Raw genomic sequence first — 57,671 nt, 5'->3', positions numbered from 1 at the left:
CAATCAATAAAATCATCTTCAGTTAAGTTTGTTGTATCTGATAAATGCTTTAATGAATCATAGAAATAAGTTTTACCTTGTCTATCATAATAAGCTAAGAAATCTTCATCCTCATCTTTATTATTTTCAAAATCATTTAATAAAATACGTAAAGATTCTGGACCTCTTTTACTTGGTATTTTTACTAATTTATCAGAAAAACGACCTTGTCCATCACCAACAACACCACCACCAATTAAAACTTGTAAAGCAGGAGCTAATAAATTACCAACTTTTACAGACATTCCTTGATAACCAATGTGTGCCATATTATGCTGACCACAAGCATTCATACATCCACTAATTTTAATAGCAAGATCTTTGTTGTTTACATAATCAGGATATTCTGATTTTAAAACACGCTCTAATTCTGCAGCAATACCTGTACTACTAGAAATACCTAAGTTACAAGTATCTGTTCCAGGACAAGCTGTAATATCATTTAAGCTATTATAACCTGCTTCTGTAAATCCTAACTTATTTAATTCAGTATAAAAGAAAGGTAATGATTCTTCACGAATATGACGAATTAATATGTTTTGACGTAAAGTAAAACGTAATTCATTTGCACCATATTTTTTGATTAAATCAGCTAATAAACGTGCTTTATCAGTATAAAAATCACCTAAATGAACTTTAATTCCAATAGCAAATAAACCTGCTTGCTTCTGCTCGATAACATTTGATTGCTTCCATTTGTTATAGCTTTCTTCATCATCGATAGTTACTGAAGGAATTTCAGCAGTTTCAAATGTAATTTCTTGCTCAAAAGCAGTAGTATCTACTGGATAAGTGCTGTATGCAAATGATTTTTGCTCTTCTTTAACTAATTGTAAAAAAGCTTCAACACCTAAATCTTTTATTAAAAACTTTAAACGTGCTTTTGCTCTTTTAGCACGCTCACCATGTCTATCAAATACACGTAAAACACCTTCAATAGTAGGTATTAATAAATCTGCTGGTAAAAATTCATAAATTACATCAGCATGACGAGGTTGTGAACCTAATCCACCACCTAATAATACTTTGAATCCTTTAACATCTTTACCGTCAATATTTTTTATTTTGGCGATAAATCCTAAATCGTGCATAAAACTCAATGCAGTATCTTCATCCGTAGCTGAAAATGACATTTTAAATTTTCTACCCATTTCTTGACAAATTGGGTTTCTTAAGAAAAATTTAAAAGTAGCATCTGCGTATGGCGATACATCAAAAGGTTCATCTACATCAATACCTGCTGTTTCCGATGCTGTTACATTTCTAACTGCGTTACCACAAGCTTCACGTAAAGTAATATCATCTTTTTCTAACTGCGCCCATAACTCTGGAGTTCTATCTAAACTCACATAATGAATTTGGATATCTTGACGCGTTGTAATATGCAAACGACCACGAGAATACTCGTCTGAAACATCTGCTATTCTATGTAATTGTTCGCTACTAACTTTACCGTAAGGTAATTTAATACGAATCATTTGAACACCTAATTGACGTTGTCCGTAAACTCCTCTGGCTAATCGTAAACTACGAAAACGCTCTTCATCAATTTGCCCTTCTTTAAAAAGTTGGATTTTACGTTCTAATTCTAGAATATCTTTTTCTACAATTGGGTTCTCTATTTCTGATCTAAAACTTTGCATAATTTTATTACTTATCAGCTTGGTATAAGCATTATTATTTAATTGTGTAAAAACTTTTGTTTATCTAAAAGCTCTTCTTCTGTTTCAACTATTGCGTCATCTGGTACACAACAATCAACAGGACAAACAGCAGCACATTGTGGTTCTTCATGAAAACCTACACATTCTGTACACTTGTCTGGTGCTATAAAGTAAAACTCATCAGATACTGGTTCTTGTTCTGCGTCTGCATCAACCTGTTCTCCGTTTGGTAACTTTATATTTCCTTCTAATGAAGTTCCTTCACTATATTTCCATTCTACATCACCTTCATAGATTGCTGTATTTGGACATTCTGGCTCACAAGCACCACAATTGATGCACTCATCGGTTATTATAATTGCCATAATTACTTATTCTTTTTTAATTATTGAATAAAACCGACACCGGCTGTGTTATTCGTTTTTGGATCGATCAATATAAAAGAACCGTTTGCTTTGTTTTTACTATAACTGTCGAAAAATAATGGTTTACTTACTTTTAAAGTAACTTCTCCTATTTCGTTCAATACTAATTCTGATGGATTTTCTTGTTTTCCAGAAAAATCAGTTTTAATTATAGATGTTAATGTATTAATTTTAGCTTTCACTTCATTAACACCATGTTTTATAATATATTTTGATGAAGCTTGTAAAGGCGTTTTATCCATCCAACAAATTGTTGCGCTTAATTCTTTTGCAACTGTTGGTTCTTCATTTTCTTTTACTAACATATCACCTCTACTGATATTAATATTATCTTCTAAGGTAATTGTAATTGAGCTTCCTCTTTTTACTTTTGAGTATTCTTTATCAAAAAATTGAATAGTTTTTACTTTTGATTTTGTTCCTGATGGCAATACTGTAATAGTATCTCCAACAGCTAAATCACCTCCATAAATTTTCCCAGCATATCCTCTAAAATCGTGATATTCTTCAGTTTTAGGTCTGATAACTGTTTGTATTGGAAAACGTGTTTGAGACGCTTCGGCAACATCATCAAATTCTAAAGTCTCTAAATGATTTAATAAAGTTTCACCTTTATACCAAGACATTTTATCTGATCCTGTTACAACATTATCACCTTTTAAAGCAGAAATAGGAATAAACGTTAATTTCTGATTTTTATAAGCACTTTTACTTGCTAAATATTCTATTTCTTTTTTGATTTCATTAAATTTTTCTTCAGAAAAACCTACTAAATCCATTTTATTAACAGCAATTACAACATCTTTAACTCTTAGTAAAGTGTTGATAAAAAAGTGACGATACGTTTGTTCAACTACACCATTTCTAGCATCAATTAAAACAATTGAAGCTTGCGAATTAGAAGCTCCTGTAACCATGTTTCTAGTATACTCAATATGCCCTGGTGTATCAGCAATAATGAAACTAGTTTTTGGTGTAGAAAAATAAATGTGTGCAACATCTATTGTAATTCCTTGTTCACGTTCAGCTACTAAACCATCAGTTGCTAATGAAAAATCTAAGTAATCAAAACCTCTTTGTTTACTTTTTTCTTCAATTGCTTCAAGCTTATCATCTGTTAAAGATTTGGTATCATATAAAATACGACCAATTAAGGTACTTTTACCGTCATCTACACTTCCTGCTGTTGCTATTTTTAATACGTTCATTTTATTATGCTATTGGCTTTTAGTAAACTATAAGCCTAGTTTGTATTCTTTTTAATTATATACTAACAATTATTAAACTTAATAGTTATTTTCTATTAAAAATAACCTTGTTGTTTACGTTTTTCCATTGCTGCTTCCGATCGTTTATCATCAATTCTAGCACCTCTTTCAGAAATGGTAGAAACTCTAATTTCCGATACTACTTTATCAATACTAACAGCGTCAGATAACACAGCTGCTGTACAAGACATATCTCCTACAGTACGGAAACGAACCATACGTTCTTCAACAACCTCATCTTCTTCACGATAAACAACATCATCCTCAGCAGACCAAATCATACCATCACGAACAAATGTTTTTCTTTTGTGAGCAAAATAAATTGAAGGAATTTCAATAGCTTCTTTTTGTATATAACTCCAAACATCTAATTCTGTCCAATTTGAAATAGGGAAAACACGTACGTTTTGACCTAAATCAATTCTTCCATTTAAAATATCAAATAACTCAGGACGTTGATTTCTTTCATCCCATTGTCCGAAATCATCTCTTACAGAAAAAATACGTTCTTTAGCTCTTGCTTTTTCTTCATCTCTACGAGCACCACCGATACAAGCATCAAATCCGAATTCTTCAATTGCATCTAATAACGTTTCAGTTTGTAACATGTTTCTACTTGCGTATTTACCTGTTTCTTCTTTAACTTTTCCGTTATCAATATTATCTTGAACGTTTCTTACGATTAATTCAACACCTAATTCTTTAGCTAAACGATCTCTAAATTCAATTGTTTCAGGAAAGTTATGTCCTGTATCAATATGCATTAAAGGAAAAGGTATTTTAGCAGGATAAAATGCTTTTTGAGCAAGTCTTACTAAAGTAATACTATCTTTTCCTCCAGAAAATAATAATACTGGTTTTTCAAATTGCGCGACAACTTCTCTAAATATATATATAGCTTCGCTTTCTAATGCTCCTACTTTTATTGTATCTGTATTCATAATAATATTATTAGATATGTAAACCACATTCTCTGTTACTTTCTACTTTTGTTGGGTCAAAATACTTAAATTCATTAGGTATTTTATTTTCCGCTAAATAACCGTCTAAATCTTCATCCGACCAATTATAAAATGGACTTACTTTTAAAGTTCCATCATTACTTTTAGATACAATATCAATACTATCTCTAAAAGCAGTTTGCCCTTTTCTTAAATTTGTAAACCAAACATCTGGTTTATGAATTTTCATTGCTCTTTTAAACGGCTCTAATTTTACTTGTTCAGTAAAAAGAACATGTTTAGGATCATCAATACTAGGCAAACCTAAAGTAACATTTCTATGTGCTACTGTTTGTTTGGGTACATATAATTGAATATTTAAACCTAAGCTGTCAATTAAAGTTTCAGCATGTTTATATGTTTGAGGTGTATTATAACCTGTATCACACCATATAACTTCTACATCTTTTTTAACAGAAGATACAGCTTGTAAAATAGCGCCTTCATAAGGTCTAAAATTAGTTGTTACAACTGCTTTCTTTGCTATAGAAAGTGCCCATTCAATAATTTTTTTAGGACTTAATTTACCTAAATCTTTATTTAATTTTTCTAAATCTAACTCTGTATCTAAACTCATTATTTTCCCCATTTTATTTTATTCCAAGCTCTTTCATGAAAAAAGTACAAAACCATTTTTGTAACTAACTCTATACTTCCTATAGAAAAAGCTAATGCTAATTCACCTGTTATTAACCAAGAAATTATAACTGTATCTATAGTACCTATTACTCTCCAACTTACAGATTTAACAAGGCTTCTAACTGGATTTTCAGAAATTTCGTTAGTCTTATTAGTTTTCTTACTTTTTATTAATTGCTCTATAATCATTTCAAAATACTATTTCCCTATCGGGTAACTAGGTTTTAATATTCGACAAATATATAAATTCATTTGTAATAATTAAAAAAAGTTGTCTTAAATTCACAAAATAATAAGATTTGTAATAATTTATACTAAATCGGCAAGTGTATTATTTTTAAGGACTTGTAGTGTATTATCTCTTACTTGAATCATTAATTTATGCACAGAGCAAGCATCTTCATCAGGGCAATCACTACATTTCTCATAGTAATTTAAACTAACACAAGGTAACATTGCTATTGGTCCTTCTAAAGTTCTAATAACATCAGTCATATTAATTTCAGAAGCTTCTTTTAACATATAGTAACCACCTCCTTTACCTTTTTTAGCACCTAAAAAACCTGATTTTTTTAAAGTAAGTAATATACTTTCTAAATATTTATGTGAAATATTTTCTTCTTTTGCAATAGTAGCTACTTGCACTTTGCAACCTTGCTCTTGCCTAGCTATATAAGCAAGTGCTTTTATTCCATATTTTGTTTTTTTAGAAAGCATATTACAAAAATACACTTTTTATTTAATTCTTAATTTTCTAGAGCCTGTTTTAAATCATTAATTACATCTACTACATTTTCTAAACCTACAGAACACCTAACTAAGCCATCAGTAATACCTACTTCTAACCTATCTTCAACACTTAATTTACTATGAGTTGTAGATGCAGGATGTGTAACTATTGTTCTTGTATCTCCTAAATTAGCTGATAAAGAACACATTTTTATAGCATTTAAAAACTTACGACCAGCTTCTATACCTCCTTTTACTTCAAAAGCAACAATATTACCTCCTAAACGCATTTGTTTTTTGGCGATTTCATATTTTGGGTGTGATTTTAAAAACGGATATTTCACTAAATTAACCTTCGGATGTGCTTCTAAAAACTCCGCAACTTTTAAGGCATTTTCACAATGTTTTTCTACACGAATACTTAATGTTTCTAAACTTTTAGATAATACCCATGCATTAAAAGGTGACATTGCAGGACCTGTATTTCTTGAAAATAAATAAATTTCACGTATTAAATCTGCCTTACCAACAGTTACACCTCCTAAAACTCTTCCTTGACCATCAATTAATTTTGTTGCAGAATGTATTACTAAATCTGCTCCAAAATCAATAGGATTTTGTAAATATGGTGTAGCAAAACAATTATCTATTACTAATAATAAATTATGTTTTTTTGCTATCTTACCAAGTAACTCTAAATCAATAATATCTACACCTGGATTAGTAGGAGTCTCAGCATATAATATTTTTGTATTTGGTTGAATTAAACCTTCAATTTTTTCAACTTCTGTTATTTTAAAATAACTAGTTTCAATATTCCATTTTGGAAAATATTTGGTAAATAAAGTATGTGTTGAGCCAAATACCGATCTACAAGATACAATATGATCTCCAGCACTTAATAAAGCTCCGAAAGTAGAAAAAACAGCTGCCATACCTGTAGCAAAAGCATATCCTGCTTCAGCTTTTTCCATCGTTACAATTTTATCTACAAATTCAGTTGTATTAGGATTAGAAAAACGACTGTATAAATTTTTCTCTTTTTCCTCAGCAAAAGAAGCACGCATATCTTCAGCATCATCAAATACAAAACTAGAAGTTACATATAAAGGTGTAGAATGTTCAGAAAACTGCGAGCGTTCTGTTTGGGTTCTTATCGCTTGGGTTTCAAAATTTTTACTCATATTTATTTATTTTTTTATAAAGCTAGATTACACAAAACCTAGTATATTCAAATGACTCTTCGTTCCTAATTGTTATTTTTTGCTAATCTTAAAATATCACCAAAAACTCCTCTTGCTGTTACATTTGCTCCTGCACCAGCCCCCTGAATAACAATTGGTTGTTCTCCATAAGACTCTGTATATATTTCAAAAATAGCATCTGAACCTTTTAAACTTCCTAATGGAGAACTTGTTGGAACAGAAACTAATTTCACCTCTAAACTTCCTTTTTCTTTAGATAAATCTCCTGACAAATCACCAATATAACGCAATACATGCGCTGGTTCTTGAGCTTCTTTTTTATCTTGAAAAGTTTTATTTAAGGCTTTTAAATTTAATAAAAATTCTTCAGATGGAGTTTCTCTAAATTCTTCTGGAATTAAATTTTCGATAATAATATCATCAAATTCATTTTCTAAATCTAATTCTCTTGCTAAAATCAATAATTTTCTAGCAACATCATTTCCGCATAAATCTTCTCTAGGATCTGGCTCAGTAAATCCTTGGTCAATTGCCTCTTGAAGTGTTTCAGAAAAGGCGACATCATCCGCAGAAAAAGTATTAAATAAATAACTTAATGATCCTGAGAAAACACCTCTAATTCGAGTAATATTTTCACCTGAATCATGTAATAATTTAATCGTATCAATTAACGGTAAACCTGCCCCTACATTTGTTTCGTATAAGTATGATTTATTATTCTCCTCTAAAGTACTTCTTAATTCTTTATAAAAACTATGTGCTACTGTATTTGCTATTTTATTTGAAGATACTAAATCGAAACCTGCTTCAATTAAAGGAATATAATTTTCAATAAAATCTGCACTTGCAGTATTATCAACAGCTATTAAGTTTCCTAAGTGATGTTGTTTTGCAAAATCGATAATAGTATTTATAGATGATACATCTGTACTATTTTCTAAATCTTCTTCCCAATTTTCATTAATTCCTTTCTGATTTAATAAAACCTTTTTAGAACCTGCTATTGCAAAAATATTCAGCTGTATTTTTTTTCTTTCTAATACCGATTTAGTATTTTCTATAATCTGATTAATTAATGTACCACCAACTAAACCTTTACCAAAAATGGCTAAATTTATTTTTTTAGCAACCCCAAAAACTTGTCCGTGAATTACATTTAATGCTTTATTTAATTGTTCTTTTTTTACAACTAAACATACATTTTTACCAGAAATAGTATTATTAAATAATAAAGGAACTATCTGATTTTTAATTAATGCATTATATGGTAAATGAAACTCACTTAAATCTTGACCAACAATTGATATAACAGAAACATCATCAACAATAGATATTTGATTTACATCTTTTGTATAAAAATCACCTTCAAATTCTTGCTCTAATGCGTTAACAGCATCTTGAGCTTTATCTTTATTGATAACCAAACCAATACCTCTTTCTGATGAACCTTGCGAAATAATACTTACACTAATTCCACTATTACTTAAAGCTCTAAAAATACGTGCATCTACTCCTACTTTACCTAATAAACCTCTACCTTCAAAGTTTAATAAAGCTACATCATCTAAAACAGATAATGATTTTATCCCTTTTGAACTTGATTTAGATGTTATTAAAGTTCCTTTATCTTCAGGTTTAAAAGTGTTTAAAATACGTAAATTAATATTCTTTTCTAATAACGGTACAATTGTTTTTGCATGTAAAATATTAGCTCCAAAATTAGCTAACTCATTAGCTTCAGAAAAAGATAGTTCTTCTATTTTTTTTGCATCAGCAACTAAATCAGGATTTGCTGTAAAAATACCATCAACATGTGTATAATTTTGTAATTCACCTGCATCTAAAAAATTTGCTAATAATGATGCTGTATAATTACTACCATTTCTACCTAAAGTAGTTGTTTCTCCTTTTGAATTAGAAGCGACAAAACCTGTTACAATATTTATAACATCTTTATTATTTTTAAAGTAGGCAACAACATTATCTTTTGATGTATTTATAATTGGTTGTGCATTTCCAAAATTATCATCTGTTTTTATTAACGTTCTAGCATCCGTAGCATTTGCTTCTATTCCTTTTTGTTTTAAAAGCTCTTCTACTGTTTTTATTGATAAAAGCTCTCCTTGTGCTAAAACCTCATCTTTTATTTTTTCACTAAAATCACCTAATAAACTAACTCCTTCAAAAAGTTTTTCTAAGCGAGTAAATTCTGATGAAAAATCAACTAATGGTGTTAATTTTGATTGCTCATATTTAAAAGCTTCAAACTCCTCTTGATACGCTATATTTTTTGCTGATTTATTTAATATATTCTCTAATTCATCAGTAGCATTACCTCTTGCCGAAACTACAATAGCTATTTTTTCTTGATTATTTACTTTTTCTTCAATAATAGAAATTACATTACTAATGCCGTTATTTGATAACGATTTTCCGCCAAACTTTAATATTTTCATTTTTCTTTTTTTTGAATTTGGATTAAAAATAGGAGTAATTATTTTTTCTAACTGCTCATATTCCATTAAAAAAGCATCGTGTCCGTGTACCGAATTTATCTCGTTATAAGTTACATTCGAATGCACTAATGCTAATTCTTTTTGAGTTTCTCTATTTTCTTCAGCTGTAAAAAACAAATCAGAATCAACACCAATAATATGAATATCAGCTTCTATTTTCTCTAAAATATCTAAATTATTTCCTCCTTTAGTAACATCAATTGTTTTTAATAATTGATTCATTAATTTATAAGATGCTAATTGATAACGCTCTTGTAATTTTTTACTATGATGCAATAACCAACTTTCTACGTTAAATATTTTTTGTTCTTCATTTTTAGAACGATGAAAACGCTCTTTAAAAGATTTTGGCGTTCTATAACATAACATTGCATGCATACGTGCATCATGCACAGGATTACTTGAATTAAGTAAAAACTGTTCTTGAATTTGACAATTAGCTATTAACCAATCAGTAGATTTCCAATCGGTAGCTATTGGTATTAATTTTTGTGTTATTTTCGGATTTACAACAGCCATTTCCCAAGCAATTCCACCTCCTAAAGAACCACCTATTAAGGCAAATAATTCTTTTATTTTAAGCTGTTCTAATCCTTTTAAAAATATATTTGCTATATCTCTAGCTATAAAACCTTTATAATTATCTATTAAAAAACTATCATAACCATTTCCAGGAATATTAAAACATAAAATAGAGTAATCAGCCGTATCAATAGCTTTGTTTTTCCCTATTAAATCTTTCCACCAGCCATCTTTTGGATTAGCAACATTACTATTACCTGTTAATGCATGATTAATTAATATTACCGGAGCAGTACCCAACTCTTTACCAAAAACCTCATAACTTAAAGGAATTTCATTAAAAAGAACACCACGCTCAGTGGTAAAATTTACAATTTTTATATGAGATAAATTATTTGTCAAGATGATATATTTTAAATATAAAAACGAATGATTTATATGAATATAATTTTATTTCAAAAAAAATAAAAGTCAATACATTCGTTTTATAAAATTGTTATTTTATATGTTTGAAAAAGATACTTTTAAATCTGTTTTTAAGTCTTCTATATCTTCTAATCCTACTGATAAACGAATTAAGTCATTAGTAACACCAGCACTTTGTTGTGCTTCTTCGCTTAACTGTTGATGTGTTGTACTTGCTGGATGAATAATTAAAGATTTTGTATCTCCAATATTTGCTAATAATGAAAAAAGCTTTGTATTATCTGCTATTTTCTTAGCAGCTTCATAACCTCCTTTTACACCAAATGTTACAATACCACTTTGTCCTTTTGGTAAGTATTCATCAGCTAAAATTTTATATTTACTACTTTCTAAGCCTGGATAATTAACCCAAGCTACTTCACTTTGTGTTTCTAGCCAATTTGCTAAATCCAAAGCATTTTCACTGTGTTTTTTTATTCTGATGTTTAAGGTTTCTAATCCTTGAATAATATTAAACGCATTTGTAGGACTTAAAGCACCTCCAAAATCGCGTAATCCTTCTAAAATTAATTTAAAAGTATAAGAAGCAGCTCCTAAAACATCATTATACACTAAACCATGATATCCTGCAGATGGCTCAGTAAATTCAGGGAATTTACCATTAGCCCAATTAAAAGTTCCTGCATCAATAATTGCTCCACCTAATGAATTTCCTTGACCACCAATATATTTAGTTAACGAATGAATTACAATGTTTGCACCATGTTCTATTGGATTTAATAAAGCTGGTGTAGCAACAGTATTATCTACAATAAAAGGAACTTCTGCCTTTTTAGCGTGTACTGATATTGCTTTTAAGTCTAATACATCTAATTTAGGGTTTCCTAATGACTCTACAAAAAAAGCTCTTGTATTTTCTTGTACTGCTTTTCCAAAATTATCAGGATTAGAAGCATCAACAAAAGTAGTTGTAATACCTAATCTAGGTAAAGTAACATTTAATAAATTATAAGTTCCACCATATAAACTACTTGATGCAACTATATGGTCTCCTGCTTTTAATAACGTAAGTAACCCTGTAGATATAGCTGCTGTACCTGATGCAAAAACAACAGCTCCTGTTCCTCCTTCTAAACTAGCTAAACGTTCTTGTAAAATTTGATTGGTAGGATTATTTAAACGTGTGTAAATGAAACCTAATTCTTTTAATGAAAAAAGGTTTGCTGCATGATCGGAATCAGTAAAAACATACGATGTTGTTTGATAAATAGGAACAGCTCTTGTACCTCCTGTTTGTTTTACGTCATGTCCTGCGTGCAACGCGTTGGTTGCAAAATTTTGTGTACTCATTTTTCTTGTTTTTTGAGATAATAAAAATTAAAACAAAAGTTGAATGCATCAATAAAAATTGATGGACTTACTAGAAAAATGTTATAAAGAATTATAGCAATTACAGAGGAGTAATTACTTTTGAGTTATCTATCCAATTTTAGATAAATGAATCTAAAATTAAGTAGAATTTAGCACCTTCTTTGACTTAAACAAAGGGTTGCTAAGGTTTCGTAGGGTCTATCCCTCCACCTTTCTTGATAACATTGTCAATAAGTTATTGAACTTTGTGAGCACAAATATTCAAATAATAAAAGTTAATATCCTAATTTTTTTATTGTTTTTTTTTGATGAATTTATTTTAATAATAAAATAAGTTTGTTCTTTTGGCGTAAAATCAAGCCACTTTTCATCAAAATTAAAGCGAAAAAAAATATAAATTATTTGAAGCAATTTCCCGCTTTCCGCACTCGCTTCTGGCTAAAAAAAGCCAGAGAGCTCAAACAATTGCTACAATCGGGGCTAGGCATTTATACTAATTTTAAACCACTACACAAAATGATATTTCTGCTAAATAAAAAACCTAAAAAGAGTGAAAAATGACTATCTAAAACTAAAATATTTTCTATTTTCGACTTCTTACGCTTATCGTCACGAGTAATAACAAGGAAAAAACACACTAAAAAAGAATTATAATAAAAAACATATCTCTAATAAATAAAAACAGTTTTATCCTTTTTAGCGTAAATTTGTATCACAAAATCAAGAAACTCAGATGAAAACTTTATTTATAAATATCAAAGAATTAATTCAGATTAGAGAACCTTCTATTAAAAAAGTTTCGGGAAAAGAAATGGGAATTTTACCAACGATAAAAAACGCTTTTCTATTAATTAAAGACGATAGAATTATTGATTTTGGTAAAATGGAAAAATTAGATAATTTAAAAGTCGTGAATTTTGATAAAAAAATTGATTGCACTGGCAAAATGATTCTTCCAACTTGGTGTGATTCTCATACGCATATTGTGTATGCAGGAAACCGAGAACAAGAATTTGTAGATAGAATTAACGGATTAACCTACGAGGAAATTGCCAATAACGGCGGGGGGATTTTAAATTCCGCAAAAAAATTACAACAAACCTCAGAAGAAAATTTATATACACAATCGGCGGTTCGTTTAGAGGAAATTATGAAACTTGGTACGGGCGCTGTTGAAATTAAATCGGGTTATGGTTTAACAGTTGATGCTGAATTAAAAATGTTGCGTGTTATTAAAAAATTAAAAGAAAATTATCAACTTTCTATTAAAGCAACTTTTTTGGGTGCACACGCTTTTCCGAAGGAATATAAAGATAATAAAAACGGTTATATTGATTTAATTATCAATGAAATGTTACCTAAAATATCCGAAGAAAATTTAGCTGATTTTATTGATGCTTTTTGTGAAACTGGTTATTTTTCAGTAAAAGATACCGACCGAATTTTAGAAGCTGGTAAAAAACACGGCTTAAGAGCTAAAGTACACGTAAATCAGTTTACAACTATTGGCGGAGTTCAAGTTAGTGTAAAACATGATGCTTTGTCTGTTGACCATTTAGAAATTATGAATATAGATGATATTAATACATTAAAAGACACAAATACGATGCCTGTTGCTTTGCCATCTTGTTCTTATTTTTTAAGTATTCCTTATACTCCTGCTCGTAAAATTATTGAAGCAGGATTACCTTTAGCTTTAGCAACCGATTTTAACCCAGGTTCTACGCCTTCTGGAAATATGAATTTTGTAGTTGCAACCGCTTGTATCAAAATGAAAATGACTCCTGAAGAAGCCATAAATGCAGCAACTATAAACGGTGCTTATGCAATGGATTTATCCGAAGAAGTTGGAAGTATTACCAAAGGAAAAAAGGCTAATTTTATCATTACAAAAGAAATTTTAAGTTACAGTGCAATTCCTTACAACTTTGGTTCAGTATTAATTGACACTGTTTTTATTAACGGAAAAGCTATTTAAAATGTTACAAATTTTTTCTCAAAAAGATATAATCGATTTTGTAAATCCACGTGAAGGAGAAACAAAAATAGGACAACATATACAAACAATTTCAACTATTGATAAACTTCAAAACTGTACGGCTAAATTTGTTATTATTGGCGTACCTGAAGATATTGGAGTAAAAATAAATTACGGAAATGGTGGTGCACATACTGCTTTTATCCCTGCTTTAAAATCATTTTTAAACATTCAGGAAAATCAATTTATAGAAGGAAAAGATATTCTTGTTTTAGGCTATTTGGATTATTTAGACAGTGTTTTAAACTTTGATGCTACTGATAGAGAAAAAGGTGATTTATTAGTAAAAGCTATCGATAAAGAATTATCTAATATCATCAAAATAATTATAACAAACAATAAGATTCCAATTATAATTGGTGGCGGACATAATAATGCTTATGGTAATTTAAAAGGATTATCCGAAGGAAAAAATCAATCAATAAATGTTATCAATTTAGATGCTCATACTGATTTACGTAAATTAGAAGAACGCCATAGTGGTAACGGATTTTCTTACGCTATTGAAAATAAGTATTTAGATAAATATTTTATGTTTGGTTTGCATGAAAATTACACACCTCAATATATTTTCGATTATATTCATAGTAATATAAATATTGGATATAATACTTATGAAGAGTTAGAAATATATAAATCGATACCTTTTGAAAATGAATTATTACGTGCCAAAAATTTTATTCAAGAAAAACCTTTTGGTATCGAAATAGATTTAGATTGTATTCAAAATTTTCCGAGTAGTGCTATGACTCCTAGCGGATTTACAACGCAACAAGCTCGTGAATTTGTATATTATTTCGCTAAAAATAAAAACGCTAGTTATATTCATATTTGTGAAGGAGCACCTTCGGTAATGCAAGATTCTTCTGCTATAAATCAAGTAGGAAAATTTATTAGTTATTTAATTTCAGATTTTATAAAAGCGCAAAAACATGATTAAGAGCATTTTTTTTAACAAATATTTTTGTAAATATTCTACTACTTTTACTTATTAAATTTAAATAAACATCATGAAAAAAACAATTGTAGCACAAATAAGCATCAACAAAAAATTTGAAACTAAATTTTTAAATTTAGCAGCAACTATTGTTACTAAAAGTAATGCAGAAGAAGGCTGTATTACCTATCGATTACACAAGGATATTTATAACGAAAATGCGTATCTTTTTTACGAGGAATATCTAAATGAAACTGCTGTCGATTTTCATAATTCATCTAGTCATTTCAATGTATTTATTGATGAAATTTCTTCGATGCTTTTAAAAGAACCTGTTATTAATATTTATTAGTTTTTAACAAAAAAAACTTTTTAAAGAAATCATTTTACTATAAAAAGTAAAGTGATTTCTTTTTTAAAACTTATAATATAACACTATACCGTCTGTTTTTTATAAATTTAAAAGTTGATTAAATTTTCTTAGATTTGATGATAAATAAAAACACATCAATGACAAACGAAACATTTGGAGTTCATTACTTTGATACTAAATCACCTAGCATATTTAAAAGTGATTCAAATCAACTTTACTTCTTTCAATCATTTATTGGAAATCATACAATTACAGTAGAACTTGGAGATTGCGTATATTATTTTGATGAAGATTTAAAATTTGCTAAAGTAAAAAAAGGTCCTTGCAAAATTGAATCAACTCATTTAGCAACAGTAATCCGAGGATATATGCCTCCTGAAGCTTCTATATCAATGGAAGGAGTTACCACTTTACCTTACGTAAATGGCTGTTCTACAAAACAATTATTTCCACCGATAAGATTAGGCGACCCTACATTACAATACTTAAAAATGCCTGCTTTTAGTAAAGAGCAAGAGCATCATATTCATTCAACTGTTAGAGTTGTTTTAATTATTGAAGGGTTTGGAAAAAGTATTGTTGGAATTGAAAATAAAAATATAATTACAGAATTAAAACCAGGTTCAGTTTGCATTCTTGAACCAATGTGTCCTCATCATTTTGAAACAGATAGAGAAAAGCCTTTAATTGCAATTCCTTTACATATTTTTTCTTCTGTTGGTGCAATAGAGAAAAATCACCCTATGTTTAACGGTACTATAATGATTTAATAAATGAGCAACGAAAAAATTGATGAAATTGTTAATGTATTTCTTAAAGATTTTAATGAAATGTGTAAAACTAAAAAAAGAGATTTCCTGATTAGAGAAAAAATTGTTAATTATGAATCGGGAACTCACTCTAAAAAACAGGTAAAATATAATGTAACTTACAAAGTAAGCCGCAAGAAAAATATCTGGATTATAGAAGCTGTAAATGGTTTTTGGATTTTTAAAAAGAAATTTTTACTGCTTCAAATTACTACAAAAGCTGAAAAATTTAATTTTTCAGGACTTTATACAGGTTCTATTAGAGATTTTGAAAAATCATTATTAGAAGATAAGCTAAAAATATATTTGAATACTTGTAAAAAAATACGTCATGATGCCTTTGTCAAATCTTAATAGTATTTACTATTTATCTAAAAAACAATTATTCAATAATAAAGAAATTAAGAAAAAAGCAAATCCTATCTACTTACAAAGTTGTATTTTTTTTGGAGCTACTTTAATTGACCGTACACAAAATTTAGATTCAGGAATTGATTTTACTATATTAGATAAAATTCCTCAAATATCAAATACATCAAAAACATTTTCAGAAATATGTAGTGAAAGAGCTTGTGAAATAATTGATACTACCCATGGAAAAATTAAGGTTTTATGGTCTGGTGGAATTGATTCTACCGTAGCATTAATATCGTTAATAAATGAATTAAAATATATTGATAAAATCAATCGATTAACTATTTTACTTTCAAAAGAATCTATTATAGAATATCCTACTTTTTTTAATGATATTATTGAAAATAAGCTTAATTATGAAATGATTAAAACAACTATCTTTAATCATATTCAACCAATAGAAACTATTATAACTGGCGAACATGGCGACCAACTTTTTGGTAGTGATAAACTTAAATATCCTGTTATAACAGGTGATGCTTTTAGCCCTTATGAAGATATTTTAGAGTTTATTATTTCTAGAAAATTAGGTACAGATAAATTTACTAATCAAATTATTGATTTTATAAACCCTGTAATAAAGCAATCACCTTTTGAAATAATTACCTTATACGATTATATGTGGTGGTTAAATTTTTCTTTAAAATGGCAAACAGTATCTATGAGATTAATTCATGGTTTAGAGCGTAATCATGAAGATTTAGAAACAACTGTTTTTCACTTTTTTAAAAGTAACAATTTTCAAATTTGGTCTCTTGAAAACCATTCTTCAAAAATTAAAAAAGAATGGAGTAGTTATAAATATATTGCAAAAGAATTTATTTATGAATTTCATAAAGACCCTTTTTATCTAGAGAAAAAAGAAAAAGAACAATCATTAAAAGAAGTACTAGTTAATAAAACTAATTTTTCAGTATTAAATTTTTCTAAAAAAATATTTACACGAATAAATAAATAAATGTATAGAAACATTATTAATCAACATTTATTGTCTCTATTCTTTAAATAGAAAATGAAAGTTTTCAGATAATGTTTCTTTTAAATTTTCAGTTCGTCTTATTCTTAATTCTTTCATGTTAACCATTGTTTCGGGCAACGATATCGAATCAAGAGATAATAAGTTCAACTCACGTAACTTAGATAAGTTAGAAATGCAACTTGGTATTTCAGCAATATTATTGAAACCGATATTTAAATGGGTAAGTTCTTTTAATTTACAAATTTCTAAAGGGAAACCATTTAAATTATTTGAAAAAAGATTTAAAACTTTTAACTCCTTTAACTCTGCTATTTTATCAGAAATATCATTTATTCTACAGCTACCAAGGTCGAGTACCTCTAGCTTTTTAAGTACAGAAATATCATCAGGTAAAATAGGTATCATACCTGTAATTTTCAAATATTTCAGGTTAGATAAAAGTTTAATTTCTGGATACCACTTTTCAGTTTTTAATTCGGTTGTACCTTCTAAATCTAATAAGGCAACCTGTAATGATAGAGGTAATTTACCATAACGTTCTTCACTAATACCTTTAGGTAAACTAGAAATATATTCTGATATTTTGCAAGGTTTTACAACATAAACGCCTCCTCCTATTCTTTGGTAATGCGCAAAACTTTGGATTGATTCTATAAAAACTAATGGTTCAGTAATTTGTAATTCAGTAGGTATTTTAAAGGTTCGTACACCTAAATTATAAACAGAACGATAATCGTATTTTATAACATCTGGAATTTTAAAATGAATAGTTTCATTCCCTATTTTGTATTGCATATAAGCAATACCTTCTCCAGTACCTGGTACAAAAATTGGAATTCCTTTAATCGCTGCAATACCTTGCCAACCAGTAGAAGACAATTTTTGATATTTCACCAACTTTAAACCATCATTAGTAACGTTACTATTAAACCGATAAGGTCGTGAATTACTTGTTTCTAAATAAACACTTTTAATCAAAGATGACGATTGAGGATAAGGATTTGTTAATTTATAATCTGGATCATTGTAATCAAATTTTAAAGAATAGATATAACTATCAACTCCCGTTTTTTCATTCTCTTTAAAATTACCAGCATATATATGCGAATCCATTACGGCATCAAGTAAAATATGCCATTCTTTTTTTATTTTAAAAACAACACCTTTTCCTATATCATCGCTATATTTTGTACGTAAATTAACATATTCTGTATAATCTGATTTAGCGTATAATTCACGAAATTTATCCGCAAATTGTATTTTATTCATTTTTACATCTTTATTGTAAACACCAGCATAAGACAACTTAGTGGTATCACCCGAATCGAGCCAATTTATATAAAAATCCTGTGTAAAAAAGATACCCGAACGGTGCGAAAAATTAAATTCAGTATCAAAATTTTGTACTATCTCTCCTTTATTATTTAGTAAAACATGGCTAATTATTTCTTTTTTAAAAGGAGGCGCATAAGCATCGTAACGCCTAAACCCAAAAGGCTCTAAACGACTACAAACTAAATATTGCTCTTTTTCAGGAAAGTAAACATAATAAGGTTTGTAAGCTTTTCCTCGCATTACAGGAGCTAATTTATATATTCCACTACCTTTCTGTCCTTCTTTTTTTGAACTGCTGAATATGTCATTTCTGAAGAGAAATTTATATTTATTAATATCCTTTGGAACAGAATTACCGAAAATTTTAAAAGCTATTACAATTAATATTAGTAACGATATTATATAGTAAATCATTTTATTCATTACTTAAGTTTAGAATGTTTTAATTCTGTTCATACTGATATTCTCTTTATAAAAAAAAATATATAAAGTTGTAAATATCGGTAATAAAAAATCAATCAATCCAATTTTTAAAAGCTTTTACACGTTCTCTACTTACTATTATTTCTGATTCATCATAAAAATGTAACACTAATTTTAAACGAGAATTTGTATAAGATATAATATCTTTTATTGCATTTATACGGATGATAAAAGTTCTATTTACTCTAAAAAAATGTTCAGGATTTAAATGTTCTTCCCAATATTCTAAAGAATTATCTATTAAATAATTTCGATTTGTGTTTACATGAATATACGTTGCTTTATTTTCTGAATACAAACAAACAATTTCATTAATAGGTATCATTTTTATATGTTGTCCAACTTTAATTGTAAATCGTTTTTTAAACTTTCTATCAACAGGATTTATTAACAACTTTCGAATATCATCAATATTAACTTTTACATCTGATTTTTTAGGTTGATGCTCTTTAAATTTATCAATCGCAACCTTTAATTCGTCTTCATCAAGTGGCTTTAATAAATAATCTATCGAATTTAATTTAAATGCTTTTAATGCATATTCATCATAAGCAGTTGTAAAAATAATGGCTGATTTCACCTCAATTTCTTCAAAAATTTCAAATGATAATCCATCAGATAATTGAATATCTAAAAAAATTAAATCGGGATGTTTATTATTTTGAAACCAATTAATAGATTCTTCAACAGAATGCAACATTGTTTGAACTTCAATATTTAATTCAGAAAGCATTCTTTTTAAACGCCTAGCAGCTGGTTTTTCATCTTCTATAATAATAACATTCATATATTTATTCTATTAATTATCATTCATGTATTCATTAATTTTACGTTCTTCCCAGTTTTTACCTAAGAATAAATTAGATCCAAAAACATTTAGCCAATGAAAACACAATCCAATTCCCCAAAATAACCAAGTAGAATAAACTGCAAAATGATTAATTGCTTTCCAAAAATCATAATAACCATCGTTCATCATTCCAAAAATAACCACTGCCGATATAAAAATATTAACCACTATATAAATTGCAAAATGCGTATAAAATTTCTTTATTTTATCAACACGTTTTTTTGCTCGTATATATTTCTGTTCTTCTGTTCTCATCTTATTTACCATTTTTATTTTCATTAATTAATTCATTAATTTTAAGCTCTTCCCAGTTTTTCACAAAATCCGTTTTCTTAAATGCAAAAACACTTAACCAATGCGATAAAAGTCCAATTCCCCAACCAATTAGCGAAAACCAAAACCAATGAAAATGTGGTTCAAATTTTAAGTTTATAAAAATAATAACAGATATTACTACACAATAAATTACTGAATGTGTATAAACTCCTTGTATCTTTTTTACTCTTTTCTTTGCTAATAAATACCTTGCTTCTTCTGTTTGTGTTATCTCCATATTATTTATTTTTTTTCATAATTTCATTAATTTTACGTTCTTCCCAGTTTTCACCTAAAATAATATTATAATTATTTATTTCTAAAAAATGAAAAATCAAACCTATTCCCCAACCAAAAATGGGAAACCAAAACCAATGAAATTGTGGTGAAAATTTTAAATTGATAAAAATTAAAAAAGGAATCACAACACAATAAGATGCTAAATTCTGATATAACTCTTTCAACTTCTCTACTTTTTCGACAGCTTTTATATACTTACTATTTTCGATGCTATTATTATTAAATGACATATTTTTTGTTTTTGTTAATAGAGGCAGACTCACCGTAAATATTTTATTATTATTTTTAATTTCTACAGATTTATCAGTTATTAAACCGTACCGATCTGCAATATTTCTTAAACCTACTTTTGTACTTTTTCCAATAACTTCTTTAGGATGTACCGTATTTTGAATTTGCAGAAAATCACCTGATTCAAAAATTTTTATTTCTAATGGTTTTGTTGATGAAACTACATTATGTTTCACTGCATTTTCTAGTAATAATTGTAATGATAATGGCACTATTTTTAATTCTGAATTACTTATTGTAGTAGGAATATTAAATTCTATGGCATCTTCAAATCGCATTTGTAAAAGTTCCATATAAGTTCTTGCAAATTTCAATTCTTCTTCTAACGGAATTAATTCTTTATTTCGCTGTTCCAAAACATAGCGATATACTTTTGATAATTTTGTCGTAAATCTTTCTGCTTGTTTTGGATTTTCACCGATTAAAGAAACTAACACATTTAAACTATTAAATAAAAAATGAGGATCTAACTGATTTTTTAAACTTTCAAATTTTGCTGTTTCAGTTTTTGCTACAATTTCATGTTGTGTTGTTTCTTGTTTTACTGATGCTTTCCAATTAATCATAAAACCTCTGGCATGTAAAAATGCCGAAATTGCAAAGGCAAAAATTATCCAAAATAAATGTACCCAAATCATTTTTCCAGAAAAAAAGTGTTGTGGATTTTCATCATATAAAACAACAAACAAAAAGTAATGAATTGCCAATATTACAGGGATAGTATATAAAAAAGTTCCTATAATACCTGCCCAAACACGTTTATTTGTTTGCGTAATCCAACTCCATTTTCTACTTAAATAATCATTTAAAAAACCATTACCTAAACCTAATCCAAAAGAATAAATTCCTGAAATAAGAAATGTTAAAAAAACACCTTTTAATGTAAATTGTTTATTTATCAATATAAAAAACACACCAAAAATTAAAGTAATTTTTAAACAAAGAAGTATATTTTTTTTCATCTTTTATATTATTATTTGGTTGTTATTATTTCAGTGATAAAAAATAATACGATTATAAAGAATACTATTATAAATTTCATAAGTTATTTTTTTAAATGTTAATTCCTTACAAAGATGCTTTTTAAATAGCTTTTATTACACTAAAAATAACTGACTTGTATTTTTTTTAGGATGAACTGTAACAAATCGTATTTTTGAGCTACTTATAATTTACCAACTGTAGTAAACTTAGTGGAAAAGGAACTAGAAAATAATTTTTTATCTGATTTTGAATCAAATCAAAATGTTGTGCATAAAATTTGTAGGCTTTATACTACAAATAAAGATGCGCACAATGATTTGTTTCAAGAAATAACAATTCAGCTTTGGAAAAACTACAGCAAGTTTAGAGGTGATGCTAAATTTAGTACTTGGATGTATAGAGTTGCTTTAAATACAGCAATTTCTTTATACAGAAAATCAACAAGAACTGTAAAAACACAAGATATTACCGACTATACTTTTAAAATAAAAGCAGAGGACTATGACGATACTGAAGAATTACAATTAAAAGAATTATACAAAGCTATTCGCAAATTAAATGATATTGATAAAGCGCTTATATTTTTGTATCTAGAAGACAAACCCTACAAAGAAATAGCTGTAACCTTAGGTATTAGCCAAGTAAACGCTCGGGTTAAAATGAATAGAGCAAAAGATAAATTAAAAAAAGTATTAAACCCATAAACATATGGATTTAGATAAATATAAAACAGCATGGAATAATCAACCTGAGGAAATAAATACAGTTTCTAAGGTTGATATTTATAAAATGGCACATTCCAAGTCATCATCAATAGTCAAATGGATTTTTATTATTGGAATATTAGAATTTTCTTTTTGGATACTGTTAAACATACTTACCGCTAATAGCGAGTATATGAAAGTTTATGACCAATTAAATCTAACCTCTTTTATTAATTTCACATATTATATTCATTACATAGTTATTATTGTTTTTTTATATATATTTTACAAAAATTACACATCCATTTCTGTAATGGATAATACTAAAGAGTTACTTAATAAAATATTTAAAGTTAGAAAAACAGTTAAGTTTTATGTGTATTACAACCTAATTACTTTTATTATTTTATCGCTAATAATAAATATTATCATTTTTAGTGATAAAAATAATTTCAAAGAAGTTTTTAATACTGAAAACTTAATTATTAATAATACTAATTTTTTTACAGTAATACTGATTTCTCAAATCTTGTTTTTACTGATATTTTTAGTATTATTTTGGTTATTTTATCAATTACTTTACGGTATCTTATTACGAAAATTAAATAAAAACTATAAAGAATTGACTAAATTTGAAGATTCAAATTAACTACTATGAAAAAAATAATTACTCTTTGTCTTTTTTTATGCTCAGCATTTAGTTTTGCTCAAGAATCTAACTTACTCGGTAATATCCGATTAGGAGGTAGCTTTGGTTTTAGTTTAGGAGAAAACAGCACTACTTTATCTATTACACCAAGCCTAGTTTATGATTTTAATGAAGAATTTTCTATTGGAGGTAGTATTGGTTATTTACACAACAAAAGCAAAGGTTATAGCTCGAATGTATATTCTGCTGGTATTATTACTTTATATAGACCTATTCCTACTATAGAGTTTTCTGGAGAATTACTACAATCTTATGTTAATAAAACAATTGATAAAATTAAAGAAAAATATGGTTACCCATCACTAAACATTGGAGCTGCATACATAACAGGTAAAGTTACTCTTGGAATTCAATATGATGTAATATACAAGAAAAACAGAAGTATTAACGCTAATGCTATTTCACCTTTTATAAGAGTATTTTTCTAATAAAATTTCACTAAACAATATTATTTATCCCCATTATACTAATTATATAATGGGGATAAACTTCTCTAATAAAATATCCGATTTAAAAAAATTATCAAAAAACTGTTAGTTATTAATAGATCTAGCTTATTCAATCTTATTATTTAACTTATTTTTGTATTGATTATGATAACACAAGAACAATTAAAAAATATATCAGAACGAATAGTTAAGTTAAAAAACTATTTAGAAATTGACAAAAAGTTGATTGAAATAAGCAACGAAGAAGACAAAACTATGGATCCTGACTTTTGGAATCATCCGAAGGAAGCCGAAATGTTTATGAAGTCTTTACGTGTTAAAAAGAAATGGGTCAATGATTACCATACTGTTATTTCACTAAATGAAGACCTTACTGTATTGTATGATTTTTATAAAGAAGATGCAGTTGAAGAGAACGAAGTTATTGAGCAATTTAACAAAACAATTTCTTTTTTAGAAGATATTGAATTTAAAAATATGCTTTCCGAAGAAGGTGATAATTTAAGTGCAACCATTCAAATTACGGCTGGTGCTGGTGGTACTGAAAGTTGTGACTGGGTAGAAATGTTAATGCGCATGTACACTATGTGGGCAGAAAAACAAGGCTTCAACTTAAAAACATTAAATTATCAGGCAGGTGATACTGCTGGTGTAAAAACGGTTACTATGGAATTTGATGGCGATTATGCCTTCGGATGGTTAAAAGGTGAAAACGGCGTACATAGATTAGTAAGAATTTCTCCTTTTGATAGTAATGGTAAACGTCACACTACTTTTGGCTCTGTATATGTATATCCTGTTGCTGATGATACTATTGAAATAGATATAAATCCTGCCGATATAGAAATTGTTACGGCACGTTCTAGCGGTGCTGGTGGACAAAATGTAAATAAAGTAGAAACAAAGGTTCAATTAACACACAAACCAAGCGGTATTCAAATTCAATGCTCTAACTCACGTTCTCAACACGATAACAGAGCTACAGCTTTAAAAATGTTAAAATCGCAATTGTATGAAATCGAATTACAAAAAAGATTAGCTACCAGAGAAAATATTGAAGCAGGAAAACTAAAAACAGAATGGGGAAGTCAAATTAGAAATTATGTAATGCATCCTTATAAATTAGTAAAAGATGTACGTACAGCCCATGAAACAGGAAATGTAGATGCTGTTATGGACGGAAATATTAATCCGTTTTTAAAATCGTATTTAATGCTTAACGGGCAAAAAGAAAAATAAACTAAAAATAAAATGATTAAAATATATCATAATCCACGTTGTTCAAAATCTCGTCAAGGTATTGAGATTTTAGAAAATTCAAAAAAAGAATTCGAAGTTGTAAAATACTTAGAAACTATTCCTACAGAAAAACAATTAACTGAAATTATTGATTTATTAAATATCGCTCCTATTCAATTAGTTCGTAAAAATGAAAAAATTTGGAAAGAAGAATTCAAAGGAAAAGAATTATCAGATGCCCAAGTTATAAAAGCGATGATTGACAATCCTAAATTAATTGAACGCCCGATTGTTATCAACAATAATAAAGCAGTAATTGGTCGTCCTCCTGAAAATATTTTAACAATTATTTAAATTCGTCTTTGAAATACGAAACTAAACCACCAATAAAATGAAAAAATTATTCTTATTGACTTTTTTTTTATTAGCAACAACTATTAAAATAAATGCTCAAGACAATGATTCTTATATTGAGTTTGTATCAACACAAATAGAAATTGCAAAAAAAATATCTAAAGAAAAAATAACCTCTGATTTTTCTTTTAATCAAGGTGTTGAATATCAAAATAAATACTTTTGGTATGTTACCGCAAAAGATGAAAAAAAATACTATTTTAATAGTAATAAAAATTTTACCGAAATAACTTATATAGAAGAAGATTATCGTTCTTTAATGGAATATATTATGGAAGAAAGTGATTTTTAGTATACAACTAAAAACTATTAAAAAGCACTCAAATTGAGTGCTTTTATTTTTTTATAAACTTAGATTGCAAGAACCCTAATCCATATCCCATAAATTGTACTAATGTTGTTAATTTACTTAAACCAGCAACTTTTAAATTTTTGTTTTTCAGATAAGAATCTATAAAAATAGCGGTAAAATAAATAACATAAAAAATAAAGAATTGCCAATATCCGAAGATAAAAAGCACCATAATCATCAGAAAACCTAAAATAAATAAGCTAGGAAACCAATATGTTAATTTTGCTGTTTCAGGATATTTCGCATTTAAAATAGGTCGTGCAGTTCCAAAAGCAAACGTTTGTTTAAAAAACTGCTTAATAGTACTTCTTCGTTTATGATACACAAAAGCACTTTCAATTAACTGTGTCTCAAATCCATTTTCCCATAAACGGAAAGTTAAATCAATATCTTCACCCGCTTTCATTTCTGAAAATCCTTTCGTTTTTATAAAAGCTTTTTTTGAAATACCTAAATTAAAACTACGTGGCTGAAATTTACCAACTCCTTTTTTCTTACCTCTAATTCCACCAGTTGTTAATACCGATGTCATAGAATAATTAATTGCTTTTTGTAAATCGGTAAAACTACTATGTGCAGCATCAGGACCACCAAAAGCATCAGTATAATTATCTTTTAATGCTTTTTTTACTTCGGATAAATATTCAGAAGGAACAATAACATCGCTGTCTAAAATGATAAAATAATTTCCTGAAGCTCTTTGCATTCCGTAATTTCTACTTGCTCCTGCTCCGCTATTTTCTTTAAAAAAATAGGAAATATTTAAAGTTGATTTATATTTATCTACAATTTTTTTAGAAGATTTTTCTGAACCATCTTCTACAATAACAACCTCAAAATCTTCTGATGATTTTTCATTAAAATCTTGCTTTGTAAGACTTTCTAATAACTCCTCAATTTCTTTCGGACGATTATAAACAGGTACTATTATTGAAAATTGTAAACTCATTATATTAAAACATGTTCATTAATTTTTTTTGTAATTCCACTCCAAAGATTGATACGTTTCTCTAAAGATTTTTTAGCATATAATAAAACATCATTCCATTTTTGCTCATCATTACCACATAACTCTTCAATCATTTTTAATGATAAAGGACCATGTTCATCTCCATCTAACTCAATATGTCTGTTTAAATAATACGTTAATTTACTATAAGTCGTAGTTTCTTTTTCTTCGGTGTTTTTAACGATTTCAAAAAACATATCAGGAATAACATCTTCTCTACCAAAGGTAAAACTAGCCGCAATAATATGTGGTGCATTCGTGTTTATAACATCAAAAGAAAATAAAACAAACTCTTTTACTTCTTTTAAAATAACAGCAGTATTTAAAGCTTCTTCTATCGTTTTCCCTTCAATAACAGCATCAATAAAAATAGCTATTTGAGTAGTACTTGCCCCTGCTTGATTCATCGCATCAATATACATTTCAAAATGACTTTTAGGCACGCCTAATTCATTTACATCTGTTTCTTCTCCTAAAACTATTTCGTTAATAAACCGAGCTGTTTTTGGTGTTGACACAGGAAGCCAAGGCAAAGTAGTACAAGTTAAATTTAATTGTAAAGCTTTTAATAATGACATAAAATCCCAAACTGCAAAAACATGAGATTCCATAAATATTTTTACATCATTAATATTTTTTAGTGATGCATATAAAGTATGTTCTTTTAATTGCTGTCTTAAAGGAGCTAACTCCTTTTCTATCTGTAAAATATTGCTCATATAAATAGTTATAAATAAAAAATGCAAATTTAATAATTTGCATTTTAATATATTTTTTTATGATTATTAAAATTACAATTCTGTAAATTTATCCATTACGGCTGTACTAACTCCCATATTAGAGAATCCTCCATCGTGAAATAAATTTTGTAACGTTACTTTTCTTGTTAAATCTGAAAATAAAGAAATCGTATAATCTGCACATTCTAATGCTGATGCATTTCCTAAAGGAGACATTTTATCTGAATACGAAATAAAGCCATCAAAACCTTTTACACCTTGTCCTGCTTTTGTTGGTGTTGGCGACTGTGAAATAGTATTTACACGTACTTTATGGTCACGTCCAAAAAAGTATCCAAAACTACGAGCAATCGATTCTAAATACGCTTTATTATCAGCCATATCATTATAATCAGGAAACACACGTTGAGCCGCCATATATGACAAAGCAACAATACTTCCCCATTCATTCATGGCTTTTTTGTTGTATAAAACATTCATTACTTTATGAAAAGAAACTGCAGAAACATCAGCACCTTTTGCTGTAAAATCGTAATTAGGATCAGTGTAATGACGTTTTTTACGCACATTAACAGACATCCCTATAGAATGCAATACAAAATCTATTTTTCCGCCTAAAATTTCCATAGATTTTTCAACTAAAGTTGTAATATCATCCATAGAAGTTGCATCAGCAGGTATAACAACAGCGCCTGTTTTAGTCGCTAAATCATCAATATTTCCTAAACGCATTCCCGCAGGCGCATTAGTTAGCACAAATTCTGCTCCTTCTTCATAAGCACGTTCAGCTACTTTCCATGCTATAGAATTTTCATCTAATGCACCAAAAATAATTCCTTTTTTACCTTTTAATAAATTGTACATATTTTACTTTTTACTGTATGTAATTATTAATTTAATAATTCTTTTGCGTGAATTAAAGCACTTTCAGACACGTCTTTTCCGCTTAACATCTCAGCTATTTCAATTATACGTTCATCAACTGACAATAATTTTAAGTTCGATGTTGTTACGCCATTTTCTTCGCCTTTAAATACTTTATAATGTTGTAAGCCTTTAGCTGCAATTTGAGGTAAATGCGTAATCGTTATAACTTGCATATCGACTCCCATGTCTTGCATTATTTTGGCTATTTTATTAGATACTTCTCCTGAAACTCCAGTATCAATTTCATCAAAAATAATAGTAGGAAGCTGTATATTTTCTGATAAAATCTTTTTTACAGATAACATAATTCTTGATAATTCACCACCAGAAGCAACTTTTTTAAGTTCGCCAAAATTACCGCCTTTATTTGCTGAAAATAAAAATGATAACACATCTTTTCCGTTTGAAAAGTACGTTTCCGATTCATTTAATTCAATTAAAAAACGTGCATTAGGCATTCCTAATTCAGTTAATAAATACTCTAATTCTTTTTGTAATTTCGGAATTGCTTTATTTCTAGATTTAGTAATTAAAACAGCAAATTCATCTAATTTATTTGTTACTTCTTTTATCTCCGAATTTTTAGCTTCTATAAGTGCTCCTGCATCTTCTACTTGCGCTACTTTTTCTGATAATGATTCGAAAATAACTAATAATTCTTCAATAGAATTAACCGAGTGTTTTTTCTGAAGATTATAAATTAACTGTAATCTATCATTTAACTCTTCTATTTCATTCGGATTAAAATCTACTTCATCATTTGCATTTTCTAATTCAGCAATAACATCGTCTAATTCTAATTTAATACTTGTAACTCTGTTTGCTATTTCTTCGTAATTTTTAGAATATATACTTACTTTTTGCAAACTATTTTCTAAGGAATAGAATGAGTTTTGAATACCAATTTCTTCATTTGAAGAAATATCTAAAGCTTCAGATAAATGTTGCTTTATTTCTTCTACATTATTTAATGTATGTAATTTTTCTTCTAATATTTCTTGCTCACCTACAATTAATTCGGCTTCTTCAAACTCATTAAATAAGTGTGAATTATAAGCATATTGCTCTTTCGATTTTTGAGTTTCTTCTTTTAAAATTTTTAATTCCTTAATTAAAGAAGTATATTTTTTCATCCCATTTTTATAGGATGTAATTTTCGTTTTATTTTTTGCTAAAGCATCAATAATTGAAAATTGAAAACTAACATCTGACAGTTCTGATGTTTGATGTTGCGAATGAATATCAAGTAGCTTTATTTTTAAAGCTGTTAAAATTGATAAATTTACAGGAGTATCATTTACAAAAGCTCTTGATTTTCCTGAAGGAAGAATTTCTCTACGGATAATCGTTTCTTCTTCATAATCGATATCAAATTCTTCAAATAAACTGTGTAAAGAATATCCTTCAACAGCAAATTTAGCTTCTATAATACATTTTTTTTCTGTGTTTTTTAAGGAAGATAAATCGGCACGATTTCCCATTACTAAACCTAAAGCGCCTAGTAATATGGATTTACCTGCTCCAGTTTCACCTGTTATTATTGATAAACCTTTTGTAAAATCAATCGATAACTGATTGATTAAAGCGTAATTATGTATGGATAAATGTCTAAGCAAAATCGATTCTTTAAAAGAATAAAAGTACGGATTTTGTATGAATTAAATTGCTTAAAAAAGAACTGATATACATACTATTTTAAAGTATTCGTAAAAAGTATTCTTCTATAAAAATAATAATTGATAAATAAAATACTATATTATTTAATACTCTTCCATTTATCTTTATAAGTAGGGGCAATTTTATCTAAAACACCTAACATTTTCGGTGTATTCTTTGTGGGTTTTCCATCAGAAAAAACATTTGAAATTTCATCACCTTTTGCATCTAAAAAAACACGAATCATATAATTACCTATTGTAATATTGTGTAATTTATCTAAAGAAATTACATTTTTTTCAATAGTTTCTTTAGCGATATCTTTATTATCTGCAAATTTATCAAAGCCATTTCTGTGATATTCATAATAAATACTACGCAAAGGACTAAATTTTGAAGAAAGTAAATTATCAATTAATGCAAAACGATTTTGTGCTCCTATTTTATTTTGCCAGCCTGTTTCACCACTTGATTGAGCTTGTAACATAACGTTTTCGGCCGTTTTAAAGTAATCTGTACCTGATTTTAATGCAAAAGTATCTGCGTCAATACCTAAAATAGTGTAAACATAAAAAGCTATTGTTGATACTAAATTAGAATCGTAAGTATTTGGATTAAAAATTAAAGGAGAAAACTCACTATATGTAAAATTAAAATTAGTATCATTTATGTTTAAAATAGGGCTTGCATAACTTGAATTATATACAGGTCGTGTAGATTGAACCTGTAAACTTGCTGTAAAATTATTACCACTTTGTTCGTTTATAATAATAGTAAAAGCGCAATTAATACGTTCTTGTTGTTTAAATTTTTTATCAGTCCATTGTTTTTCGTTAATAAACTCTGTTAATGATTTTTGAAGTGTTTCATAAACTTGTTTATTACTACTCTGAATTTTATCGGTATTTATAGTTACAAAAGCATTTAATTCTTGAGACTGTATTGTAAATACTGATGATAAAATAAAAATTAAAAAGAAAAACGTACGCATCTATTATAGTTTTAATTTGTTTGTTAGAGCATTATAGAAACTAAAGCCTTTCTAAAATTGCATTTTGCCTTCAAAGTAATCAAAATTACTTTGAAGGCAATGCTCGTATAACAATTTTATTAAATTCTTTTAATAACTTCGTTTATTATATCAACTGATACAGCTGTTTTCGATTTTAAATCAAAAACAGTTTCATTAAAATCAGCATCAATAATAGTTACTTTATTTGTATCTGTAGCAAAACCTGCACCTTTATCTTTTAATGAATTTAAAACGATAAAATCTAAGTTTTTACGTGTAATTTTACTTTTTGCATTTTCAATTTCGTTATCAGTTTCTAATGCAAAACCAACTAATAACTGAGTTGTTTTAAGCTCACCTAAAGATTTTAAAATATCTTTTGTTGGCTCTAATTCAATTACTAACGCTGAATCTTTCTTTTTTATTTTCTGAGTAACTACATTTTTCGGTCGATAATCTGCCACAGCAGCCGATAAAATTGCAATATCTACCATTTCATAATATTTATGACAAGCATCATACATTTCTTGAGCTGATTTGACATCGATTCTATGAATAAAAGAATGGGATACTTTTTGATGTGAAGGTCCTGCGACTAAATATACTTCAGCTCCTAAATTAGCAGCTGTTTTAGCTATTTCAAACCCCATTTTACCAGAAGAATGATTCCCTATAAAACGAACAGGATCAATTGCTTCATACGTTGGACCTGCTGTTAATAATAGTTTTTTTCCTCGAAGTGGTAATTTTGAAGCGATATCTTTTTCGATAAAAGAAACAATATCTGTTGGCTCAGCCATACGACCTTCTCCTACCAATCCGCTAGCTAATTCACCAGAAGTTGCAGGAATTAATATATTACCAAAATTTTGTAATGTGTCTAAACTATTTTTAGTGGAAGGATGTATATACATATCTAAATCCATTGCAGGAGCAAAATATATAGGACATTTTGCAGATAAATAAGTAGCTAACAATAAATTATCGCAAGTACCATTTGTCATTTTAGACAAGGTATTTGCAGTTGCTGGAGCAATAATCATTAAATCTGCCCAAAGCCCTAAATCAACATGATTATTCCATACCTCATTTTCATCTTCTTTTTCATAAAAAGTAGAATAAACAGGGTTTTTAGATAAAGTAGAAAGTGTAAGAGGTGTTATAAAATCTTTAGACGCAGGAGTCATCACTACGATAACTTCTGCGCCTGATTTTATAAAAAATCGAACTAAACTGGCTGTTTTGTATGCGGCAATACCTGCGGTAACACCTAATAATACTTTTTTACCATTTAATACAGACATATTATTCTACGTCTGGAGTTCTAAAATATACTTTACCGTTTAACCATTCATCTACAGCAATAGCATGAGGTTTAGGTAAACGTTCGTAAAATTTAGAAACTTCAATTTGTTCTTTATTTTCAAAAACTTCTTCTAAACTATCGTTATAAGTAGCAAATTCATCTAATTTATCAACTAATTCTTTCTTTAAATCAGCATTAATTTGATTAGCTCTTTTAGCTATAACTGAAATAGCTTCATAGATATTCTCTGTTGGAGCTTCGATAGCTTCTTTATTATAAGTAATAGTACTTAAGGGTGCTTTCGTTTCTTTATAATCCATCTTTTAACTTTTAACTAATTGTTCTTGTTCTTTATTTAATGCTGCTAACATTGCATTGGAATCTTCTATAAATTTAGATTCAGGAAAACTTCTCTTTAATTTATCGTATGCTTTTATAGCTACTTTAATTCTTTCAGGTTTTCTACGTTGCGTACTTTTCATTACAAAATCATGTGCTGCTTTTAAACGAAAATATAACGCTTCTTCTTTATATTTTGTACCCAAATAATCTGATAATAAATTATCAAAAGCAGTAATTGCTGCGGTATAATTTCTAGAATCATAAGCAGCTGTTTTGTAATATGTTTTAGCTATTTCAAACGATTTTCTCTCTAATTTACCACGTAATTCAGCATAATATTTATTTGCTTCATCTAATTTATCTGAATTAGGATATCCATCAATAAAGGCTTGAAAAGATGCTAATGCTTTATCTGTATCCGTAGGGTCTAAACTAAAACTAGGCGCAGCTTTATAATAACTTAACGCTGATAAAAAAGCAGCTTCTTCTTTTTTTGAACTTTTAGGGTAATTTGTTGTAAACCTATTAAAGTAATATCCAGCTAAACTATAATTTTTTTCATTAAAATTAGATTGAGAAACCATGTATTGGATACGCTCCATTTGAGGTTTTCCTCTGTAAGTAGGTGTAACCTTTTCAAACAAACGTAACGCTTTGCTGTACTTTTGCGATTCGTACATTTTTACAGCCATTTTATACTGCTCTTGAATACTTCCTTTGTTTAATGCTCTGTGATATTCTCCACATGAAGATAAAACGAATAGCATTACAACTAAATACGCTAAATTTTTAATTTTTTGCATTTGGCAAAATTAGTGATTAATTATGGATTATTAAAACGATTTCTTTCTATCTAGATAGAGTATTGCAATAAACTATAAAATCTGATATAAAAATCACGTATAATATATAATTTTTTGTTAATCTTATTGAGCAGTGTTAGCAGCAGCTCCTTGTGCTACTATTTGCTTAACATCGTTATCAAATAAATATAAACCTCCTTTATCGTCACCAATTAAATTAATTTTATCTAAAATATTTCTTGCCAATGCTTCTTCTTCTATTTGTTCAGAAACATACCATTGTAAAAAGTTATGTGTAGCATAATCTCTTTCTTGTAAGGTAATATGAACTAAATCGTTAATTGATGCTGAAACCATTACTTCATGGTCAAATAATGTTTGAAACATATCTTTAAATGACCCAAATTCACTTGGTGGTGCTACTAATTCTGAAACTTTTGCATGTCCTCCTCTTTCATTTACAAACTTTACTAATTTTAACATATGCATACGTTCTTCATCGGAATGTGCATACATAAATTGTGCTACTCCCTCAAAACCTTGATTTTCTGCCCAACATGCCATTGATAAATATACTTGTGACGATTCTGCTTCTATTTTTATTTGTTTATTTAATGCGCTTTCTATTATTTTTGATAACATATTTTTGTTTTTTTTTAAAAAATTAAAGTTTCTTTTCTATTATAGAAAAAAGATCTTAAACAAAGATGCAAAAAAAAGGCTACAATTAAAAAACTGTAGCCTCTTATAAATAATATTTTTGTTTAGACAAATTAGAAATTGTCTGTAAAGTCTGAAATTTTTGTTTGTAATCCTTCTGTTGCTTTTACTAAAGGTAAACGAACTTCGTCTAAACAAATTCCTTTTTTTAGTAATAAAGCTTTAATTCCTGATGGATTATTTTCCTCGAAAATATAATCGATAACATCCATTAATTTATAATGAATTTCATAAGCTTCTTGGTTTTTTCCTTCCAAACCTAACTTAATCATCTTTGAAAATTCTTTTGGAAATCCTTGTCCTATTACAGATATAACTCCTGATCCTCCTGCTAAAACAACTCCTAAAGCTAAATCATCATCTCCAGAAATAATCAAAAAATCTTTTGGTTTATCTTTTAATAACTGTAAATATTGATATTGATTACTGCCCGCTTCTTTAATTCCTATAATATTTTCAAAATCATTTGCCAAACGTAAAACAGTAGATGGCTCCATGTTCTTAGCCGTTCTACCAGGTACATTATATAATATAATTGGTTTAGAACTTGCTAAAGAAATAGCTTTAAAATGCTGATAAAAACCTTCTTGAGTTGGTTTACTGTAATAAGGAGCTACTGATAATATTCCATCAATATTTGATAAATCTGTCGATTTTAACTCATCAATTACAACTTGTGTATTATTTCCTCCAAGACCTAAAACTAAAGGTAATCTTCCGTTGTTTTCTTCAACAATAACCTTTATTATTTGTTCTTTTTCTTGCTTTGTTATGGTAGCACTTTCAGCAGTTGTTCCATTAATAACCAAATAATCAGTTCCATTATCAATGTTATAATTTACTAACTTTTTAAGTGCATCAAAATCTACACTTAAATCTTCGCTAAAAGGAGTTACCAAAGCGACACCAGTACCAACAAATTTTTGCATTATATTTTTTTTAGTATTGTTAAATATTTTTTTAATTCTTGATTTAAAACTGCTTCATTTAATCCTTCGTCAGATATAACAAGATCATACAATCTATCATCAATCCCTGCAAAACTAGCTTTTAAGCTTGCTTGCGACAACAAAGTTATTGTATTCGTATATAAATTTGGAGTTTTTACATAATTAATAAGCAAATCATAATCGTTTTTAACGAAGTTTTTTAAATTGTCTGATTTTAAACTTGCTTTGAATCCAAATTCATTATTTGTAAAAAAATTAGAAGCTAATTCCTCTTTTTTTGAATACTCTTTATATATGAACACTTCAATATTTTCCTTTTTAAAAGGAAGTGTATTAATTAAATTAGAAATCACAATATTTTCTAAAGATTCATTATCTAATAAAACAACAACTTTATTTATTTTAGTAGTATTCTGATCTTTATTTACTCCATTTACAATAAGTTTATCGTATTTTTTTTGAATTGATTTTTCTTTAAAAGTCTCTATCATTTTAATAAGTGCTAGTGCTCATGGCTATTCTGTTTCAATTTCTAACAATAAAAATTGTGTCAACTGCTTTCCGTAGGCTTGAAAATTATCATCAGAAACCAAAATTAAAGAACGATTTCCGTTTAATAATTTAGGTCCAAAAGTAATTCCTTCAATATTATCTATAATTGAATCGGTTAATTTATGTTGAATTGATGAAAAATCAAACAATAATTCTTTTTTTAACGGAATATATTTTTCTTTTTTTAATGATAAGATATCTAATGTATTTGTTGATGTCTTATCAATAGAGGCTTTAAAAATTCTGATAGTATTTCCTAAAGTTCCATATCCACTTTGATAAATTCTTTCTATCACAAAAAAATTATTCTTTTTATATTCTAAAATAGCTGTAACACCGTTTAAATTGATATTTCCTTTTGCTGGTTTATTAATTTTTTCTAGTTGATAAACAAATTGCTTTGTTGCTTTTTTTGATTGATTATCAAAATAGGTAATTCGTATTGGCGATTGTGTTTTATGAAACGTAGGTTCTTCTCCATCTGCTTTTAATGGCGCTTCCATCCCTACCCAAAAACCTTTTTTATCACTACTTTTTGAAGAACTTTCAAACGTAGCATTATGTTTTGGTTGTGATACAGAATTTGCGTTAAAATAAACTGGAGTTTTTATTTCTTTCTGATATTTACCTAAACTATCAATTATAAAAATAGTTGGACTTTTACCTTTTCGGATACTTCCTTCACTTATCAAATTAATTTGATTATCAGCAATAAAAATGCCTTCTAAATCTAAAAAATTACTTTGACAAAATGAACTTACAGTATCTAGTTGAATTACTTTTTTAAAAGTTACTTCTTTTATAGCGTTTTCTTTTATCAAAATATCACCAACTAAAACTCTTGGATTTCTAGCATCATCAACAACCATAAAATATTGATTATTGCTAAAATCAATTCCTGAAACACCACCAATAATAGTATTATTTAAAATTAAAGAATCTTTAACTACAAATTCATTTAAAAATTTTAGGCTAATTTTTTCTGTTTTACATCCTGATAAAACTAAAAACACTGCGATATAAATAAATCTTATTTTCATCCTGTAAAAATACTATTTAATATAATTGTAAGGAGATAAAAAAAGACCGTCTAAAATAAAAACAACTACAAATGAATAAATATTTTCCACTATTATTAAAATTAATTGCTGCTATTATAATGCTTCAAACATTATTTTTTAAATTTACAGGAGCTACAGAAAGCATTGATTTATTCACAAAAATAGCTAACGAAAACGAAGCTTTTATGAGGATTGGAACTGGTTTTTTTGAATTAATAGCCGCTATCTTATTATTCATTCCCAAAAAGACTTGGTTAGGAGCAGGTTTAACCATTGGATTAATGGGCGGTGCAATTATGGGACATTTGACAATATTAGGCATTGAACATAATGGTGATGGTGGAAGTTTATTTTTCTCAGCAATAATTACGCTAATTGCTGCTGTAATATTATTATATTTAAATAGAAAAAACATTCCTTTTATAGGAAACAAGTTATAGTTTTATATATTGATTTTCTCATTAAAAAAAGCGGTTTTAGATGTTCTAAAAATCGCTTTTTTATTAACTATATTAATTGCAACTATTTAATAAGCATCCACATCCATAATAAAACGGATTGATCTAAAATCTTTCACACCTTCAAAAGAATTTTTAACTTTACCTATTAATTCTTTTGTTTTTCCTAACGATTGTTTTGGCGGAATTTTAATCACTAAATTTTTAATATATAAATTTCGAACACGAGATACCGCTGGAGTTGTTGGTCCTAAAACATTTTCTCCAAAAGCATTTTGTAATGATTTTACTAGCCAATTTACTCCTGTTTCAACACGAACAGGGTCTTTGTGTTTTAAAGTGATTTTTATCAATTTATAATAAGGTGGATAATGAAATTGCCAACGGTCTTGTAATTGTTCTTTATACATTTCAGAATAATTAGTCGTAGAAACTTGCTGTAATATTTGATGATGCGGATTATAGGTTTGTATAGCTACTTTCCCTTGTTTTTTGCTACGTCCTGCCCTACCCGAAACCTGAACCATTAATTGATAAGCTCGTTCATGCGCTCTAAAATCTGGAAAATTCAACATAGAATCGGCATTTAAAATACCTACTAATGATACATTTTCAAAATCTAATCCTTTTGATAACATTTGTGTTCCTACTAAAATATCTATTTCTTGAGCTTCAAAAGCTCCAATTATTTTTTGATATCCATATTTACCACGCGTTGTATCTAAATCCATTCTTCCGATGTTATGGTCAGGAAATAATGTTTTTAACTCTAATTCAATTTGTTCTGTTCCAAAACCTTTTGTATCAAGCGTTGTACTTCCGCAAGCACCACAATTATTAGGCATAGCACGTTGATATTGACAATAATGACATTTTAACTCTCGTCTAAATTTATGAAATGTTAAACTTACGTCACAATTTGGGCACTGTGGCGAAATTCCACAGGTCGTACATTCTACAACTGGAGAAAAACCACGGCGATTCTGAAACAAAATCACTTGTTCTTTTACCTCTAAAGCATCATTAATCATTTTTAATAAACGGTCTGAAAACAAACCTTTCATTTCCTTTTTTCGTTGTTTTTCTTTTACATCGATTAGCTCTATTTTGGGCAATTGAATATTTCCAAAACGACGAGTTAATTCAACAAAACCATATTTATTTTGTTTCGCATTAAAATAACTTTCTAATGATGGAGTTGCAGAACCTAACAACACTTTTGCTTTATGTAAATGTGCTAAAACAATAGCCGTATCACGAGCATTGTATCTTGGCGATGGTTCAAATTGTTTGTATGATGTTTCATGTTCTTCATCAACAACAATTAAACCTAAGTTTGAAAAAGGTAAAAATCCTGATGAACGAGCACCTAAAATAATTTGTGCTTTTGGTTTATTTTCTAATACATTATTCCAAACTTCTACACGTTCATTCATTGAATATTTTGAATGAAATACCGATATAAAATCGCCAAAATAACGTTGTAATCGTGCAATTATTTGAGTTGTTAAAGCTATTTCTGGCAATAAAAACAATACTTGTTTTCCTTCTGCAACAACTTCTTTTATCAATTTTACATAAATTTCTGTTTTTCCTGAACCTGTAACTCCGTGTAATAATGTTACATTTTGAGTTTTAAAAGATGTTTTAATTTCGTTAAAAGATTGCTGTTGAAAATCATTTAATTCTTTTATTTGATTAGTTGCTCCTTTAAAATTAATTCTATCTGTTTGAATTTTATAAAATTCAAAAATTTCTTTATCAACTAATGCTTTTAATATTGATGATGATACGCCTGATTTATCTTCTAAATCTTTTGCTTTTATTGGTTTTTTAGATGCTGATAATTGAAAGTAAGTAAGTACTGCTTCTCGTTGTTTTTTTGCTCTTGATAAATCTTCTAATAATTTTTGAAGTGCTTCATTAGATTGATGCATCGCATTTAAACGAACATATTTTACTAATTTTGGTTTATATGTTTCGTAAATTTCTTCTTTGATAAAAGCCACTTCTTTATTAATTAAAGTATCAATAATAGGTAAAACATTTTTTTTATCGATAATATTAGCAACTTCATGAATAGTTAGTTGAGAACTATTTTGTAAAGCTTCAAAAATTAAAAACTCTTCATCTGTTAAAGAATTTTCATCTGTAAAAGTTTCATTTTTATAGATAATTGTTTCACTTTCTAGCATAAATGCCGATGGCAAAGCTGCTCTGTAAACATCACCTAACGAACACATATAATAGCTCGAAATCCACTGCCAATGTTTTAACTGTAATTCGTTTACAATAGGAAATTCATCTAAAATTTGATGAATATCTTTTGCTTTGTAAGATTCAGGTGCATTTTGATGAATATCAAAAACAAGTGCCGTATAAATTTTACTTTTTCCAAAAGAAACAGCTACTCGCATTCCTTTTTTAAGAAATGAAAATTCTGCTTCATTTACAGAATACGTAAATGTTTTTTTTAAAGGAATAGGTAATATAACGTCGATGAAATACATGATAACTTCTAGTAATTTTTCGGTTGAAAATTAACAAAAATACAACGATATTTATTATAAATAAATGTAAAAAATTTACACCTCACAATTTAAAATTATGAGGTGTAAATTTATATTTATAAAAAACATTTTATAGTTAGCAGAAATTTCTAGCCCCGATTGAAGCATTTGTTTGAGCTCTTTTTTTGATTTTTCTTCAAAAAAAAGCGAGTGCGGAAAGCGGGAAATTGCTTCAAATAATTTAACTAAAAAATAATTTAGCTTATAAACTTTAAATACAATGCTTCTACTTTAGTTCTAGCCCAAGGAGTTGTTCTTAAAAATTTTAAGCTAGATTTATAAGTAGGATTGTTTTTAAAAGCATTAATTTTTAAAATTTCACCTAATTCTTCCCAACCATATTCTAAATATAGTTCTTCTAACATGGTGGCTAATTTTATTCCGTGAAGCGGATTATTTGGTTGTTGTTGGCTCATATTTTATGTAAAAAAGCAAAAATAAAGGTTCTAGTTGATTAATTAGTCTAATTACCTTTTAAGTTTTATAGTATTTGAAAGTTTGAAATATTAAATAGAATCAGACTATTTATTTGTCATTTTTTCAATATTTTAGCAAATACTTTAAAACAAACAATTTTAGAATGAAAAATACTGCATTAACACATATTCACGAAGCTTTAGGAGCAAAATTAGTTCCTTTTGCTGGTTATAACATGCCTGTACAATACGAAGGTATCAATATAGAACACGAAACTGTAAGAAAAGGAGTTGGAGTTTTTGACGTAAGTCATATGGGTGAGTTTTTCTTAAAAGGAGAAAATGCTTTGGCTTTAATTCAAAAAATTGGAACAAACGATGCTTCAAAATTAACTCCTGGTAAAGCGCAATACAGCTGTATGCCAAATGCTGATGGAGGAATTGTAGATGATTTAATTATCTACATGATTGCAGAAAACGAATATATGTTAGTTGTAAACGCATCAAACATAGAAAAAGATTGGAACTGGATTGCTAGCCATAACGACTTAAATGTTGAAATGGAAAACCGTTCTGATGACTGGTCTTTATTAGCTATTCAAGGTCCTAAGGCTGCAGAAGCTATGCAATCGTTAACTTCTGTTAACTTATCTACAATTAAATTTTACACGTTTGAAATCACTGATTTTGCTGGTTTACCAAATGTAATTGTATCGGCAACTGGTTATACTGGTTCTGGTGGATTTGAAATTTATGTAAAAAATGAAGACGTAGAAGCTGTTTGGAAAAAAGTTTTCGAAGCTGGTGCTGAATGGGGAATTAAACCAATCGGTTTAGCTGCTCGTGATACTTTACGTTTAGAAATGGGTTATTGTTTATATGGTAACGATATCGATGACACAACTTCTCCGTTAGAAGCTGGTTTAGGTTGGATTACTAAATTCACAAAAGACTTTGTAAATTCTGAAGCTTTAAAGGCTCAAAAAGAAGCTGGTGTTACTAAAAAATTAGTTGCTTTTGAATTAACAGAACGTGGTATTCCTCGTCATGACTATGAAATAGTTGATGCTGAAGGTACTGTAATTGGTCGTGTTACTTCTGGAACAATGAGTCCTTCTTTAGGAAAAGGAATTGGTTTAGGATACGTTACTAAAGAAAATTCAAAATTAGATTCTAATATTTTTATTCAAGTTCGTAAAAAACAATTAGCTGCAAAAGTGGTTAAATTACCTTTTTACAAAGGATAAGCTTAAAATATTTAAATGTAAAAAGCAACTCTTAGGAGTTGCTTTTTTGTTTATGATAATATCTAAAATTATTTGAAGCAATTTCCCGCTTTCCGCACTCGCTTTTTTTGTTTAAAAAAAACAAAAAAGAGCTCAAACAATTGCTTCAATCGGGGCTAGAAATTTCTGCTATTTACATTTTTTTTATTACAGATTTTTAAATATTACTTTTTATCATCTTTAGAAGCTTTGTTCCAAATTTTTATTTCATCATCTTTAGTTACACCTTCTAAAACCTCAACATTTATACCATCTGAAGTTCCTAATTTCACTTCCTTTTTTTCAAATTTATCATCTGAAATTTTAACTTCTACATATGGTTCTTCTGTTTTTTTATCAAACCTAAGCAACGCTTCTTTTATCGATAATACAGAATCTTTTTTAACTAAAACAATATCAGCATTTGCACTATAACCAGCTCTAATAAAGTATTCATCATCTAAAGTCACATCGGCCTTAATTTTAAATTGCACAGCACCACCTTCATCAGTTCCTTTTGGAGCTATAAAATTTAAAACAGCAGGGAATTTCTTGTTTTCAATAGCACCAATTGCAATATCAATATTACTTCCTTTTACTAATTTCCCTACTTCCGATTCATCTACTTTACCTTCAAAAATCATTTTAGTCATATCAGCAATACGAGCAATTGTAGTACCTGCGTTAAAATCATTTGCTTGTGTAACTTGATATCCTTTTTTAACAGGAATTTCAACAATCATACCCGATGTAGTTGCTCTAATACTTGTATTGGCAGCACTTCCTAAACCTGATGTTGTTCCTTTTTTAATAATATCCATATCAGATTTGGCATTTGTTAATGATAAACGAGCATTATTATAGGTAAGCTCTGAATTTTCAAATTCTTGACGAGAAATTACTCCTTTATCAAATAGTTTTTTATTTCTATCAAATTGAACTTTTGCATTATTAAATGATAATTTTGCATTTTTCACACTACCATTTGCTCTATTTAACGAAGCTACATTTGGTACAACTCTTACAGTTGCTAATAAATCTCCTGCTTTTACAATAGCTCCTTCTTCAACTAAAATCTTATCTACAATACCTGCTATTTGAGGTTTAATTTCAACTTCTTCTAAAGGAATTACTTTTCCTGTTGCTACCGTTTTTTTAACTATTGTTGTTCTAAATGGTTTTTCTGTTTCATATGTTACAATATTTTTTTTGTTCTTTTGCCCGAACCATATTAATGCTACAGCAAATAATATTGCTATAATACCTAAAATAATTTTTGCTCTTTTACTCATAATTAGTTGATTGATTTATTCTTCTCTTAATGCTTCGATTGGTTTTACTACTGTTGCCATGTGTGCAGGTATTAACCCGATTAAAGTACCTAATATAACTAAAGTTGTAAATGCTATTAATATAATTGGAATATTTACAGTTGGGTTTACTAATGTTGCATCTGAACCTTGACCAAAAGCAGTATCTATAATAAACAATACTAATGCACCTAATATAATACCTAACATACCTGCTACTGTTGTTAAAAAAACAGATTCTAATACAATTTGTTGTCGAATACTTTTGGGTGTTGCTCCTAAAGCTCTTCTTATTCCTATTTCTTTAGTACGTTCTTTTACGGTAATTAATAAAATATTACCAATTGCAAAAACACCTGCTATTAAAGTTGCAATACCTACAAACCATGTTAAAAATTGCATTCCTGTTAAAAATCCAGTAAATTTTGCTATTTCTACACCTAAATTTACACTTCCGAAAGCTCTTTTATCATCAGGATGTACTTTATGTAAACTTTTTAATGTTAATAAAACATCTTTTTCTAATTGTTTAATATCTACTCCTTCGTTGGCTGTTATCATCATCCAATGAATTTTATCACCCATATTATATACTTGCTGAAAAGTCGTAAAAGGTATATAAGCACAAGCTCCATCAAAGTTAATAGTACTTGACTCTTTATAAACACCAATTACTTTATAATTAATGTTGTTGATTTTGATGTATTGCCCAATAGGTTCTTCTTTTTTTTCGAATAATTGCTTATAAATATCTTCAGCAATTACAACTACTTTTGCTTTTGATAAAATGTCATTTTCGTTTAAAAAACGACCATATATTAAATTTTTCTTTTGAACTTCATCTAAAATAGGATAATCACCACTAATTTGAAAACTTCCAGATTTAAACCCCTTAACTATTTGCCCATCAGATTGACTTCTTGGTGCTAATAATTTTATCTCTTTAAATTCTTGTTTTAATATTTTAACATCAGTTAATGTTGGTAAAAATCGCCTTCCTTTTTGAAAACCTTTAAAAGGAGTATCTGTTGATTGTGCCCAAATAAACACACTATTGGTGGCAAAATTTCCAAAAATTTTCTTAAAGTTATTTTCCATCCCTCTAGATGCTCCTAATAAAACAACTAATAAAAATATTCCCCAAAGAACACCTATAATAGTTATTGCGGTTCTAACTTTATTTTTACGAATACTTCCGTAAATTTCTTGCCAAGTGTCTGAATCAAATAAAAATTTCATAATTAATCTGCTCTTAATGCTTCAATTGGTTTAATATTTGCTGCTCTTTTTGCGGGTAAATAACCTGCTATTAAACCCGATAATATTAAAACAATGGTTGCTCCTATTACAATCCCTGGGCTTACGCTTGGATCTTTTATAAAATATTTTTCTAAACTGTCGCCAATTAAACTTAAAATATAAGTTCCTAGCGAGAGTCCTAAATAACCTGCAATTGTAGTTATCAATACCGATTCTTGTACCACCATTCCTATAATTGATGATGGTTTTGCTCCTAGTGCTTTTCTGATACCAAATTCTTTGGTACGTTCTTTTATCACAAAAATCATAATATTACTAATACCAATAATTCCAGCAATTAAAGTTCCTGAACCTACAAAAATTACAATAAAATATAAGGCTAACATAAAAGTTCCGATACCTTTATTTGCTTCCGCCATGTTACGTACCGAAAGTGCACTTTGATCATCAGGATGAATACCTAAATTTTTACGTAAATCACGTTCCATTTTATTACCAAAAGCAATCGCCTGATCTAAACTTAACTTAGGGTCATACCCTACAAGTATTTGATTTAAATAATCATTATTTCCATAAATCATTTGTGCTGTTGTTACTGGCATATAAGTTTCTCTTTCTATTCTATCTCCTCCTTCATCAGAAAAAACACCTACTATTTGATAAGATATTCCACCTACATTTACACGTTTACCTAAAGCTGGTTTTTCACCAAATAAATCTTCTTTTACTAAACGACCAATAACAATAACTTTTGCTTTTTCTCTTAAATCACGTTCATTAATATATCTACCTTCATCAATAATTGTTTTTTCTAAAAATTGATGATCGGGATGAACAGCTCTTAAACTATAATTATCTGATTTATTTTTATATGAAATACTAACATTTTTATAAATACGCCCTGTTAAATGCTGAATTTTATCTTGATATTCTTTTTCAATAAAATTGAAATCTTTGTTTTTAAGCTGAATTTCTCTTCCTGTTTGTAAGCCTTTGTATGGTTTAGATGTTTTCCAAACTCTTACTTTCATTGTATTCATTGCATCATCAACAAAAGCGCCTTTAAACGAATTACTTAATCCGCTTACAATACCAAAAAGTAACGTAAATAATAATATTGCAAAAGCAACTGTAAATCCTGACATTACAGAACGTAATTTATTTTTACTGATGCTTTGAAATATTTCTCTCCAACGATCTAAATCAAACATAATTAAATTGCTTTAGATTTAACTTTATTTTCCGATTTAGCTGTTAATTCATCACTAATAATAACACCATCTTTTAAACGAATAATTCTTTTTGTTTGCTCTGCAACTTCCTCTTCATGAGTAATTACAAAAACCGTCATTCCTTCTTCGTTAATCCCTTTCAATAAATCCATAACAGAATCCGTAGTTGTTGAATCTAAAGCTCCTGTAGGCTCATCAGCTAAAACAACTTTAGGTTTAGTAACCAAGGCTCTTGCAATTGCAACACGTTGTTTTTGTCCTCCTGAAAGTTCGTTTGGTAAATGATGTGCCCATTCTTTTAAACCTACTTTCTCTAAATATTCTAAAGCGATAACTGCTCGTTCTTTTCTAGAAACACCTTTATAATATAATGGTAAGGCTACGTTTTCTAAGGCTGTTTTATATGATATCAAATTAAACGATTGAAAAATAAATCCTAAAAATTTATTACGTAAAACCGCTGCTTTTGTTTCATTTAAATCTTCAATTAATTGACCATTTAAATAATATTTTCCTTCATCATGAATATCTAATAAACCTACAATATTTAATAAAGTTGATTTTCCTGATCCTGATGAACCCATAATCGATACAAATTCACCTTCTTTAATATGTAAATCTAATCCTTTTAAAACATGAAGTGAATCTTTTCCGATTGGGTACGATTTGTGTAGGTTTTCTATTCGAATCATTGTCTTGGCTAATTTTAAAAATCTAAAAATAAATACATATAATTGCTCTATTTAGTAATTTTATGTTAAATCATTATTTACTTCATTACAAGACGACTAATTTTGATTTATGTTACAAAATATTTTTATATTTTTAAAAACCACTCATAAAAAACAAATAAATGACTGATTTACATACTGATAAGAAAATAATTCTGTTTGATGGAGTTTGTAACTTCTGTAATAGTTCGGTATTAAAAGCGATTAAATTAGATACTAAAAATCAATTTGTATTTGCAAGTTTACAATCGGATATCGGAAAAGAAATAACAAATTATTTAGGTATCGATACTTCTAAAATTGATTCTATTATTTTATACGAACCTAAAGTTGCTTATTATATAAAATCTACAGCTGCTTTAAAAATTATGGCTTCTTTTGGTGGTTTTTGGAATTTAACCGTTATTTTAAAATTTATTCCAGAAGATTTCAGAGATTATTGTTACGATTTTATTGCAAAAAATAGATACAAATGGTTTGGAAAAAAAGAAACTTGTACAATTCCTTCTAAAGAAATAAAAGAGAAATTTTTATAAACAAAAATCCCACTTAATATATAAGTGGGATTTTTTATTTTTTAAGGAATTATAGCTTAAAAGTTAAAACCAACTCCTAATTTAAAGTTTCTTCCTTTAGTTGAATATCCTAAAACTTCTTGATAATCTTCATTTAAGATATTTGATACATCAAACATTACTCTAATATTATCATTTAATTTATGATTTACTGAAAAATCTAAAAGTGAATATGATTCTAAAGTAGTATTTACACTTGGCCAATTTCTAAAATCTGTATCATCTCTATCACTAACAAACTGATAATTTACACCTACATTTGTAGCCTTATATGTATAATTTACACCTGCATTAACTTTATGCTTAGGTATTCTAATTGCTATAGCATCATTTTCTGTAAATGCATAATTAGCATTTAATTGTAACCCTTTTAAAACATTATAATTTGCAGAAAACTCTACTCCTTTAACAGTTGTATCTCCAAAATTAGCCATTTTAAAAGTAGTAAAACTATAAGCTATAATATTATCTACATCTCTATTAAAATATACTGCATTTAATACTAATGAGTTTAATTTATATTCTAAACCTCCTTCGTAAGTAGTGCTTTCTTGTGGGTTTAAATCAATATTACCATATGAAGAGTATAAATCTTGTACAGATGGTGCTAAAAACGCAGTACTATATGATGCTAAAAACTTAAGATAACCATTACTTTGCTTTAAAGTATATGATGGATTTAAGTTATAAACAAAATGATTACCATATTTATTATGATTATTTAATCGTACACCAGCATTGAAGTTTACTCCATAATCAGAAACATAAACGGCATTTACGTAAGGATCAATTAATGTTGATTTAGGTTTTTCTGCATAAACTGTTTTTACTAACTCAGTTTCACCATAAGGAATAGTAAAAGTTTCAATGCTATTATCTTGATAATTAACCCCTGCTAATAAATAAAAATTATCAAGTTTATGTTTAACAAAAGCATCAACAATATAATTTTCTCCATTACTTTTTCCTGGATATGATGTTTGAGTTCTATCAGTTTTATACTCACTATATGCTGCATTAATATGAATACTTCCGTTTCCATAATTATATTCTGGTGAAACACCTACTCTATAACTTACATCTTCAGAAAATTCATTTCCATCAGTAAAAGCACCTGTATCATAATTATTATCAAAAGAATTATAACTACCAAAAGCTTTAACAGAAAAACGATTATCGAATTTATATCCAACTTTTAAATTAGTTGCAATTCTTTGAAAAGGATCATTATTAAATTCAATTGCTTCATTTTCTGATTCAGCTTGAGAAAAACCATTCGACTGTAAAGCTGAAAAACCAACTAAATAATCAAACTTATTAACCTTACCATTAATAGTTGCGTTACTTTGAATAACAGTACCATTTTTAGAATCTTGTGAATTATCAGTTCCTACCAATAATGCTAAATCAGTATTTACAGCACCACTTTTTGCTTCTTTTAACGTAATATTTATTACAGCAGTTGTTGCTCCTGAACCATAAAGTGTACTTGCAGCACCTTTAATAATTTCTACAGATTCTACTGCATTTAAATCTAAAAGTCTTAAATCATAACCCGAACCTGCTGGATTAGTAACCTGAACACCATCAATTAAAACTAAAACTTCTTTAGTTTTACCACCTCTAACAAAAAAACCTAAATCTTTTCCACTAGAACTTGTATTTCCGTTAATTTCAATACCAGCAACTGTATTAATTAAATCAACTAAGTTTTTACCTTGATTATTCTGTATAGTTTCTGCCGTAATTTGGTGAACAACTTTACCAGAATTTTCTCTTTTTAACTTAAATCTAGAATCAGTAACCACTACTTCATCTAAAGCTACTGTTTTTTCTTTTTGTTGTGCATTTACATTAAATGCTAAAAGTGTTGTTAAAACACCTAAACAAAGTACTCTTTTTTTCATTTTTAAAATGATTATAAAATTAAATATCGAGAAAAATTAAAGCGTAGAAAATCCACACTCAAACTTTTATCCCGAAAGTTCGAATTATTAAAAAAAATAGGCAGGTCTCCTGGCTTGCGTCTTGTAATTGGTCTTCCCATTTATAAAAACAGTGACTTAAAGATTAATTACAAACTTTATAGCTTACAGTTGCGGGAACAGCTTCGGTATTTAACCGAATTCCCTTTTAATTTAATGTCTTATTTTCTTGAGAAAAACATCAAAACCTATAATTTTCGGCAAATGTATGTTATTATTTTAAGAATTTAACAATAACAAATCATTATAGTTAGAAAACTTAACAGTTAGCTCACTTGATACCGAAAAATAATTCGGATGAATCATTGATGATAAACACTCAATACCATCGACTAAAGTACTTGCTGATGATTGTGTAAACATGGCAAAATCAGCAATAAAAACCTGTTTATTTTTAACGGCTTTTAAAGAACTCCATTCTGGTTTATCTTCTAAAAACTGCATATCTTCCATTGTTCGTGAAATTCCGTAACCACACGGAGCAATTATTAATATCTCTGGATTATATTTTACAATTTTATCCCAAGAAATAACAATACTATCTCCTGAAGGATGCGATAATAAATCAATACCGCCAGCATATCCTATTTGATGAGGAATCCAATGTCCGCAATTAAACAACGGATCAATCCATTCTAAAAGCATTACACTTTTAGGTTGTATTCTGTTAGCTCTTTGTGTATCAACTATATTATAAATACGCTCTTTAAGTTTTTGCACATATTTAATTCCTATTTCTTCTTTTCCCATTGCTTTTGCTATGGTTAATGCATTCTCAAAAACATCGTCTAAAGAATTTGGAGTTATAGAAATTAAAGTTGGTTGTTTTGCTAATTTATAAGCAGATTTTGCAACAGATTCTGTATCTATTTGACAAACATCACATACATCTTGTGTAAAAATAATATCTGGAGCAATACTTTCTAAAACAGGTTCATCAACATAATACAACGTACCTCCTTCAGCTTTTGTTTTTGAAAAAATGGTATTAATTTCATCACTAGTTAAAGTTTTTCCTTCTAACTTATATTTAACAGCTACCTGTTTTTCTTTTAGTGCAATTGCAGGACATTCAAATGTAACACCGTCTAAATATTCTTGTAATCCCATATCATAAATCATTTGGGTTACTGCTGGCATAAATGAGGAAACTTTCATAAAAATATATTTTGAACGGCTAAATTACATAGTTATCGAGTATTATTCTCTTTTTCTAAAAAATCTTTACAATCTTTGCCGTTTAATTTATTTCTTTATTATAATTATTAATTATGATGTATTATATCTCTGGCGGAGAACGTTCAGGAAAAAGCAGTTATGCACAAGGATTAGCAGAATCATTATCAGAAAACCCTTATTATTTAGCAACTTCAAGAATTTGGGATGCCGATTTTAAAAAACGTGTAGACAGACATATTTCTGATAGAGATGAACGTTGGACAACTATTGAAGAAGAAAAAAACATCAGTAATGTAATTCCTAAAAATGCAACCGTAGTTATTGATTGCGTTACTTTATGGCTAACTAATTTTTATTTAGATACTAAAAATGATGAGCAAGAAAGCCTAAATTTAGCCATTCAAGAAATAGATAAACTACTTAAAGTAATCGCTGAAAAAAATGCTACTATTATTATTATTTCAAATGAAATAGGAATGGGTTTACATGCCGATACTCAAATTGGTAGAAAATTCACTGAACTACAAGGTTGGACAAATCAATATATTGCAAAAAAAGCAGATAAAGCCATTTTTATGGTATCAGGTTTACCACTAACTTTAAAATAAACAAGATGTATTCTACGGAAATAACACAACTTTCAAATACGCTAAAAACAGCACTTCAAGATAAAATTAATTTCAAAACAAAACCAATTGGCTCGTTAGGAGTTTTAGAAGAAATTGCCTTGCAAATAGGACAAATTCAAAACAGCCTTACTCCTATTTTATCAAAACCGAGTATTGTTATTTTTGCTGGCGATCATGGAATTGTAACATCGAAAGCTGTAAGTCCTTATCCTCAGGAAGTAACCCAACAAATGGTGTTAAATTTCTTAAACAACGGAGCAGCAATTAATGTTTTTTGTAATCAGAATGATATCAATTTAAAAATTGTTGATGCAGGTGTAAATGCTGATTTTGAACCAAATGATAATTTAATATCAGCAAAAATAGCTAAAGGAACAAAAGATTACAGTATTGAAAAAGCAATGACCACAACCGAGTGTTTATCAGCTTTAGACAAAGGAAAAAAACTAGTTACAGAGTTACATAAACAAGGAACAAATACTATTGGTTTTGGTGAAATGGGAATTGGAAACACTTCTTCTGCTTCTTTATTGATGAGTTATTTTACTGATATTTCTATTGAAGATTGTGTAGGAAAAGGAACTGGTTTAGATGATTCTGGAGTTCTTAAAAAAGCCAAAATTCTTAAAAACACATTTAATTTACATCAAAAAAATATTAAAAATCCGATAGATGCTTTGGCTACTTTTGGCGGTTTTGAAATTGTAATGATGTGCGGAGCTATGCTTGAAGCGGCATCTTTAAAAATGACAATTTTAGTAGATGGATTTATTGTTACTTCTGCTTTATTAGCGGCACAAGCTATCAATAAAAATGTTCTAGATTACTGTATTTTTTGCCATACTTCAGGCGAACAAGGTCATGAAAAAATGTTGCAATTTTTAAATGCAAAACCACTTTTAAATATTGGTTTACGTTTAGGCGAAGGAACTGGTAGCGCAGTAGCTTTTCCTATTGTGAAAGCTGCGGTTAGTTTTTTAAATGAAATGGCAACTTTTAAAAGTGCCAATGTATCAGAAGCTTAATTTATGAAAAATCAAATTCATTATTTTTTAACAGCTATTTTATTTTTCACCCGAATTCCTTGCCCAAAATGGGTGAATCATTCTCCTGAAATTTTAAATAAAAGCAGTCGATATTTCTCGTTAGTTGGTATTCTTATTGGCGCAATATCAGGATTGATTTATGTTGGAGCATCCTTTCTATTCAACCCAAATATTGCACTTGTTTTTAGTTTGATTGCTTCTGTCTGGACAACAGGCGCTTTTCATGAAGATGGTTTTGCTGATGTTTGCGACGGTTTTGGTGGCGGTTGGACGAAAGATAAAATCCTAATTATCATGAAAGATTCTAGATTAGGAACTTATGGTGTTGTCGGAATAATTTGTCTTTTATCGATTAAATTATTGAGTTTACAAGAGCTTTTACAATTCAATAATTCGATTAAAACAATTCCTTTATTATTGATTTCTGGACACGCAATTAGCCGATTTATCGCTACTATTTTATTGTATACTCACGAATATGTAAGAGATATTGATACTGCTAAAGTAAAACCGACCACAAAAAAAATGAGTACAAAAGCACTTATTATTTCTGGTTTCTTTGGAATACTGCCTCTTGTATTTTTTGAAGATATTAAAATATTTACCGTTTTAATTCCATTATTATTGACCTATTTATATATGAGTCGTTTTTTCAAAAAATGGATTGGCGGACAAACTGGTGATTGTGCTGGAGCATTACAACAAGTATCCGAAGTTATTTTTTATTTATCAATACTTATTTTATGGAAATTATTTTAGTCAGACATACGACTCCAAATATTGAAAAAGGAATCTGCTACGGACAAGCTGATATTGGTGTTATCGATACTTTTTCAGAAGAAATACAGCCAATTTTAAAAGAAGTTCCTGTAAATGATACTGAAACTGCTTATTATTCAAGTCCTTTAAAACGTTGTAAATTATTAGCAGAACAATTATCAGATACTATTATTTTTGATGATAGATTAAAAGAACTTGATTTTGGAGATTGGGAACTGAAAAAATGGGATGAAATTAATGATCCTGAATTAGATATTTGGATGAACGATTTTGTAAATATTACGGTTACAAATGGCGAGTCTTATATTGATTTACACACCAGAACTGTTCAGTTTTTAAACGAACTCAAATCGTTAAAAAAACAACGTGTTATTATCGTTACACATGCTGGAGTTATCAGAAGTTTATGGGCTTATGTAAACAATATTTCTTTAGAAAACTCTTTCGATTTAAAATTAACGTACGGAGATATTATCAAATTCACACTATAATTCAATCATCAAAATGAAACAGTTTTTAATATTTCTTATTCTTACATTATTTTTTATCCAATGTAAAAAATCAGAAGAAAAAAACAGCCAAACAATAACAGCTAACCAAAGCCCTATTAAATATGCAAAAGGCTTTGATATTATTACTGAAAATAATCAGAAAAAATTAATCATTAAAAAAGTATTTCAAAATTCAGATAAACAATTTGAATTTACACTTACCAATAAAACTGATATTTCTAAAAATCAACTAAAAATTCCTGTTGAAAAATTAGTCGTTACAAGTACTACGCATATACCGATGCTCGAACTTTTAAATAGTGAGGAAAAATTAGTCGGATTTCCACATGCAAAATATATTTCATCAGAAAAAACAAGAAAAAGAATTGATGCTGGAAAAATTACAGAATTAGGAAATGAACAAAGTATGAACACCGAAAAACTACTAGATTTACAACCCGAATTAGTTATTGGTTTCTCTTTACATCCAAATAGTAAATTATATGAAAATATTAAAAAATCAGGTATTCCTGTTATTTTTAATGGCGATTGGCTAGAAGAAACGCCTTTAGGAAGAGCCGAATGGATTAAATTTTTCGGAGTACTTTTAAATAAAGAAAAACAAGCAGATAGTATTTTTAATACCATTGAAAAAAATTATTTAGACGCTAAAAAAACAGCTGAAAAAAGCGCTAATTATCCAACAATTTTATCAGGAAGTATGTTTAAAGAAGTTTGGAATGTTCCTGGAGGAAATAGTTTTACTGCAACTTTTTTTAAAGATGCTCATTTAAATTATCGTTGGAAAGAAACTAAAAATACGGGTAGTTTACAATTAAGTTTTGAGAGTGCTTTAGATAAAGGAAAAAAAGCAGATTACTGGATTGGTTGTGGTTTATACGAAACAAAAGAACAATTATTAAATGCTAATAAACATTATAAAGAATTCGATGCTTTAAAAAATGAAAGCACTTATACTATCGGTACAAAAAAAGGAAAAACAGGTGGACTTATCTATTTTGAGCAATCACCAATTAGACCTGATTTAGTTTTAAAAGATATCATAAAAATTACAAATCCAAAAGCGTTACCGAATTATCAATTAACATTTTTTGAGAAAATAAAATAATCTTATTAGAACTAAAAAACTCCTGTTTATAGCAGGAGTTTTTTAGTTGAAAATTTAAAAAAAGTTAGTTTCTAAATTTATTTCTTGTAATAATATTTTTAAGTCTTTCTTTTAAATCTGTTCCTGTATCGTACACCATTTGTTCGTTTGAAGGAAAATTCATCGATTGCAACTTTGTTAAATTGAAAAAAACATCGTCTAAAGCTCTTCTATCTCCATCGTAATTAGCGTAAATATGCTCAAAAACAAATTCACTTTCAATAGGAAAACTCTCTACTAATTGATCTGATGAATTTTCAAAATACTTAACCAAACCACTTACTTTACTACTCTTAAATTGTGTAAAACGATACAATCTACATCTAATAGTTCTAAAATTATCTACTTTAATTTTAACACCTAAACTATCTTTTACATAACCGCCGTTATTATTTTTCAGATATTTAAATCCATCTTTAATTTGTTTTTCTTTAATGATTTCTTTTTCACGAATTTGTTCAGGAGAAATATCAATACTTCTCAAATTTAACTCTAAATCAAAATCATACTTCACAAAGTTATTTTTTTTAGAATGATACACTGTCCATAAATCATTTAAACCATAAGTATCTATTGCTAATAAATCATCTTCTAATCTTCTAGGAATTATTTGATTTGTTTCATTATTTACTGATAAATAAACATAATCTGTTCCTTTTAAATGTGCTTTTTTAAGTAAGGTTTGCGTGTTTTTATAATTAGGACTTACCTTATTTAAATATGTAAATGCATCATATGACTTTCTGTAATTCATCTTATTTTGATAACCAGAATTTAATAAATCTACACCTTTTTTGTATAAATAATTTGCATAATTTTCTTTTGCTTGAATAATTTTATTATCATAATTAACCAAGTTAAAGTTTACATTTTCACCTGTCGAAACATCATTTAAAGGCAGTAACGGCTTAATTTGTTCTTGTCTATTTTTTAATCGATTATAAAGTGTATAAATAGCTTCTAAATTTGTCGAATTATTCTCTTTTTCTAAATATGATATTTTTGCTAAATCTCTTTTCGTTGCTTTAAAAAAAGCATTCTGAAGCATTATAACATACGGTTGATTTTTTTCTTTATACTTGTTTTTGGACAATTTTTTAATCGATAAAGAAATTGCTTTATCATAATCGCCAGTATTTAATGCTTTTTCGGTTGTTTTAATACTGTTACAAGAAAGTATTAACACTGTAAAAAACAGTAATAAAGTAATTTTTTTCATGAAGTTTGGGTTTCGTCAGAAATAACAATTATTATGCCAATAACTAATATTTAAATTAATTTTATTTGTTTATTCTAATAATTGAGCCATTGCTATTTTAACAATTTCAATATTTTTAAGTTTCGTTGCGTGGTTTGCTTTTTTCTGTCTTTGTACAACTTGACGCAACAAATTTACACCTACTTTATCAAAACTATATTTTTTATACTGAATTCCTTTTGATACAATATCATCTGCTAAATTTTTGATAGCTTCCGTATTGCTACTTTTTGCTATTTTATCATAAGCTTTTTTATATAATCCTTGTGTTTTTTTATCTTGACTTAAATACATTCCCGACATTACATTACCTGCAATAAAACTTAATTCATCTTCATCATTTTCTTCTAAATAAATACGTGTTAAAGGATTTGCTATAATTTCTTTTACTTCTGATGGTAATGTTTTAGATTTTTGAATAGCTAAAGTTTTATCGACATAATACATTCCAACCAAAGATTTCCCTAACACAGCATACGATTTACTTTCTAAACCCTTTTGAAAAACCGATTTTAATTCAGGATCTGTTAACTTTCCTAATGTTTCTATCGCTGCTGCTTTTACTAATGTTTTCGTGTCATTTATTGCGATTTCTTTAATTTTTGAAATCACTCTTTTTTTAGAATTTTTATTTACCAAATTGATATTCTCTAAAGCTAAAATTCTAATTTTATAAAATGAATCACTCATTGCTTCAGCTATTGCATCAAATGCTTTTTTATCATCTTGATTTTTAGCAACCTCAACTAAAGCTTCTTTTTTATGTTGATAATTATCAGCATGTTTTAATTGATAAATATAATCGCTTAAAACTTTATTTTCGAAAATATCACATAATAAAACTCCATCAGCATTTACCTGAATAAACTGAGGTTGTTTTATAAAAGGAAACGTAAACGAAGCATCTTTACTATCTACAAAAACAGTATGACGTGTTGATTTGTTATCTTCAAAAACATCAATAGTAAAAGGAAATTTAAATTCATTTTCTTGATTCTGAATAATATTGATAGTAACTGTTTTTCTTAATTTATTAAAATCGTAAGAAACATCTAACTTCGGATGCCCACTATTAAAAAACCATTGATTAAAAAACCAATTCAAATCTTTTCCAGTTACCGTTTCAAAAGCCAATCGCAATTGATGCGCTTCTGCTGTACTGTATTTATTAGTAATTAAATACTTGTTTAATCCTACATAAAATGCTTCATCACCTAAATAATTACGCAACATATGTAAAATTGCGCCACCTTTATTATAGCTAACGCCATCAAACATATCTTCTTTATCTTGATATTTAAAACGTACTAAATGTTTATCAAAATTTTGCCCATTTTTATAGCCCTCAATAGTTTCTAATAAATGAGCATCGGCATTTTCTTTACCGTATTTATATTCCCTCCATAAATATTCACTGTAATTTGCAAAACTTTCGTTAACGGTTAAATTACTCCAACTTTCGGCAGTTACATAATTCCCGAACCAATGATGAAAAGCTTCGTGAGAAATCGTATCTTCATGTGTATTTTCATCGATTAATTGCCCAGGCATTTGATAGGCTTTTTCTCCATGAATTACAGCCGTTGTATTTTCCATCGCACCACTTACATAATCTCTACCGACAATTTGTGCATATTTATTCCAAGGATATTCGATTCCTGTAATTTTTGAGAAAAAAGCCAACATTTCAGGAGTATTTCCAAAAATCTCTTTTGCGTACGGAGCATATTTTTTTTCAACATAATAATCAACAGGAATATTTTTATAACTGTCTTTTATAATTTCATATTCCCCTACTCCCATAAAAAATAAATATGGTGCGTGTTTTTGAGTAAAATTCCAATAATCAGTTCTTGTGCCGTTGTTATTTTTTTGTTGATTTTCTAATTTCCCGTTAGAAAGTGTTACATATTTTGTAGGAACAGTAATATAAATTTCTTGTGATGTTTTTTGATTAGGTGCATCAATTGTAGGAAACCAACAACTACTTGCTTCGGTTTCACCTTGTGTCCAAACTTGGGTTGGTTTATTTTTATCTAAACCTGTCGGGTTTACAAAATACAAACCTTTTGCTGATGTTATAGCTGAGCTTCCTTTTTGCTTTACTTTTTCAGGACGTGCAGTATATTTTATATAGATAGTAAATTCTTCATTCCTTTTATAAATACGAGGTAAATCGATAATCAATTTAAAATCATCATAATTATAAGGTAAAGATTGTTTATTCATTAAAACTTCATGAATAAGCATTGCCTTTGCATCTAACGTTACTTTAGCTGTTTCATAAAAATGAGGTTTCATGGTTACCCATTCTTCTCCGTTTAATTGCTGATTTTTAAAATTAAAATCTACTTTTAATTTAGTGTGAATTAAATCGTGAACTTTAGCTGTTTCTGCTCTGTAAACAGTATTTGATTGTGAAAACAACGTAAGCGTAAAAAAAACAACGAGAAAAGTAAG

57 protein-coding genes and 2 riboswitches (2 of these 59 cut by a window edge) are annotated in these 57,671 nt (G+C 28.2%); of the genes, 20 read left to right on the top strand and 37 right to left on the bottom strand.

The features are described from left to right. From AB0T67_RS00765 to AB0T67_RS00720, 10 genes are all read right to left on the bottom strand, one after another. Positions 1–1,682: the 5' portion of a nitrite reductase gene (locus AB0T67_RS00765; RefSeq protein WP_369218720.1), read on the bottom strand. The gene continues 427 nt to the left of window position 1, outside the view; the window shows 1,682 of its 2,109 coding nt (coding positions 1–1,682); it begins with the start codon at positions 1,680–1,682; its stop codon lies off the left edge, out of view. A 38-nt stretch (positions 1,683–1,720) separates the two neighbouring features. Continuing rightward, positions 1,721–2,068, bottom strand: coding sequence for a 4Fe-4S dicluster domain-containing protein (locus AB0T67_RS00760; RefSeq protein ID WP_369218719.1), 348 nt, complete (start codon positions 2,066–2,068; stop codon positions 1,721–1,723). Positions 2,069–2,088: 20 nt separating this feature from the next. Next, entirely contained in the window at positions 2,089–3,336 is a 1,248-nt protein-coding gene (locus tag AB0T67_RS00755; RefSeq protein WP_369218718.1) for a sulfate adenylyltransferase subunit 1, read from the bottom strand. 95 nt (positions 3,337–3,431) lie between these two features. After that, the gene (cysD, locus tag AB0T67_RS00750) at positions 3,432–4,337 is read right to left on the bottom strand and encodes a sulfate adenylyltransferase subunit CysD (RefSeq protein ID WP_271230143.1); all 906 of its coding nucleotides are present in this window, start codon (positions 4,335–4,337) and stop codon (positions 3,432–3,434) included. Between the two features lie 10 nt (positions 4,338–4,347). Further along, on the bottom strand, positions 4,348–4,974 hold the full coding sequence (locus tag AB0T67_RS00745; protein WP_369218717.1) for a phosphoadenosine phosphosulfate reductase domain-containing protein: 627 nt from the start codon (positions 4,972–4,974) through the stop codon (positions 4,348–4,350). Next, a complete protein-coding gene (locus AB0T67_RS00740) occupies positions 4,974–5,225 on the bottom strand; it encodes a DUF2061 domain-containing protein (protein ID WP_369218716.1) in 252 nt (83 codons plus the stop codon). The genes AB0T67_RS00745 and AB0T67_RS00740 overlap by 1 nt, the downstream gene beginning before the upstream one ends. A gap of 120 nt (positions 5,226–5,345) precedes the next feature. Beyond that, entirely contained in the window at positions 5,346–5,753 is a 408-nt protein-coding gene (locus AB0T67_RS00735; protein WP_271232150.1) for an RrF2 family transcriptional regulator, read from the bottom strand. Positions 5,754–5,782: 29 nt separating this feature from the next. Continuing rightward, positions 5,783–6,949, bottom strand: a complete 1,167-nt coding sequence (locus tag AB0T67_RS00730; protein WP_369218715.1) for a trans-sulfuration enzyme family protein — start codon at positions 6,947–6,949, stop codon at positions 5,783–5,785. A gap of 65 nt (positions 6,950–7,014) precedes the next feature. Continuing rightward, complete coding sequence (gene thrA / locus AB0T67_RS00725) at positions 7,015–10,410, bottom strand: bifunctional aspartate kinase/homoserine dehydrogenase I (protein ID WP_369218714.1); 3,396 nt, start codon at positions 10,408–10,410, stop codon at positions 7,015–7,017. Positions 10,411–10,509: 99 nt separating this feature from the next. Beyond that, entirely contained in the window at positions 10,510–11,784 is a 1,275-nt protein-coding gene (locus AB0T67_RS00720) for an O-acetylhomoserine aminocarboxypropyltransferase/cysteine synthase family protein (protein WP_369218713.1), read from the bottom strand. A 122-nt stretch (positions 11,785–11,906) separates the two neighbouring features. Further along, positions 11,907–12,030: riboswitch (SAM riboswitch) on the bottom strand. A 508-nt stretch (positions 12,031–12,538) separates the two neighbouring features. On the opposite strand from AB0T67_RS00720, the gene hutI reads away from it, so the two are divergent. The 6 genes from hutI (at position 12,539) to AB0T67_RS00690 (ending at position 17,334) form a co-directional block, all read left to right on the top strand. Continuing rightward, positions 12,539–13,783, top strand: coding sequence for an imidazolonepropionase (hutI, locus tag AB0T67_RS00715; RefSeq protein WP_369218712.1), 1,245 nt, complete (start codon positions 12,539–12,541; stop codon positions 13,781–13,783). 1 nt (position 13,784) lies between these two features. Continuing rightward, positions 13,785–14,783, top strand: coding sequence for a formimidoylglutamase (locus tag AB0T67_RS00710; RefSeq protein ID WP_369218711.1), 999 nt, complete (start codon positions 13,785–13,787; stop codon positions 14,781–14,783). A 70-nt stretch (positions 14,784–14,853) separates the two neighbouring features. After that, a complete protein-coding gene (locus AB0T67_RS00705; RefSeq protein ID WP_369218710.1) occupies positions 14,854–15,132 on the top strand; it encodes a putative quinol monooxygenase in 279 nt (92 codons plus the stop codon). Positions 15,133–15,290: 158 nt separating this feature from the next. Continuing rightward, the gene (locus AB0T67_RS00700) at positions 15,291–15,923 is read left to right on the top strand and encodes a hypothetical protein (protein WP_369218709.1); all 633 of its coding nucleotides are present in this window, start codon (positions 15,291–15,293) and stop codon (positions 15,921–15,923) included. Positions 15,924–15,926: 3 nt separating this feature from the next. After that, on the top strand, positions 15,927–16,316 hold the full coding sequence (locus AB0T67_RS00695; protein ID WP_369218708.1) for a hypothetical protein: 390 nt from the start codon (positions 15,927–15,929) through the stop codon (positions 16,314–16,316). Further along, positions 16,294–17,334: a hypothetical protein gene (locus AB0T67_RS00690; protein WP_369218707.1), complete on the top strand. Its 1,041-nt coding sequence runs from the start codon at positions 16,294–16,296 to the stop codon at positions 17,332–17,334. Before AB0T67_RS00695 ends, AB0T67_RS00690 begins: the two co-directional genes overlap by 23 nt. 36 nt (positions 17,335–17,370) lie before the next feature. Here the strand turns inward: AB0T67_RS00690 and AB0T67_RS00685 are convergent, their stop codons facing one another. From AB0T67_RS00685 to AB0T67_RS00665, 5 genes are all read right to left on the bottom strand, one after another. After that, positions 17,371–19,104: a leucine-rich repeat domain-containing protein gene (locus AB0T67_RS00685; protein WP_369218706.1), complete on the bottom strand. Its 1,734-nt coding sequence runs from the start codon at positions 19,102–19,104 to the stop codon at positions 17,371–17,373. 100 nt (positions 19,105–19,204) lie between these two features. Further along, positions 19,205–19,960 carry a LytR/AlgR family response regulator transcription factor gene (locus tag AB0T67_RS00680; RefSeq protein ID WP_369218705.1) on the bottom strand — a complete coding sequence of 252 codons (756 nt, stop codon included), beginning with the start codon at positions 19,958–19,960 and terminating at the stop codon, positions 19,205–19,207. Between the two features lie 12 nt (positions 19,961–19,972). Beyond that, the gene (locus AB0T67_RS00675) at positions 19,973–20,278 is read right to left on the bottom strand and encodes a 2TM domain-containing protein (protein ID WP_369218704.1); all 306 of its coding nucleotides are present in this window, start codon (positions 20,276–20,278) and stop codon (positions 19,973–19,975) included. A gap of 1 nt (position 20,279) precedes the next feature. Beyond that, on the bottom strand, positions 20,280–20,576 hold the full coding sequence (locus AB0T67_RS00670) for a 2TM domain-containing protein (RefSeq protein ID WP_369218703.1): 297 nt from the start codon (positions 20,574–20,576) through the stop codon (positions 20,280–20,282). A 1-nt stretch (position 20,577) separates the two neighbouring features. Then, on the bottom strand, positions 20,578–21,891 hold the full coding sequence (locus tag AB0T67_RS00665) for a histidine kinase (protein ID WP_369218702.1): 1,314 nt from the start codon (positions 21,889–21,891) through the stop codon (positions 20,578–20,580). A 231-nt stretch (positions 21,892–22,122) separates the two neighbouring features. Between AB0T67_RS00665 and AB0T67_RS00660 the strand changes: the two genes are divergently transcribed. From AB0T67_RS00660 to AB0T67_RS00635, 6 genes are all read left to right on the top strand, one after another. After that, positions 22,123–22,617, top strand: a complete 495-nt coding sequence (locus AB0T67_RS00660; protein ID WP_271230158.1) for an RNA polymerase sigma factor — start codon at positions 22,123–22,125, stop codon at positions 22,615–22,617. Positions 22,618–22,621: 4 nt separating this feature from the next. Beyond that, positions 22,622–23,266, top strand: coding sequence for a hypothetical protein (locus AB0T67_RS00655; protein ID WP_271230159.1), 645 nt, complete (start codon positions 22,622–22,624; stop codon positions 23,264–23,266). 5 nt (positions 23,267–23,271) lie between these two features. Then, positions 23,272–23,754: a hypothetical protein gene (locus tag AB0T67_RS00650; RefSeq protein WP_271230160.1), complete on the top strand. Its 483-nt coding sequence runs from the start codon at positions 23,272–23,274 to the stop codon at positions 23,752–23,754. Between the two features lie 165 nt (positions 23,755–23,919). After that, complete coding sequence (prfB, locus tag AB0T67_RS00645; RefSeq protein ID WP_271230161.1) at positions 23,920–25,014, top strand: peptide chain release factor 2; 1,095 nt, start codon at positions 23,920–23,922, stop codon at positions 25,012–25,014. 12 nt (positions 25,015–25,026) lie between these two features. After that, positions 25,027–25,368, top strand: coding sequence for an arsenate reductase (glutaredoxin) (gene arsC, locus AB0T67_RS00640; protein WP_369218701.1), 342 nt, complete (start codon positions 25,027–25,029; stop codon positions 25,366–25,368). Between the two features lie 37 nt (positions 25,369–25,405). Further along, positions 25,406–25,720: a hypothetical protein gene (locus AB0T67_RS00635; protein ID WP_369218700.1), complete on the top strand. Its 315-nt coding sequence runs from the start codon at positions 25,406–25,408 to the stop codon at positions 25,718–25,720. Positions 25,721–25,763: 43 nt separating this feature from the next. Here the strand turns inward: AB0T67_RS00635 and AB0T67_RS00630 are convergent, their stop codons facing one another. The 12 genes from AB0T67_RS00630 to AB0T67_RS00575 form a co-directional block, all read right to left on the bottom strand. After that, entirely contained in the window at positions 25,764–26,729 is a 966-nt protein-coding gene (locus tag AB0T67_RS00630; RefSeq protein WP_369218699.1) for a glycosyltransferase, read from the bottom strand. Continuing rightward, positions 26,729–27,508, bottom strand: a complete 780-nt coding sequence (locus tag AB0T67_RS00625; RefSeq protein WP_369218698.1) for a DUF3050 domain-containing protein — start codon at positions 27,506–27,508, stop codon at positions 26,729–26,731. The genes AB0T67_RS00630 and AB0T67_RS00625 overlap by 1 nt, the downstream gene beginning before the upstream one ends. Before the next feature lie 72 nt (positions 27,509–27,580). After that, positions 27,581–28,393 carry an enoyl-ACP reductase FabI gene (locus AB0T67_RS00620; RefSeq protein WP_369218697.1) on the bottom strand — a complete coding sequence of 271 codons (813 nt, stop codon included), beginning with the start codon at positions 28,391–28,393 and terminating at the stop codon, positions 27,581–27,583. A 26-nt stretch (positions 28,394–28,419) separates the two neighbouring features. Continuing rightward, positions 28,420–30,072, bottom strand: coding sequence for a DNA repair protein RecN (recN, locus tag AB0T67_RS00615; protein ID WP_369218696.1), 1,653 nt, complete (start codon positions 30,070–30,072; stop codon positions 28,420–28,422). A 140-nt stretch (positions 30,073–30,212) separates the two neighbouring features. After that, on the bottom strand, positions 30,213–31,103 hold the full coding sequence (porD, locus tag AB0T67_RS00610; RefSeq protein ID WP_369218695.1) for a type IX secretion system protein PorD: 891 nt from the start codon (positions 31,101–31,103) through the stop codon (positions 30,213–30,215). A 119-nt stretch (positions 31,104–31,222) separates the two neighbouring features. After that, entirely contained in the window at positions 31,223–32,428 is a 1,206-nt protein-coding gene (coaBC, locus tag AB0T67_RS00605) for a bifunctional phosphopantothenoylcysteine decarboxylase/phosphopantothenate--cysteine ligase CoaBC (protein WP_369218694.1), read from the bottom strand. 1 nt (position 32,429) lies between these two features. Beyond that, entirely contained in the window at positions 32,430–32,750 is a 321-nt protein-coding gene (locus AB0T67_RS00600) for a DNA-directed RNA polymerase subunit omega (protein WP_369218693.1), read from the bottom strand. Positions 32,751–32,753: 3 nt separating this feature from the next. Next, entirely contained in the window at positions 32,754–33,575 is an 822-nt protein-coding gene (locus tag AB0T67_RS00595; RefSeq protein WP_271230171.1) for an outer membrane protein assembly factor BamD, read from the bottom strand. A 123-nt stretch (positions 33,576–33,698) separates the two neighbouring features. Further along, positions 33,699–34,217 (bottom strand): ferritin, encoded by a 519-nt coding sequence (locus AB0T67_RS00590; RefSeq protein ID WP_369218692.1) that lies wholly within the window; start codon positions 34,215–34,217, stop codon positions 33,699–33,701. 131 nt (positions 34,218–34,348) lie between these two features. After that, positions 34,349–35,224 (bottom strand): 4-hydroxy-tetrahydrodipicolinate synthase, encoded by an 876-nt coding sequence (dapA, locus tag AB0T67_RS00585; protein WP_369218691.1) that lies wholly within the window; start codon positions 35,222–35,224, stop codon positions 34,349–34,351. After that, a complete protein-coding gene (locus AB0T67_RS00580; protein ID WP_369218690.1) occupies positions 35,224–35,736 on the bottom strand; it encodes a DUF6913 domain-containing protein in 513 nt (170 codons plus the stop codon). The genes dapA and AB0T67_RS00580 overlap by 1 nt, the downstream gene beginning before the upstream one ends. A 24-nt stretch (positions 35,737–35,760) precedes the next feature. After that, complete coding sequence (locus AB0T67_RS00575; RefSeq protein WP_369218689.1) at positions 35,761–36,837, bottom strand: esterase-like activity of phytase family protein; 1,077 nt, start codon at positions 36,835–36,837, stop codon at positions 35,761–35,763. Between the two features lie 71 nt (positions 36,838–36,908). On the opposite strand from AB0T67_RS00575, the gene AB0T67_RS00570 reads away from it, so the two are divergent. Beyond that, a complete protein-coding gene (locus AB0T67_RS00570) occupies positions 36,909–37,298 on the top strand; it encodes a DoxX family membrane protein (RefSeq protein ID WP_271230176.1) in 390 nt (129 codons plus the stop codon). Between the two features lie 86 nt (positions 37,299–37,384). Here the strand turns inward: AB0T67_RS00570 and priA are convergent, their stop codons facing one another. Beyond that, entirely contained in the window at positions 37,385–39,826 is a 2,442-nt protein-coding gene (gene priA, locus AB0T67_RS00565; RefSeq protein ID WP_369218688.1) for a replication restart helicase PriA, read from the bottom strand. Between the two features lie 257 nt (positions 39,827–40,083). Continuing rightward, positions 40,084–40,302, bottom strand: coding sequence for a VF530 family protein (locus AB0T67_RS00560; protein ID WP_271230178.1), 219 nt, complete (start codon positions 40,300–40,302; stop codon positions 40,084–40,086). A gap of 164 nt (positions 40,303–40,466) precedes the next feature. On the opposite strand from AB0T67_RS00560, the gene gcvT reads away from it, so the two are divergent. Beyond that, a complete protein-coding gene (gcvT, locus tag AB0T67_RS00555; RefSeq protein ID WP_369218687.1) occupies positions 40,467–41,549 on the top strand; it encodes a glycine cleavage system aminomethyltransferase GcvT in 1,083 nt (360 codons plus the stop codon). Between the two features lie 203 nt (positions 41,550–41,752). Here the strand turns inward: gcvT and AB0T67_RS00550 are convergent, their stop codons facing one another. Genes AB0T67_RS00550 through AB0T67_RS00535 form a run of 4 tightly spaced genes read right to left on the bottom strand, consistent with a single transcriptional unit; the run spans position 41,753 to position 46,061 of the window. Beyond that, positions 41,753–42,859, bottom strand: coding sequence for an efflux RND transporter periplasmic adaptor subunit (locus AB0T67_RS00550; RefSeq protein WP_369218686.1), 1,107 nt, complete (start codon positions 42,857–42,859; stop codon positions 41,753–41,755). 15 nt (positions 42,860–42,874) lie between these two features. Then, entirely contained in the window at positions 42,875–44,116 is a 1,242-nt protein-coding gene (locus AB0T67_RS00545) for an ABC transporter permease (RefSeq protein ID WP_369218685.1), read from the bottom strand. A 2-nt stretch (positions 44,117–44,118) separates the two neighbouring features. Beyond that, complete coding sequence (locus tag AB0T67_RS00540) at positions 44,119–45,348, bottom strand: ABC transporter permease (protein ID WP_369218684.1); 1,230 nt, start codon at positions 45,346–45,348, stop codon at positions 44,119–44,121. A 2-nt stretch (positions 45,349–45,350) separates the two neighbouring features. Continuing rightward, positions 45,351–46,061 (bottom strand): ABC transporter ATP-binding protein, encoded by a 711-nt coding sequence (locus tag AB0T67_RS00535; protein WP_369218683.1) that lies wholly within the window; start codon positions 46,059–46,061, stop codon positions 45,351–45,353. A gap of 161 nt (positions 46,062–46,222) precedes the next feature. Here AB0T67_RS00535 and AB0T67_RS00530 point away from each other — a divergent pair, with 161 nt between their 5' ends. Beyond that, a complete protein-coding gene (locus AB0T67_RS00530) occupies positions 46,223–46,636 on the top strand; it encodes a thiol-disulfide oxidoreductase DCC family protein (RefSeq protein WP_369218682.1) in 414 nt (137 codons plus the stop codon). A gap of 56 nt (positions 46,637–46,692) precedes the next feature. Here AB0T67_RS00530 and AB0T67_RS00525 read toward each other — a convergent pair whose 3' ends face one another. Next, positions 46,693–48,582 carry a TonB-dependent receptor plug domain-containing protein gene (locus tag AB0T67_RS00525; RefSeq protein WP_369218681.1) on the bottom strand — a complete coding sequence of 630 codons (1,890 nt, stop codon included), beginning with the start codon at positions 48,580–48,582 and terminating at the stop codon, positions 46,693–46,695. A gap of 82 nt (positions 48,583–48,664) precedes the next feature. Then, positions 48,665–48,867: riboswitch (cobalamin riboswitch) on the bottom strand. Positions 48,868–48,879: 12 nt separating this feature from the next. After that, positions 48,880–49,818 carry an ABC transporter substrate-binding protein gene (locus tag AB0T67_RS00520; protein WP_369218680.1) on the bottom strand — a complete coding sequence of 313 codons (939 nt, stop codon included), beginning with the start codon at positions 49,816–49,818 and terminating at the stop codon, positions 48,880–48,882. 113 nt (positions 49,819–49,931) lie between these two features. On the opposite strand from AB0T67_RS00520, the gene AB0T67_RS00515 reads away from it, so the two are divergent. The 5 genes from AB0T67_RS00515 to AB0T67_RS00495 are packed head-to-tail and all read left to right on the top strand — an operon-like array spanning position 49,932 to position 53,914. Beyond that, the gene (locus AB0T67_RS00515; RefSeq protein ID WP_369218679.1) at positions 49,932–50,447 is read left to right on the top strand and encodes a bifunctional adenosylcobinamide kinase/adenosylcobinamide-phosphate guanylyltransferase; all 516 of its coding nucleotides are present in this window, start codon (positions 49,932–49,934) and stop codon (positions 50,445–50,447) included. A gap of 5 nt (positions 50,448–50,452) precedes the next feature. Next, positions 50,453–51,493, top strand: coding sequence for a nicotinate-nucleotide--dimethylbenzimidazole phosphoribosyltransferase (cobT, locus tag AB0T67_RS00510; protein ID WP_369218678.1), 1,041 nt, complete (start codon positions 50,453–50,455; stop codon positions 51,491–51,493). A gap of 3 nt (positions 51,494–51,496) precedes the next feature. Continuing rightward, on the top strand, positions 51,497–52,273 hold the full coding sequence (locus AB0T67_RS00505) for an adenosylcobinamide-GDP ribazoletransferase (protein ID WP_369218677.1): 777 nt from the start codon (positions 51,497–51,499) through the stop codon (positions 52,271–52,273). Continuing rightward, on the top strand, positions 52,258–52,785 hold the full coding sequence (gene cobC / locus AB0T67_RS00500) for an alpha-ribazole phosphatase (RefSeq protein ID WP_369218676.1): 528 nt from the start codon (positions 52,258–52,260) through the stop codon (positions 52,783–52,785). Before AB0T67_RS00505 ends, cobC begins: the two co-directional genes overlap by 16 nt. A gap of 13 nt (positions 52,786–52,798) precedes the next feature. Beyond that, positions 52,799–53,914, top strand: coding sequence for an ABC transporter substrate-binding protein (locus AB0T67_RS00495; RefSeq protein WP_369218675.1), 1,116 nt, complete (start codon positions 52,799–52,801; stop codon positions 53,912–53,914). Positions 53,915–53,978: 64 nt separating this feature from the next. Here AB0T67_RS00495 and AB0T67_RS00490 read toward each other — a convergent pair whose 3' ends face one another. Beyond that, positions 53,979–55,172 (bottom strand): hypothetical protein, encoded by a 1,194-nt coding sequence (locus AB0T67_RS00490; protein WP_369218674.1) that lies wholly within the window; start codon positions 55,170–55,172, stop codon positions 53,979–53,981. Positions 55,173–55,241: 69 nt separating this feature from the next. Beyond that, on the bottom strand, positions 55,242–57,671 hold the 3' portion of the coding sequence (locus tag AB0T67_RS00485) for a M1 family aminopeptidase (RefSeq protein WP_369218673.1). 18 nt of this gene lie beyond the right edge of the window; only the last 2,430 of its 2,448 coding nucleotides appear in the window; its start codon lies beyond the right edge, outside the window — the gene reads right to left on this strand; its stop codon occupies positions 55,242–55,244.

Origin of the sequence: Tenacibaculum salmonis, assembly GCF_041053065.1 — a bacterium.
GTDB classification, from domain to species: domain Bacteria; phylum Bacteroidota; class Bacteroidia; order Flavobacteriales; family Flavobacteriaceae; genus Polaribacter; species Polaribacter pacificus_A.
This window is presented reverse-complemented; position numbering and strand designations above follow the sequence as displayed.

What these genes read in the sequence shown, in the direction of transcription:
- AB0T67_RS00760 (WP_369218719.1), bottom strand. Translation starts at nt 2,068, where the DNA reads ATGGCAATTATAATAACCGATGAGTGCATCAATTGTGGTGCTTGTGAG.
- AB0T67_RS00755 (WP_369218718.1), bottom strand. Translation starts at nt 3,336, where the DNA reads ATGAACGTATTAAAAATAGCAACAGCAGGAAGTGTAGATGACGGTAAA.
- cysD (WP_271230143.1), bottom strand. Translation starts at nt 4,337, where the DNA reads ATGAATACAGATACAATAAAAGTAGGAGCATTAGAAAGCGAAGCTATA.
- AB0T67_RS00745 (WP_369218717.1), bottom strand. Translation starts at nt 4,974, where the DNA reads ATGAGTTTAGATACAGAGTTAGATTTAGAAAAATTAAATAAAGATTTA.
- AB0T67_RS00740 (WP_369218716.1), bottom strand. Translation starts at nt 5,225, where the DNA reads ATGATTATAGAGCAATTAATAAAAAGTAAGAAAACTAATAAGACTAAC.
- AB0T67_RS00735 (WP_271232150.1), bottom strand. Translation starts at nt 5,753, where the DNA reads ATGCTTTCTAAAAAAACAAAATATGGAATAAAAGCACTTGCTTATATA.
- AB0T67_RS00730 (WP_369218715.1), bottom strand. Translation starts at nt 6,949, where the DNA reads ATGAGTAAAAATTTTGAAACCCAAGCGATAAGAACCCAAACAGAACGC.
- AB0T67_RS00720 (WP_369218713.1), bottom strand. Translation starts at nt 11,784, where the DNA reads ATGAGTACACAAAATTTTGCAACCAACGCGTTGCACGCAGGACATGAC.
- hutI (WP_369218712.1), top strand. Translation starts at nt 12,539, where the DNA reads ATGAAAACTTTATTTATAAATATCAAAGAATTAATTCAGATTAGAGAA.
- AB0T67_RS00710 (WP_369218711.1), top strand. Translation starts at nt 13,785, where the DNA reads ATGTTACAAATTTTTTCTCAAAAAGATATAATCGATTTTGTAAATCCA.
- AB0T67_RS00705 (WP_369218710.1), top strand. Translation starts at nt 14,854, where the DNA reads ATGAAAAAAACAATTGTAGCACAAATAAGCATCAACAAAAAATTTGAA.
- AB0T67_RS00700 (WP_369218709.1), top strand. Translation starts at nt 15,291, where the DNA reads ATGACAAACGAAACATTTGGAGTTCATTACTTTGATACTAAATCACCT.
- AB0T67_RS00695 (WP_369218708.1), top strand. Translation starts at nt 15,927, where the DNA reads ATGAGCAACGAAAAAATTGATGAAATTGTTAATGTATTTCTTAAAGAT.
- AB0T67_RS00690 (WP_369218707.1), top strand. Translation starts at nt 16,294, where the DNA reads ATGATGCCTTTGTCAAATCTTAATAGTATTTACTATTTATCTAAAAAA.
- AB0T67_RS00685 (WP_369218706.1), bottom strand. Translation starts at nt 19,104, where the DNA reads ATGATTTACTATATAATATCGTTACTAATATTAATTGTAATAGCTTTT.
- AB0T67_RS00680 (WP_369218705.1), bottom strand. Translation starts at nt 19,960, where the DNA reads ATGAATGTTATTATTATAGAAGATGAAAAACCAGCTGCTAGGCGTTTA.
- AB0T67_RS00675 (WP_369218704.1), bottom strand. Translation starts at nt 20,278, where the DNA reads ATGAGAACAGAAGAACAGAAATATATACGAGCAAAAAAACGTGTTGAT.
- AB0T67_RS00670 (WP_369218703.1), bottom strand. Translation starts at nt 20,576, where the DNA reads ATGGAGATAACACAAACAGAAGAAGCAAGGTATTTATTAGCAAAGAAA.
- AB0T67_RS00665 (WP_369218702.1), bottom strand. Translation starts at nt 21,891, where the DNA reads ATGAAAAAAAATATACTTCTTTGTTTAAAAATTACTTTAATTTTTGGT.
- AB0T67_RS00655 (WP_271230159.1), top strand. Translation starts at nt 22,622, where the DNA reads ATGGATTTAGATAAATATAAAACAGCATGGAATAATCAACCTGAGGAA.
- AB0T67_RS00650 (WP_271230160.1), top strand. Translation starts at nt 23,272, where the DNA reads ATGAAAAAAATAATTACTCTTTGTCTTTTTTTATGCTCAGCATTTAGT.
- prfB (WP_271230161.1), top strand. Translation starts at nt 23,920, where the DNA reads ATGATAACACAAGAACAATTAAAAAATATATCAGAACGAATAGTTAAG.
- arsC (WP_369218701.1), top strand. Translation starts at nt 25,027, where the DNA reads ATGATTAAAATATATCATAATCCACGTTGTTCAAAATCTCGTCAAGGT.
- AB0T67_RS00635 (WP_369218700.1), top strand. Translation starts at nt 25,406, where the DNA reads ATGAAAAAATTATTCTTATTGACTTTTTTTTTATTAGCAACAACTATT.
- AB0T67_RS00630 (WP_369218699.1), bottom strand. Translation starts at nt 26,729, where the DNA reads ATGAGTTTACAATTTTCAATAATAGTACCTGTTTATAATCGTCCGAAA.
- AB0T67_RS00625 (WP_369218698.1), bottom strand. Translation starts at nt 27,508, where the DNA reads ATGAGCAATATTTTACAGATAGAAAAGGAGTTAGCTCCTTTAAGACAG.
- AB0T67_RS00620 (WP_369218697.1), bottom strand. Translation starts at nt 28,393, where the DNA reads ATGTACAATTTATTAAAAGGTAAAAAAGGAATTATTTTTGGTGCATTA.
- porD (WP_369218695.1), bottom strand. Translation starts at nt 31,103, where the DNA reads ATGCGTACGTTTTTCTTTTTAATTTTTATTTTATCATCAGTATTTACA.
- coaBC (WP_369218694.1), bottom strand. Translation starts at nt 32,428, where the DNA reads ATGTCTGTATTAAATGGTAAAAAAGTATTATTAGGTGTTACCGCAGGT.
- AB0T67_RS00600 (WP_369218693.1), bottom strand. Translation starts at nt 32,750, where the DNA reads ATGGATTATAAAGAAACGAAAGCACCCTTAAGTACTATTACTTATAAT.
- AB0T67_RS00595 (WP_271230171.1), bottom strand. Translation starts at nt 33,575, where the DNA reads ATGCAAAAAATTAAAAATTTAGCGTATTTAGTTGTAATGCTATTCGTT.
- AB0T67_RS00590 (WP_369218692.1), bottom strand. Translation starts at nt 34,217, where the DNA reads ATGTTATCAAAAATAATAGAAAGCGCATTAAATAAACAAATAAAAATA.
- dapA (WP_369218691.1), bottom strand. Translation starts at nt 35,224, where the DNA reads ATGCAAAAATTTGTTGGTACTGGTGTCGCTTTGGTAACTCCTTTTAGC.
- AB0T67_RS00580 (WP_369218690.1), bottom strand. Translation starts at nt 35,736, where the DNA reads ATGATAGAGACTTTTAAAGAAAAATCAATTCAAAAAAAATACGATAAA.
- AB0T67_RS00575 (WP_369218689.1), bottom strand. Translation starts at nt 36,837, where the DNA reads ATGAAAATAAGATTTATTTATATCGCAGTGTTTTTAGTTTTATCAGGA.
- AB0T67_RS00570 (WP_271230176.1), top strand. Translation starts at nt 36,909, where the DNA reads ATGAATAAATATTTTCCACTATTATTAAAATTAATTGCTGCTATTATA.
- priA (WP_369218688.1), bottom strand. Translation starts at nt 39,826, where the DNA reads ATGTATTTCATCGACGTTATATTACCTATTCCTTTAAAAAAAACATTT.
- AB0T67_RS00560 (WP_271230178.1), bottom strand. Translation starts at nt 40,302, where the DNA reads ATGAGCCAACAACAACCAAATAATCCGCTTCACGGAATAAAATTAGCC.
- gcvT (WP_369218687.1), top strand. Translation starts at nt 40,467, where the DNA reads ATGAAAAATACTGCATTAACACATATTCACGAAGCTTTAGGAGCAAAA.
- AB0T67_RS00550 (WP_369218686.1), bottom strand. Translation starts at nt 42,859, where the DNA reads ATGAGTAAAAGAGCAAAAATTATTTTAGGTATTATAGCAATATTATTT.
- AB0T67_RS00545 (WP_369218685.1), bottom strand. Translation starts at nt 44,116, where the DNA reads ATGAAATTTTTATTTGATTCAGACACTTGGCAAGAAATTTACGGAAGT.
- AB0T67_RS00540 (WP_369218684.1), bottom strand. Translation starts at nt 45,348, where the DNA reads ATGTTTGATTTAGATCGTTGGAGAGAAATATTTCAAAGCATCAGTAAA.
- AB0T67_RS00535 (WP_369218683.1), bottom strand. Translation starts at nt 46,061, where the DNA reads ATGATTCGAATAGAAAACCTACACAAATCGTACCCAATCGGAAAAGAT.
- AB0T67_RS00530 (WP_369218682.1), top strand. Translation starts at nt 46,223, where the DNA reads ATGACTGATTTACATACTGATAAGAAAATAATTCTGTTTGATGGAGTT.
- AB0T67_RS00525 (WP_369218681.1), bottom strand. Translation starts at nt 48,582, where the DNA reads ATGAAAAAAAGAGTACTTTGTTTAGGTGTTTTAACAACACTTTTAGCA.
- AB0T67_RS00520 (WP_369218680.1), bottom strand. Translation starts at nt 49,818, where the DNA reads ATGAAAGTTTCCTCATTTATGCCAGCAGTAACCCAAATGATTTATGAT.
- AB0T67_RS00515 (WP_369218679.1), top strand. Translation starts at nt 49,932, where the DNA reads ATGATGTATTATATCTCTGGCGGAGAACGTTCAGGAAAAAGCAGTTAT.
- cobT (WP_369218678.1), top strand. Translation starts at nt 50,453, where the DNA reads ATGTATTCTACGGAAATAACACAACTTTCAAATACGCTAAAAACAGCA.
- AB0T67_RS00505 (WP_369218677.1), top strand. Translation starts at nt 51,497, where the DNA reads ATGAAAAATCAAATTCATTATTTTTTAACAGCTATTTTATTTTTCACC.
- cobC (WP_369218676.1), top strand. Translation starts at nt 52,258, where the DNA reads ATGGAAATTATTTTAGTCAGACATACGACTCCAAATATTGAAAAAGGA.
- AB0T67_RS00495 (WP_369218675.1), top strand. Translation starts at nt 52,799, where the DNA reads ATGAAACAGTTTTTAATATTTCTTATTCTTACATTATTTTTTATCCAA.
- AB0T67_RS00490 (WP_369218674.1), bottom strand. Translation starts at nt 55,172, where the DNA reads ATGAAAAAAATTACTTTATTACTGTTTTTTACAGTGTTAATACTTTCT.